69 protein-coding genes, 2 tRNA genes and 3 pseudogenes (1 of these 74 cut by a window edge) are annotated in these 51,961 nt (G+C 61.1%); 34 read left to right on the top strand and 40 right to left on the bottom strand.

Annotated elements, in window-relative coordinates; genetic code table 11:
* The 3 genes from CQ12_RS45660 to CQ12_RS11345 form a co-directional block, all read left to right on the top strand.
* Positions 1-188, top strand: a 188-nt coding sequence (locus tag CQ12_RS45660; RefSeq protein ID WP_210180590.1) for a hypothetical protein, incomplete at its 5' end; no start/stop codon positions are given.
* 81 nt (positions 189-269) lie between these two features.
* Entirely contained in the window at positions 270-923 is a 654-nt protein-coding gene (locus CQ12_RS11340) for a TetR/AcrR family transcriptional regulator (protein ID WP_057835394.1), read from the top strand.
* 7 nt (positions 924-930) lie between these two features.
* The gene (locus tag CQ12_RS11345) at positions 931-1,428 is read left to right on the top strand and encodes an Lrp/AsnC family transcriptional regulator (RefSeq protein WP_057835509.1); all 498 of its coding nucleotides are present in this window, start codon (positions 931-933) and stop codon (positions 1,426-1,428) included.
* Between the two features lie 46 nt (positions 1,429-1,474).
* Here CQ12_RS11345 and CQ12_RS11350 read toward each other — a convergent pair whose 3' ends face one another.
* Complete coding sequence (locus tag CQ12_RS11350; protein ID WP_057835395.1) at positions 1,475-1,780, bottom strand: ETC complex I subunit; 306 nt, start codon at positions 1,778-1,780, stop codon at positions 1,475-1,477.
* Between the two features lie 232 nt (positions 1,781-2,012).
* Between CQ12_RS11350 and CQ12_RS11355 the strand changes: the two genes are divergently transcribed.
* Complete coding sequence (locus tag CQ12_RS11355) at positions 2,013-3,173, top strand: OpgC domain-containing protein (RefSeq protein ID WP_057835396.1); 1,161 nt, start codon at positions 2,013-2,015, stop codon at positions 3,171-3,173.
* 16 nt (positions 3,174-3,189) lie between these two features.
* Here CQ12_RS11355 and CQ12_RS11360 read toward each other — a convergent pair whose 3' ends face one another.
* Positions 3,190-5,001 (bottom strand): carbamoyltransferase family protein, encoded by a 1,812-nt coding sequence (locus tag CQ12_RS11360; RefSeq protein WP_057835397.1) that lies wholly within the window; start codon positions 4,999-5,001, stop codon positions 3,190-3,192.
* Positions 5,002-5,337: 336 nt separating this feature from the next.
* On the opposite strand from CQ12_RS11360, the gene CQ12_RS11365 reads away from it, so the two are divergent.
* Entirely contained in the window at positions 5,338-5,631 is a 294-nt protein-coding gene (locus CQ12_RS11365) for a hypothetical protein (RefSeq protein ID WP_057835398.1), read from the top strand.
* A gap of 111 nt (positions 5,632-5,742) precedes the next feature.
* Here the strand turns inward: CQ12_RS11365 and CQ12_RS11370 are convergent, their stop codons facing one another.
* The 3 genes from CQ12_RS11370 to CQ12_RS11380 are packed head-to-tail and all read right to left on the bottom strand — an operon-like array spanning position 5,743 to position 8,690.
* Positions 5,743-6,843, bottom strand: a complete 1,101-nt coding sequence (locus tag CQ12_RS11370; RefSeq protein WP_057835399.1) for an amidohydrolase family protein — start codon at positions 6,841-6,843, stop codon at positions 5,743-5,745.
* Positions 6,844-6,882: 39 nt separating this feature from the next.
* A complete protein-coding gene (locus CQ12_RS11375; RefSeq protein WP_057835400.1) occupies positions 6,883-7,659 on the bottom strand; it encodes a cyclase family protein in 777 nt (258 codons plus the stop codon).
* Positions 7,660-7,706: 47 nt separating this feature from the next.
* Entirely contained in the window at positions 7,707-8,690 is a 984-nt protein-coding gene (locus tag CQ12_RS11380; RefSeq protein WP_057835401.1) for a fumarylacetoacetate hydrolase family protein, read from the bottom strand.
* Between the two features lie 142 nt (positions 8,691-8,832).
* On the opposite strand from CQ12_RS11380, the gene CQ12_RS11385 reads away from it, so the two are divergent.
* Genes CQ12_RS11385 through CQ12_RS11405 form a run of 5 tightly spaced genes read left to right on the top strand, consistent with a single transcriptional unit; the run spans position 8,833 to position 12,744 of the window.
* A complete protein-coding gene (locus CQ12_RS11385; RefSeq protein ID WP_347337422.1) occupies positions 8,833-9,702 on the top strand; it encodes an ABC transporter substrate-binding protein in 870 nt (289 codons plus the stop codon).
* A 10-nt stretch (positions 9,703-9,712) separates the two neighbouring features.
* Positions 9,713-10,411 carry a GntR family transcriptional regulator gene (locus CQ12_RS11390; protein WP_057835402.1) on the top strand — a complete coding sequence of 233 codons (699 nt, stop codon included), beginning with the start codon at positions 9,713-9,715 and terminating at the stop codon, positions 10,409-10,411.
* 4 nt (positions 10,412-10,415) lie between these two features.
* Entirely contained in the window at positions 10,416-11,219 is an 804-nt protein-coding gene (locus CQ12_RS11395; RefSeq protein ID WP_057835403.1) for an ABC transporter ATP-binding protein, read from the top strand.
* Positions 11,216-11,980 (top strand): ABC transporter permease, encoded by a 765-nt coding sequence (locus CQ12_RS11400; RefSeq protein ID WP_057835404.1) that lies wholly within the window; start codon positions 11,216-11,218, stop codon positions 11,978-11,980. The genes CQ12_RS11395 and CQ12_RS11400 overlap by 4 nt, the downstream gene beginning before the upstream one ends.
* On the top strand, positions 11,977-12,744 hold the full coding sequence (locus CQ12_RS11405) for an ABC transporter permease (protein ID WP_057835405.1): 768 nt from the start codon (positions 11,977-11,979) through the stop codon (positions 12,742-12,744). The genes CQ12_RS11400 and CQ12_RS11405 overlap by 4 nt, the downstream gene beginning before the upstream one ends.
* Before the next feature lie 341 nt (positions 12,745-13,085).
* On the opposite strand, the gene CQ12_RS11415 is transcribed toward CQ12_RS11405, so the two are convergent.
* The 6 genes from CQ12_RS11415 to CQ12_RS11440 all read right to left on the bottom strand — a co-directional run bounded on the left by CQ12_RS11415 (position 13,086) and on the right by CQ12_RS11440 (position 16,477).
* The gene (locus CQ12_RS11415) at positions 13,086-13,310 is read right to left on the bottom strand and encodes a hypothetical protein (protein ID WP_057835407.1); all 225 of its coding nucleotides are present in this window, start codon (positions 13,308-13,310) and stop codon (positions 13,086-13,088) included.
* 79 nt (positions 13,311-13,389) lie between these two features.
* Positions 13,390-13,959, bottom strand: a complete 570-nt coding sequence (locus CQ12_RS11420; protein ID WP_057835511.1) for a CAP domain-containing protein — start codon at positions 13,957-13,959, stop codon at positions 13,390-13,392.
* A gap of 110 nt (positions 13,960-14,069) precedes the next feature.
* Positions 14,070-14,146 (bottom strand) — tRNA-Pro (locus CQ12_RS11425).
* 63 nt (positions 14,147-14,209) lie between these two features.
* Entirely contained in the window at positions 14,210-14,707 is a 498-nt protein-coding gene (locus CQ12_RS11430) for a DUF192 domain-containing protein (protein ID WP_430642201.1), read from the bottom strand.
* 130 nt (positions 14,708-14,837) lie between these two features.
* Complete coding sequence (locus CQ12_RS11435; protein WP_057835408.1) at positions 14,838-15,503, bottom strand: cold-shock protein; 666 nt, start codon at positions 15,501-15,503, stop codon at positions 14,838-14,840.
* Between the two features lie 212 nt (positions 15,504-15,715).
* Positions 15,716-16,477 (bottom strand): SIR2 family NAD-dependent protein deacylase, encoded by a 762-nt coding sequence (locus CQ12_RS11440; protein ID WP_057835409.1) that lies wholly within the window; start codon positions 16,475-16,477, stop codon positions 15,716-15,718.
* 305 nt (positions 16,478-16,782) lie between these two features.
* Here CQ12_RS11440 and CQ12_RS44985 point away from each other — a divergent pair, with 305 nt between their 5' ends.
* Positions 16,783-16,950, top strand: coding sequence for a hypothetical protein (locus CQ12_RS44985; RefSeq protein WP_198164125.1), 168 nt, complete (start codon positions 16,783-16,785; stop codon positions 16,948-16,950).
* A gap of 430 nt (positions 16,951-17,380) precedes the next feature.
* Here the strand turns inward: CQ12_RS44985 and CQ12_RS11445 are convergent, their stop codons facing one another.
* Positions 17,381-17,566, bottom strand: a complete 186-nt coding sequence (locus tag CQ12_RS11445; protein WP_057835410.1) for a hypothetical protein — start codon at positions 17,564-17,566, stop codon at positions 17,381-17,383.
* Between the two features lie 164 nt (positions 17,567-17,730).
* Positions 17,731-18,066, bottom strand: a complete 336-nt coding sequence (locus tag CQ12_RS43620; RefSeq protein WP_157088141.1) for a hypothetical protein — start codon at positions 18,064-18,066, stop codon at positions 17,731-17,733.
* A 143-nt stretch (positions 18,067-18,209) separates the two neighbouring features.
* Between CQ12_RS43620 and CQ12_RS11450 the strand changes: the two genes are divergently transcribed.
* Positions 18,210-18,404: a hypothetical protein gene (locus CQ12_RS11450; protein WP_057835411.1), complete on the top strand. Its 195-nt coding sequence runs from the start codon at positions 18,210-18,212 to the stop codon at positions 18,402-18,404.
* Positions 18,405-18,477: 73 nt separating this feature from the next.
* On the opposite strand, the pseudogene CQ12_RS47650 reads toward CQ12_RS11450, so the two are convergent.
* Positions 18,478-18,570, bottom strand: a pseudogene (locus tag CQ12_RS47650) (MltA domain-containing protein); the annotation flags it as partial.
* A 284-nt stretch (positions 18,571-18,854) separates the two neighbouring features.
* On the opposite strand from CQ12_RS47650, the gene CQ12_RS11460 reads away from it, so the two are divergent.
* A complete protein-coding gene (locus CQ12_RS11460; RefSeq protein ID WP_057835413.1) occupies positions 18,855-19,088 on the top strand; it encodes a hypothetical protein in 234 nt (77 codons plus the stop codon).
* Positions 19,089-19,105: 17 nt separating this feature from the next.
* Here the strand turns inward: CQ12_RS11460 and CQ12_RS11465 are convergent, their stop codons facing one another.
* A complete protein-coding gene (locus CQ12_RS11465) occupies positions 19,106-19,402 on the bottom strand; it encodes a putative quinol monooxygenase (RefSeq protein ID WP_057835414.1) in 297 nt (98 codons plus the stop codon).
* An 80-nt stretch (positions 19,403-19,482) separates the two neighbouring features.
* Entirely contained in the window at positions 19,483-19,641 is a 159-nt protein-coding gene (locus tag CQ12_RS43625) for a hypothetical protein (protein ID WP_157088142.1), read from the bottom strand.
* Positions 19,642-19,908: 267 nt separating this feature from the next.
* Here CQ12_RS43625 and CQ12_RS42115 point away from each other — a divergent pair, with 267 nt between their 5' ends.
* Complete coding sequence (locus tag CQ12_RS42115) at positions 19,909-20,067, top strand: Flp family type IVb pilin (RefSeq protein ID WP_083519237.1); 159 nt, start codon at positions 19,909-19,911, stop codon at positions 20,065-20,067.
* Here CQ12_RS42115 and CQ12_RS43630 read toward each other — a convergent pair.
* Positions 20,064-20,234 (bottom strand): hypothetical protein, encoded by a 171-nt coding sequence (locus CQ12_RS43630; RefSeq protein WP_157088144.1) that lies wholly within the window; start codon positions 20,232-20,234, stop codon positions 20,064-20,066. The two genes, CQ12_RS42115 and CQ12_RS43630, sit on opposite strands and share 4 nt — an antisense overlap.
* Before the next feature lie 170 nt (positions 20,235-20,404).
* On the opposite strand from CQ12_RS43630, the gene CQ12_RS11470 reads away from it, so the two are divergent.
* The 3 genes from CQ12_RS11470 (at position 20,405) to CQ12_RS11475 (ending at position 22,047) form a co-directional block, all read left to right on the top strand.
* Positions 20,405-20,857, top strand: coding sequence for a VOC family protein (locus CQ12_RS11470; RefSeq protein WP_057835415.1), 453 nt, complete (start codon positions 20,405-20,407; stop codon positions 20,855-20,857).
* 48 nt (positions 20,858-20,905) lie between these two features.
* A complete protein-coding gene (locus CQ12_RS43635; RefSeq protein ID WP_157088145.1) occupies positions 20,906-21,076 on the top strand; it encodes a hypothetical protein in 171 nt (56 codons plus the stop codon).
* A gap of 323 nt (positions 21,077-21,399) precedes the next feature.
* Entirely contained in the window at positions 21,400-22,047 is a 648-nt protein-coding gene (locus CQ12_RS11475; RefSeq protein ID WP_057835416.1) for a glutathione S-transferase family protein, read from the top strand.
* Between the two features lie 7 nt (positions 22,048-22,054).
* Here CQ12_RS11475 and CQ12_RS11480 read toward each other — a convergent pair whose 3' ends face one another.
* Together CQ12_RS11480 and CQ12_RS11485 are read right to left on the bottom strand one after the other, a co-directional pair.
* Positions 22,055-22,306 carry a porin gene (locus CQ12_RS11480; RefSeq protein ID WP_057835417.1) on the bottom strand — a complete coding sequence of 84 codons (252 nt, stop codon included), beginning with the start codon at positions 22,304-22,306 and terminating at the stop codon, positions 22,055-22,057.
* Between the two features lie 36 nt (positions 22,307-22,342).
* Positions 22,343-22,603: a PilZ domain-containing protein gene (locus tag CQ12_RS11485; RefSeq protein WP_057835418.1), complete on the bottom strand. Its 261-nt coding sequence runs from the start codon at positions 22,601-22,603 to the stop codon at positions 22,343-22,345.
* Positions 22,604-22,853: 250 nt separating this feature from the next.
* On the opposite strand from CQ12_RS11485, the gene CQ12_RS11490 reads away from it, so the two are divergent.
* The 3 genes from CQ12_RS11490 to CQ12_RS11495 all read left to right on the top strand — a co-directional run bounded on the left by CQ12_RS11490 (position 22,854) and on the right by CQ12_RS11495 (position 23,486).
* Positions 22,854-22,928 (top strand) — tRNA-Glu (locus CQ12_RS11490).
* A 46-nt stretch (positions 22,929-22,974) separates the two neighbouring features.
* Positions 22,975-23,127: a hypothetical protein gene (locus CQ12_RS43640; RefSeq protein WP_157088146.1), complete on the top strand. Its 153-nt coding sequence runs from the start codon at positions 22,975-22,977 to the stop codon at positions 23,125-23,127.
* 128 nt (positions 23,128-23,255) lie between these two features.
* Positions 23,256-23,486: a hypothetical protein gene (locus CQ12_RS11495; RefSeq protein ID WP_057835419.1), complete on the top strand. Its 231-nt coding sequence runs from the start codon at positions 23,256-23,258 to the stop codon at positions 23,484-23,486.
* A 75-nt stretch (positions 23,487-23,561) separates the two neighbouring features.
* Here the strand turns inward: CQ12_RS11495 and CQ12_RS11500 are convergent, their stop codons facing one another.
* The gene (locus CQ12_RS11500) at positions 23,562-23,768 is read right to left on the bottom strand and encodes a hypothetical protein (RefSeq protein WP_057835420.1); all 207 of its coding nucleotides are present in this window, start codon (positions 23,766-23,768) and stop codon (positions 23,562-23,564) included.
* Between the two features lie 260 nt (positions 23,769-24,028).
* Here CQ12_RS11500 and CQ12_RS11505 point away from each other — a divergent pair, with 260 nt between their 5' ends.
* Positions 24,029-24,886 carry an HNH endonuclease signature motif containing protein gene (locus CQ12_RS11505; RefSeq protein WP_157088147.1) on the top strand — a complete coding sequence of 286 codons (858 nt, stop codon included), beginning with the start codon at positions 24,029-24,031 and terminating at the stop codon, positions 24,884-24,886.
* Positions 24,887-25,441: 555 nt separating this feature from the next.
* Positions 25,442-26,026 carry a hypothetical protein gene (locus CQ12_RS11515; RefSeq protein ID WP_057835422.1) on the top strand — a complete coding sequence of 195 codons (585 nt, stop codon included), beginning with the start codon at positions 25,442-25,444 and terminating at the stop codon, positions 26,024-26,026.
* 300 nt (positions 26,027-26,326) lie between these two features.
* On the opposite strand, the gene CQ12_RS11520 is transcribed toward CQ12_RS11515, so the two are convergent.
* Together CQ12_RS11520 and CQ12_RS11525 are read right to left on the bottom strand one after the other, a co-directional pair.
* Positions 26,327-27,019, bottom strand: a complete 693-nt coding sequence (locus CQ12_RS11520; RefSeq protein ID WP_057835423.1) for a hypothetical protein — start codon at positions 27,017-27,019, stop codon at positions 26,327-26,329.
* The gene (locus CQ12_RS11525; protein ID WP_057835424.1) at positions 27,016-27,489 is read right to left on the bottom strand and encodes a hypothetical protein; all 474 of its coding nucleotides are present in this window, start codon (positions 27,487-27,489) and stop codon (positions 27,016-27,018) included. The genes CQ12_RS11520 and CQ12_RS11525 overlap by 4 nt, the downstream gene beginning before the upstream one ends.
* A gap of 222 nt (positions 27,490-27,711) precedes the next feature.
* On the opposite strand from CQ12_RS11525, the gene CQ12_RS11530 reads away from it, so the two are divergent.
* The 5 genes from CQ12_RS11530 to CQ12_RS11555 all read left to right on the top strand — a co-directional run bounded on the left by CQ12_RS11530 (position 27,712) and on the right by CQ12_RS11555 (position 31,023).
* Positions 27,712-28,287 carry a hypothetical protein gene (locus CQ12_RS11530; protein ID WP_198164126.1) on the top strand — a complete coding sequence of 192 codons (576 nt, stop codon included), beginning with the start codon at positions 27,712-27,714 and terminating at the stop codon, positions 28,285-28,287.
* Positions 28,288-28,906: 619 nt separating this feature from the next.
* The gene (locus CQ12_RS41450) at positions 28,907-29,647 is read left to right on the top strand and encodes a TIGR02391 family protein (RefSeq protein WP_063799724.1); all 741 of its coding nucleotides are present in this window, start codon (positions 28,907-28,909) and stop codon (positions 29,645-29,647) included.
* Positions 29,644-29,976, top strand: coding sequence for a hypothetical protein (locus tag CQ12_RS11545; protein WP_157088149.1), 333 nt, complete (start codon positions 29,644-29,646; stop codon positions 29,974-29,976). Before CQ12_RS41450 ends, CQ12_RS11545 begins: the two co-directional genes overlap by 4 nt.
* A gap of 92 nt (positions 29,977-30,068) precedes the next feature.
* Entirely contained in the window at positions 30,069-30,569 is a 501-nt protein-coding gene (locus CQ12_RS11550; RefSeq protein ID WP_057835429.1) for a hypothetical protein, read from the top strand.
* Between the two features lie 244 nt (positions 30,570-30,813).
* Positions 30,814-31,023 carry a hypothetical protein gene (locus CQ12_RS11555; RefSeq protein WP_057835430.1) on the top strand — a complete coding sequence of 70 codons (210 nt, stop codon included), beginning with the start codon at positions 30,814-30,816 and terminating at the stop codon, positions 31,021-31,023.
* A 155-nt stretch (positions 31,024-31,178) separates the two neighbouring features.
* On the opposite strand, the gene CQ12_RS11560 is transcribed toward CQ12_RS11555, so the two are convergent.
* The 13 genes from CQ12_RS11560 to CQ12_RS11620 form a co-directional block, all read right to left on the bottom strand.
* A complete protein-coding gene (locus CQ12_RS11560) occupies positions 31,179-31,634 on the bottom strand; it encodes a hypothetical protein (RefSeq protein ID WP_057835431.1) in 456 nt (151 codons plus the stop codon).
* A 52-nt stretch (positions 31,635-31,686) separates the two neighbouring features.
* The gene (locus tag CQ12_RS11565; protein WP_057835432.1) at positions 31,687-32,250 is read right to left on the bottom strand and encodes a hypothetical protein; all 564 of its coding nucleotides are present in this window, start codon (positions 32,248-32,250) and stop codon (positions 31,687-31,689) included.
* Between the two features lie 3 nt (positions 32,251-32,253).
* A complete protein-coding gene (locus tag CQ12_RS11570; RefSeq protein WP_057835433.1) occupies positions 32,254-32,466 on the bottom strand; it encodes a hypothetical protein in 213 nt (70 codons plus the stop codon).
* A gap of 1 nt (position 32,467) precedes the next feature.
* Positions 32,468-33,316, bottom strand: coding sequence for a hypothetical protein (locus tag CQ12_RS11575; protein WP_057835434.1), 849 nt, complete (start codon positions 33,314-33,316; stop codon positions 32,468-32,470).
* 26 nt (positions 33,317-33,342) lie between these two features.
* Positions 33,343-33,840, bottom strand: coding sequence for a Bbp16 family capsid cement protein (locus CQ12_RS11580; RefSeq protein ID WP_057835435.1), 498 nt, complete (start codon positions 33,838-33,840; stop codon positions 33,343-33,345).
* Positions 33,841-34,452: 612 nt separating this feature from the next.
* On the bottom strand, positions 34,453-34,926 hold the full coding sequence (locus CQ12_RS11585) for a hypothetical protein (protein WP_057835436.1): 474 nt from the start codon (positions 34,924-34,926) through the stop codon (positions 34,453-34,455).
* A 290-nt stretch (positions 34,927-35,216) separates the two neighbouring features.
* Positions 35,217-36,560 (bottom strand): AAA family ATPase, encoded by a 1,344-nt coding sequence (locus tag CQ12_RS11590; protein ID WP_057835437.1) that lies wholly within the window; start codon positions 36,558-36,560, stop codon positions 35,217-35,219.
* On the bottom strand, positions 36,554-36,874 hold the full coding sequence (locus CQ12_RS11595) for a hypothetical protein (RefSeq protein ID WP_157088150.1): 321 nt from the start codon (positions 36,872-36,874) through the stop codon (positions 36,554-36,556). Before CQ12_RS11595 ends, CQ12_RS11590 begins: the two co-directional genes overlap by 7 nt.
* 71 nt (positions 36,875-36,945) lie before the next feature.
* Positions 36,946-37,230, bottom strand: coding sequence for a PC4/YdbC family ssDNA-binding protein (locus tag CQ12_RS11600; RefSeq protein WP_057835439.1), 285 nt, complete (start codon positions 37,228-37,230; stop codon positions 36,946-36,948).
* On the bottom strand, positions 37,227-37,631 hold the full coding sequence (locus CQ12_RS11605; protein ID WP_083519240.1) for a TSCPD domain-containing protein: 405 nt from the start codon (positions 37,629-37,631) through the stop codon (positions 37,227-37,229). The genes CQ12_RS11600 and CQ12_RS11605 overlap by 4 nt, the downstream gene beginning before the upstream one ends.
* Positions 37,631-37,843, bottom strand: a complete 213-nt coding sequence (locus CQ12_RS11610) for a hypothetical protein (RefSeq protein WP_063799726.1) — start codon at positions 37,841-37,843, stop codon at positions 37,631-37,633. Before CQ12_RS11610 ends, CQ12_RS11605 begins: the two co-directional genes overlap by 1 nt.
* A gap of 72 nt (positions 37,844-37,915) precedes the next feature.
* Entirely contained in the window at positions 37,916-38,572 is a 657-nt protein-coding gene (locus CQ12_RS11615; RefSeq protein ID WP_057835441.1) for a hypothetical protein, read from the bottom strand.
* 7 nt (positions 38,573-38,579) lie between these two features.
* The gene (locus CQ12_RS11620) at positions 38,580-39,887 is read right to left on the bottom strand and encodes a tyrosine-type recombinase/integrase (RefSeq protein WP_245309861.1); all 1,308 of its coding nucleotides are present in this window, start codon (positions 39,885-39,887) and stop codon (positions 38,580-38,582) included.
* 1,184 nt (positions 39,888-41,071) lie between these two features.
* Here CQ12_RS11620 and CQ12_RS47655 point away from each other — a divergent pair.
* From CQ12_RS47655 to CQ12_RS11650, 6 genes and pseudogenes are all read left to right on the top strand, one after another.
* A pseudogene (locus CQ12_RS47655) lies at positions 41,072-41,182 on the top strand (PEPxxWA-CTERM sorting domain-containing protein); the annotation flags it as partial.
* Positions 41,183-41,986: 804 nt separating this feature from the next.
* A complete protein-coding gene (locus tag CQ12_RS11630; protein ID WP_057835443.1) occupies positions 41,987-43,219 on the top strand; it encodes a Zn-dependent hydrolase in 1,233 nt (410 codons plus the stop codon).
* 18 nt (positions 43,220-43,237) lie between these two features.
* A complete protein-coding gene (locus CQ12_RS11635) occupies positions 43,238-44,452 on the top strand; it encodes an MFS transporter (RefSeq protein ID WP_057835444.1) in 1,215 nt (404 codons plus the stop codon).
* A 104-nt stretch (positions 44,453-44,556) separates the two neighbouring features.
* Entirely contained in the window at positions 44,557-45,600 is a 1,044-nt protein-coding gene (locus CQ12_RS11640; protein ID WP_057835445.1) for a PrsW family glutamic-type intramembrane protease, read from the top strand.
* A gap of 116 nt (positions 45,601-45,716) precedes the next feature.
* On the top strand, positions 45,717-46,301 hold the full coding sequence (locus tag CQ12_RS11645; RefSeq protein WP_057835446.1) for an HdeD family acid-resistance protein: 585 nt from the start codon (positions 45,717-45,719) through the stop codon (positions 46,299-46,301).
* Between the two features lie 215 nt (positions 46,302-46,516).
* Complete coding sequence (locus CQ12_RS11650) at positions 46,517-47,605, top strand: 3-deoxy-7-phosphoheptulonate synthase (RefSeq protein ID WP_057835447.1); 1,089 nt, start codon at positions 46,517-46,519, stop codon at positions 47,603-47,605.
* A gap of 134 nt (positions 47,606-47,739) precedes the next feature.
* Here CQ12_RS11650 and CQ12_RS11655 read toward each other — a convergent pair whose 3' ends face one another.
* Both CQ12_RS11655 and CQ12_RS11660 read right to left on the bottom strand, forming a co-directional pair.
* Entirely contained in the window at positions 47,740-48,102 is a 363-nt protein-coding gene (locus tag CQ12_RS11655) for a DUF6665 family protein (protein ID WP_057835448.1), read from the bottom strand.
* Between the two features lie 78 nt (positions 48,103-48,180).
* A complete protein-coding gene (locus tag CQ12_RS11660) occupies positions 48,181-49,374 on the bottom strand; it encodes a lanthionine synthetase C family protein (RefSeq protein WP_057835449.1) in 1,194 nt (397 codons plus the stop codon).
* Between the two features lie 424 nt (positions 49,375-49,798).
* Here CQ12_RS11660 and CQ12_RS11665 point away from each other — a divergent pair.
* Positions 49,799-51,016 (top strand): annotated as a pseudogene (locus CQ12_RS11665) (MFS transporter).
* A 75-nt stretch (positions 51,017-51,091) separates the two neighbouring features.
* On the opposite strand, the gene CQ12_RS11670 reads toward CQ12_RS11665, so the two are convergent.
* The 3 genes in view from CQ12_RS11670 to CQ12_RS11680 are tightly spaced (at most 27 nt apart) and all read right to left on the bottom strand, a layout consistent with a single transcriptional unit that may run on beyond the window.
* On the bottom strand, positions 51,092-51,349 hold the full coding sequence (locus CQ12_RS11670; RefSeq protein WP_057835450.1) for a hypothetical protein: 258 nt from the start codon (positions 51,347-51,349) through the stop codon (positions 51,092-51,094).
* Between the two features lie 27 nt (positions 51,350-51,376).
* On the bottom strand, positions 51,377-51,589 hold the full coding sequence (locus CQ12_RS11675; protein ID WP_057835451.1) for a hypothetical protein: 213 nt from the start codon (positions 51,587-51,589) through the stop codon (positions 51,377-51,379).
* A 6-nt stretch (positions 51,590-51,595) separates the two neighbouring features.
* Positions 51,596-51,961 carry the final stretch of a lysine-2,3-aminomutase-like protein gene (locus CQ12_RS11680; protein WP_057835452.1) on the bottom strand. 726 nt of this gene lie beyond the right edge of the window, so only the last 366 of its 1,092 coding nucleotides appear in the window; its start codon lies beyond the right edge, outside the window — the gene reads right to left on this strand; its stop codon occupies positions 51,596-51,598.

Here is a 51,961-nt window from a genome sequence, read left to right on the forward strand (position 1 = left end):
TGCGAAAACGAGAACACCGTCTCGCGGATCGCATCCGCGGTCTCGCCGAGGTCGAAATTGAGCAGCAGCGACCGGTTCGAGGCCATCATTCCCTCCGCAATGTTCTTGCAGTTAAACGATCATACGTTTTTTTACTATCCCTGCAAGCGGAACCGCAAAAAGGCCAAGGCACGCACTCAGGCTATTGAATTTACTATCATTTCATGTCAGAATTATACGATCATCCGCTCGTTTCACGACGGCGGCCGCCTTCCCTTTCCAGAGGCCCAATGGCGCGGACGATCGGCTCACACGGCCCCAAGACGATGGAGGCGATCCGCAAAGCCGGGCTGCGCCTGATCTTCGAGCACGGCTACGCCGCGATGAGCCTGCGCCAGCTCGCGGCCGAGGTCGGGATCCAGTCAGGCTCGCTCTACAACCATATCAGCACCAAACAGGAATTGCTGTTCGATCTGGTGCGGGATCACATCAACGAACTGCTGCGTCAGCTCGATCGCGCGCTGCAGGGCAAGCAGCAGCCGTCCGACAAGCTCCGCGCCTTCACAGCCTTCCACGTCACCTACCACATGACCAAGAAGCGCGAGGTGTTCATCGCCAATTCCGAGCTGCGCAGCCTGGAGCCGAAGAACTACGAGGAGATCGTGGCGCTGCGCGGCGCCTACGAGCAGCGGCTCGCCGCCATCCTTGCCGAGGGCGTGGCGGAAGGCGAATTCGAGGTGGTCGACATCCAGGTGGCGACCTTTGCGATCCTGGCGTTGCTGACCGGCCTCACCACCTGGTACCGGCCGGGCGGACGGCTCACCAAGGAGGCCATCGTCGCTGCCCACGAGAAGCTGGTGCTGTCGAGCGTCGCCCCGGCCGGAGCGCCGGATCGGGCAAGCCCGCGCACGCCCTCCCCGCTTGGTGGGCTGGAGCGTCGCTGAGATGCCCATGACGGAACATCACGCCCTCGACGAAATCGACCTCAGGATACTGGCCGAGCTGCAGAAGGATGGCCGCATCCGTAACAACGAGCTGGCTGAGCGGGTCGGCCTCTCCGAACCGCCGTGCCGGCGACGGGTTCGATCCTTGCGCGAGCGCGGCTATGTCAGCGCCATCAGAGCTACGCTGGACGAAAAACTGCTGGGATACGAGGTCATTTCCTACGTATTGATCCAGTTGCAGAGTCAGGCTCAGGCGACGTTGCAGGCGTTCGAAAAATCGATCGCGGCCATACCGCTGGTGCAGCAGAGCTGGCGGATTTCGGGCGATGCCGACTATCTGCTCAAATGCGTGGCGCGGAACGTCGAGGGCATGCACCAGCAGCTTCTGCAATTTTCTGGCATGCCCGAGGTCCGCCACATCAGGACCTTTCCGGTGCTCGGCGTCGCCAAGGATGCGCCGCTGCCGTTGCCCCGCGTTCCCTCGGCATCCGGCCCGGCGCAATAGCCATAAGCATCAGCGTCGCAATCGAAGCGCGTCGGTCAGGCTGCTCCTAGTGGGTCCAGGGCTCGACGCGCTTGAAGGCAAAATTATCGGCGTAAGCGGCCGCCCGGCGCACCGAATCCTTGGGCTCGATCACCTGGTAGGCAATGCCCTTGCGCTCGCAATAGGCGATCGCGTCTTCCTTGGTGTCGAAGTGCAGGGTGAGCTGCTGCTTCATGTCTACCGACGAGGTCCAGCCCATCAGGGGTTCGATCGCACGGGGCTGCTCGGGCTCGTAGTCGAGCTGCCATTCCCGGGTCTTGCCCCTGCCCGATTGCATCGCGTTTTTGGCGGGCTTGAAAATGCGTGCGGTCATGGATGGTTGAGTCCTCAGGCGATATGCGACACGGTAGCGGTTGGTGGAAACAGCTCGGATAGTATAGAGACACCTATCAGAAAACTTGACCGGTGATTCCAGACACCCGGATGTACCATTTCCGTATCGGTATAGTCATTATGCCGTACTGTGACAATCTAGGGACATCGGGCGGCCGGGCCCCGGTCTTGCGGCGCGATCTTCCCGAAAGCAGCAGCTCAAAGCGGCACCCATGAAAATCAACGCCACCCTGCCAGAAAAAGGACGCGACCTCCGGCTCGACCTGTTTCGCGGGGTCGCAAACTGGGCGATCTATCTGGACCACATTCCAGACAATGTCGTGAACTGGATCACCACCCGCAATTACGGGTTCAGCGACGCTGCCGACCTCTTCGTCTTCATTTCCGGCTATACGGCCTCGTTCGTCTATGCCCGGATGATGCTGGAACGCGGCTTCATCGTCGGCGCCACGCGGCTGACCAAGCGCGTCTGGCAGCTCTATGTCGCGCACATCATCCTGTTCGTGATCTACATCGCCTCGATCAGTTATCTCGCCTTGCGCTTTGGCGATTCCCAACTGGTCAACGACTTCAACGTCGCCGGCCTGATCGACAATGCCACCGAAACGCTGCGGCAGGGCCTGTTCCTGAAATTCAAGCCGGTCAATCTCGACGTGCTGCCGCTCTATATCGTGCTGATGGGCCTGTTCCCGCCGATATTGTGGTTCATGCTGCGCCAGCCCAATTTGACCATGCTGGCGGCGATCGTGCTGTGGCTGGTGTCGCGGCAGACCGGCTGGAACCTGCCCGCCTATCCGGTCGGCACCTGGTACTTCAACCCGTTTGCCTGGCAGGTGCTGTTCGTGTTCGGCGCTTGGTGCGCGCTCGGCGGCGCCCGCAATAATATGGCCATCATCAACTCGCCGATCACGCTGTATCTGTGCATCGCCTACATGATCTGGGCGTTGATCATGACCATGGCCGGCCGGTTCCCGGCGTTCGGCGAGATGTTCCCGCACTGGCTGTATTCGATGTTCAACCCGAACGACAAGACCAACCTCGCGCCCTACCGCTTCCTGCACTTCGTGGCGATAGTGATCCTGACAATCCGCTTCGTGCCGAAGGATTGGCCGGGCCTGGAGTGGAAGATTTTCGATCCGCTGGTGGTTTGCGGCCAGCAGTCGCTCGCGGTGTTCTGCGTCGGCGTGTTCCTGTCCTTTGTCGGGCATTTCCAGCTGTCGCTGAGCTCGGGATCGCTGCTTGTACAGATCCTCGTCAGCGTGACCGGCATCGCGATCATGACCGTCGTCGCCTACTATATTTCCTGGTCGAAGCGGCAGGACAAGCCGCTCAAGCCGCCGGCGCCGAAAGCCACCCCGGCGGCTTCCAGTTGAAGCACGGCAGCCGGCGTCAAGCCGGCTGCGCCGTCGACGCCACCAGCGTACGCACGTCGGCGTAGACGTTGAGTACCGGCGCCACCACCTTGTGCATCCTGTTCTTCGAAACGATGGTGTCGTGGATCACCAGATGATCGACGCCGGTGGTCAGGAAGCAGTTCACGGCATCCTGCGGCGTTTCCACGATCGGCTCGCCCTTGATGTTGAACGAGGTGTTGATCAGCACGGGAACGCCGGTCAACGCCTCGAACTCCTTCAGCAGGCGATAGAGCATCGGATTGGTTTGTTCGCGCACGGTCTGGACGCGCGCCGTGCCGTCGACATGCACGATAGCCGGAATCTTGTCGCGCCATTCCGGGCGCACCGGCTTGGCGATCAGCATGAACGGCGAGTCCTCCTCGCCTTCGAAGATTTCCTTCATGCGTTCGGCCAGCACGATCGGCGCGAACGGCCGGAACGCCTGCCGGTGCTTGACGCGGCTGTTGAGAATATCCTTCATCGCAGGTTTGCGCGGATCGGCCAGCAGGCTGCGATTGCCGAGCGCGCGCGGTCCGAATTCCGAGCGATCCTGAAACCAGCCGATCACCTTCTGGTCGGCCAGCAGTTTTGCGGTGTCGCGGCAGACATTGTCGCTCCTGACCACATCGGCCTGGATCCGCACCAGAAATTTCTGCAGTTCCTTGGCGACGTTCTGGTCGCTGTAGCGCCGGCCGACATAGGAATGATCCATCACGAAATCGCGGCGCTGCTTCAGGATCTCGAGCCAGCCGTAATAGGCGCAGCCGATCGCGATGCCGTCGTCGCCGGCCGCGGGCTGGATCCAGACATTCTCGAATCCGGCCTCGCGGGCCACCCGGCCATTCGCCACGCAATTCAGGGCGACGCCACCGGCCATGCAGAGATTTTTCGCGCCGGTGGTTTCACGCAGCCAGCGCGCGCGGGCCAGCAGCACGTTTTCGGTGTCGTCCTGCGTGCGCCAGGCCAGATCCTCCCAGTGCCGCATCGCGGGGCTCTTCTCCCAACTGCTGCCGGGTTCGAACACGTAAGGCTGTTTGAAGTCGGCGGTCCACTGCGGCACCTGCAGCTTGTCGCCGTTCATCTCGAGCAGATGCTTGACCTGGTCGCGGCGGCCATAGGGCGCCAGGCCCATCAGCTCGCCGCATTTATTCCAGTCGCCGAAGATGTAGGTCGAGGCGCGGCTGTAGAGCGCGCCGAGCCCGGACATGTTGTAGAACTCGTCGCTGAGGAAGCCGCGTTCCGGCTCCATCCATACCTTCTTCACGCATTCCAGCGTCTTGCCACTGAACTTGTAGTAGCTCTCGGACTCTCGTGCCAATGGCGTTGCCGTGTCGGCAGGCGGATAGGATTCCATGACGTCGGACTGGTAGCTGCCGACACCGTCGACGATCATCACCACGCCATCATCGAACGGCGACACCGCGAACGCACTATAGGCGTGCGCCAGATGGTGGGAGATCGTGACCACCTTGTCCGAATGCTTCAAGTAGAGCGGATGCTTGGCCGCGTCGCCGCGTTCGAAGTCCGGCAGGAAGCCCGGCGCGTCGAAATAGACCAGCCGTTCCTCCATTTCCGGGACCGGCATGATGTAACAGTTGCGCACGACGAGATCGATGTCGTCGAGCGTGATGCCCTCGGCCTCGAGGCAATAGTCGATCACTTCTTTGTAGAAGCCAGAGGCGTGCTTGGCGCGGGTGATCCGCTCCTTGGCGATCGCATACGCAATGGCGCCGTCGCGCAACAGGCAGGCGCTGACATCATGGTCATACGTGTTCAGGCCAAGGACGTAAGTGTGTTTTTTGGGCATGGGTACTCGTCAGGAGAGGATCATCTTGCGCTGAGAAACGGAGATCGTGTCGACATCAAGTTGTTGGCGTGACCTTGCCGGAATTTTTTCCAATTCTAGGTTCTGCAATGCACCATCCAAGTGTTCATCCAGTATTCAGATAGATGAACGGCGCAAGAAGCCGCGACAGATCGCCCATAACTTGACCTTACCTGCCCTTCTTAATAAAGTCCCAAAAGCCCGAAAGAACCTTAGTGAAAATATTGTCTTAGCGCATCTGAACCGAGGGCTTTCTCACGCGTCTAAGTGAGATAGTGCCGAAGTCCAGATGTTCGGAAGTGACCGGGAGATCCATGTATGGCTAAACGCTATAATATTCTGACCCGCTGCCTGGCAGCGCTGGCCCTGTTGTTCGTCTATGTCGCCAGCACCTCTGCCATCCTGGTGGGCGGGACAACGACATCGGCGCAGGCGCGTGGTGGCCGAGGCTACCGCGGCGGTGGCCGTGGCTTCTATCGCGGCGGTGGCCGTGGCTTCTATCGCGGCGGCCGAGGTTATTATGGCCGAGGTTACGGCTTCTATGGCGCACCGGTCGTTGTTGGCCGTCGCTGCTGGTGGAATGCCTACGGACAGCGCGTCTGCAGGTGGTGACATAGCTCGATCGCCGTCAGATCAGACGCGATCACGTGAGAATCAGGCGTGCCAGCCGGCACGCCTTTTTCTTTTGAGTAATCGGTCTTGTCAGCGCTGGCCGCACCCGGCCTAACCTGCAAGCCGCGGAATCAACTTAAGCGCATTGCCGCGCTCGATCGCCACGATCTGCTCTTCCGTAAATACGCCCGCCTCGCGCAATCCCTTCACGTGATCGCTGCCGGTGCGGTACGGGAAATCCGTCCCGAACACGATCTGCGACGGCGGTATGGTGGCCGCGAGCGCCGACATCGAACTGCGGTTGGAGGTTTGTGCGGTGTCGTAGAAGAAGCGCTTGAGCTCTGCGAGCGTGCCATCGGGCACGGTCTCCTTCGCCTTCGGCGCCAATAGCGGATGGCGCACGAAGCGTTCGATCAGGAACGGCATCGTCCCGCCCGCATGCGAGAAGATCCAGCTTATATCGGGAAACCGCCGCGCATTGCCGGAAAAGACGATGTCGGCGATGGTGCGCGTCGTGTCGGTGCCGAACTCGATCATGACGGGCGGCTGCGTCGGCACCAGGTTCACGCAGCAATTGGCCGCCGTCGGATGGGTGTAGACCAGCGTCTTGCGCCGGTTGAGCTCCTCCATGACCGGCAGGAATAGCGGGTCGCCAAGCCACTTGTCGCCATAGCTCGTCATCAAGGCGATGCCGTCGGCCTTGAGCGTATCGAGCGCATAAGTCAGTTCGCGCAGGCTGCCTTCGGCGTCGGTCAGCGGCAGCATCGCGAAATTGCCGAAGCGTCCGGGATAATCCGCAACCAGCTTTGCGGCGTATTCATTCGACTCGCGGCAGAGTTTTCGTGCAGCGTCGCCTTTGGTGAAATTGACCGCGGGCGTGGTGACTGAGAGCATCGACGTGGCGATGCCGGCCTTGTCCATGTCAGCCAGCGACTTCTCGATGGTCCAGTTCTTCATCAGCGGATCGCCGAACCCTGCATCGTTCGACGCGGTCACATAGGTCGGCGGTGACAGATGATGATGGACGTCAATCCGGAACGGTTTTGTTTCGGCGGTTTGCGCTGTTGCGCGGTCGCCACCACCGATGGCGGCAGTCAGCGCCAGCGCACCGGCGCCGAGCAGGAAGCCGCGTCGGCTGGACGTCGGGAGTGATTGAGTTGATGGACTACAGCAGAAGCATCCCCGCAGGCGCGGCGCGCGCAAATCCGTCATTCGTTCTCTCCCGGTTTTTGTTTGTTGTTGCGTAAAGCCTCAGCCGTCGAGAATGGCAACCGCCCGGGTCCAACCCGCGGAAGCGCGCTCGATCTTCACCGGGAAGCACGACACCATGAAGCCGGTCGAGGGCAGTTGCTCGAGATTGTGCAGCTTTTCGATGTGGCAATAGCCGATGTGGCGGCCGGCCTTGTGGCCTTCCCAGATCAGACTGGCATCCTTGGTCTCGGCATATTTCTTCGCGGTGTAGACAAACGGCGCGTCCCAACTCCAGCCGTCGATGCCGGTCAGCCGCACGCCGCGCTCCAGAAGATACATCGTCGCCTCGTAACCCATGCCGCAGCCGGAGGTGACGTAATCCTGCTGGCCGTATTTGACGCCGGCGCTGGTGTTCACCACCACGATCTCCAGCGGCGACAGCGTATGGCCGATGCGCTTCAGTTCGGCTTCGACGTCCTTGGCGGTCACGACATAGCCGTCAGCCAAATGGCGGAAGTCGAGTTTCACGCCCGGCTGAAAACACCATTCCAGCGGCACCTCGTCGATGGTCCATGCGCGCTCGCCGCGGTTCATGGTGGGATGGAAATGCCAGGGCGCATCCAGATGCGTGCCGTTATGGGTGGAAAGCGATACCTGCTCCACCGCCCAGCCCTGCCCGTCAGGCAGGTCTTCCGCCTTCAGCCCATCGAAGAACTGCAGCATGCGCGGCAGGCCCTGCTGGTGATCGATATACTGGATGGTCGGGTGATTGCCGGGCGGATCGGCCGGCACGTCGTTTTGCAGGGGAACGGAGATGTCGATCAGTTTGCGCGCCATGGCGTTTCCTTCAGTCTGATGTTCTCTTGCTTCGTCGCCGGAAGCGACTATTGCCGCTCGACCCGGTTCTTCAAAGTGCCGATCTTTTCGACCTCGAGCTCAATCGTATCGCCGTGCTCGAGATACCAGCCGAGTTCGAGGCCGCAGCCATTGCCGACGGTGCCGGAGCCGATGAACTCGCCGGGCATCAGGGTCTCGTCCTTGCTGACATGGGCGATGATCTCCTCGAACGAGAACAGCATGCCCTCGCTGACCCCTTGCGAGCGCATCTTGCCGTTAACGCGCGCTTCCATCTTCAGTTTGTAGGGATCGCCGATCTCATCAGGCGTGACGATCCACGGCCCCATCACGTTGCCGCCGTCGAAACTCTTGCCTTTCGCCGGCCCCAGGCGCCCCTCCATTTCGATGCGCTGGGCGTCGCGCGCGGAAAAGTCGTTGAAGATCGTGTAGCCGAAGATGTGATTCTTGGCCTTGGCGGCAGAGATGTTGGCACCCTTGTTCCTGGTGACGATGCCGAATTCCAGTTCATAGTCCATCACCTGGCTGTAGCGTGGCCATTTCACCGTGGTGTTGGTGCCGCGCACGCTGAAGCGGTTGGTGATGTAGTAGATCGGCTGCTTGCGATAGACCTCCGGCAACTCACCGAGCGGCTCGGCCTCGATCCGCGCCAGCTCCGCCATGTCGTTCCTGGCGCGCGCGGCGAGCTTGAGCTGTCCGCGCGGGGCCTGGAGGATATGCAGCGGGAACGACATGCCGTCGCGCATCTGCCGCGGCTCCGGGACCGGCGCGAGGACTCCCGCCGTTGCTGCCGCAATCGACAGGCTCTCGTCCTGCCCGTGCTTCTCGAACGTCTTGGCCGCCTGTTCGAGCGCAGCGTCTCCGGCGTCGATCAATGTGAGCATCGAGGCAAACGCCGGATTGGCGCTTCCACTCCTGTTAGCTGCAGCCGCGAGATCGAAAATGCGCGTATCGCCCCCATGCACGATTCCGATCTTGTCCTGTCCGCCGGATTTGAATGTCGCGAGTTTCACTGAATGCACCCCTTGTTTTCTTCAAAAATATATGATCAAAGAAAATATCGATAATCAAGTCAGAAAAATGTGTTGTAGGGAGAACGCCGTGAAAAAGGTCCTTACCGCCCTCCTGCTCAGCGTGGCGCTGACCGGCACCGCCATGGCGCAAGCCAAGATTCAGGTCGGCTGCACGGCGACCTCGGACTGCGCCTCTGCCATGGTGGCGATCGACGAAGGCATTTTCAAAAAGCACGGGCTCGAGGTTGAGATGACGCCGATCGGCATCAACTCGAACATCCCGGCGGCGATCCTGTCGAACTCGATCCAGATCGGCGGACCGACCTCGACGGTGTTCCTGCAGGCCGTCGATGGTGGCCTCGATCTCGTCGCCATTGCGGGCGCGACCGTGATGAATCCGGTGTCGAACGGCAACATCACTGCCTTCGTCCGCAACGGCATCACGATCAAGGAGCCGAAGGATTTCGTCGGCAAGAAAGTCGGCGCACCCGGTCTCAATGCCTTCCTGCACGTGCTGTTCGTGAAATGGCTGGTCGAGAAGGGCGTCGATCCCAAGGGCGTCAATTTCGTCGAGGTCACCTTTCCGACCATGGCCGACATCATCAAGTCGGGCGGTGTCGATGCCGTGCTGACGGCCGAACCGTTCGTGACCCGCATGACCAATGCCGGGCTGGGCTCGGTCGGCGCACGCTATGCCGTCGAACTGGCACGCACCGATCCGATCATCTTCTATGCGGCGTCGCGCGAATGGGCGGACAAGAACGCCGCGGCGATCAAGAAATTCCGCGAAGCGCTCGCTGAATCCGCCGTCATCGTCAACGGCGACCGCGAAAAGGCTTCGAACTCGATTGCAAAATTCACCAAGCAGCCGATCGAGCTGGTCAAGGCGACGCCGCCGAACCAGTCCGAACCGGCGCTCAAGCCCGAGCAACTGGCCTGGTGGATCGAGGTGATGTCGACACAGAAGATGCTGCAGTCGAAACTCGACCCCTCAAAGCTGGTCCTGAAGTAGGATTTTTCCGATGCCGGTCTCCGACCGCCAGGCAAATCGACCGGTGACAGACGCCACCACGCTGAGCGAACGCGCGGCCACGCTGGTCGAGCAGGATATCCTCTCCGGCCATCTGCCGCCGGGGGCCCGCCTCGGCATCGTCGATCTCGTGCAGCGTTATGAGATCGGCGCCACGCCGCTGCGGGAGGGCCTGTCACGGCTGATGTCGCGCGGGCTGATCGTCGGCATCGGGCAGCGCGGCTTTCGCGTCGCCGATATCAGCCGCGAGGATCTGCTCGACATCACCACGATGCGCACCGCGATCGAGGTCGAAGCCATCAGGCTCGCCATCACCAATGGCGACGATGCCTGGGAGGCCGGCATCGTCAGCGCGCTGCACCAGATGCGCCGCCATATCGAGCGGACCGGTGACGAGTTCCGCGAAGGTGCCGAGGATTTCGACCGGCTGCACAAGGGCTTCCATACTGCGCTGCTGGCGGCCTGCGGTTCGAAACGCCTGCTGGCGGCCCATTCCGATCTCTACGATCAGGCTTATCGCTACCGGCGCGTGATGATGAGCTCCTTCGACAGTGGCAAGAAGTTTGTCCGCGCCCATCAATTGCTCGCCGACCGGATCATCGCACGCGACGTTCAGGGTTCACAGGCGATGCTGACGGCGCATCTGCGCTCGACCATGGACTTCGTCTATCCCTCAGGCAGCGAGAGCTGACATCATGGCAAGCGCCGCAAAACGCCTCGACACCGTCCCCGGCACGCCTGCGCCGCAGATCGCATTCGATGGGGCCACGCTTGTCCTTGGCGGCAAGACCATCATCGAGAATCTGAGCCTCGGCGTACAGCCCGGCGAATTCCTCTGCATCGTCGGCGCCTCCGGCTGCGGCAAGACCACGGCGCTGCGTCTGGCCGCCGGTCTCTACCAGCCGACGAGCGGACGAGTGAATTTCGACGGCCAGCCGATGCGCGCGCCGCGCCGCGAGATCGCAATCGTGTTCCAGGACTACGGCAAGGCGCTGCTGCCATGGCGCACCGCGGCCGGCAATGTCTCGCTGGCACTGGAAGCGGCCGGCATGCCGTCGGCCGAACGCCCTGCCCGCATCGAAGAATTATTGCGCACCGTCGGCCTGCCCGGCCATGCCGGCAAATATCCGTCCGAGATGTCCGGCGGAATGCAGCAGCGCCTGCAGATCGCCCGCTGCCTGGCGCAGGAGCCGAAGACGCTGCTGATGGACGAGCCGTTCGGCGCACTGGATGCCATGACGCGGCAGGGATTGCAGGACGAGGTGCTGTCGCTGATGGCGGCGAGCGGCGCCACCGTGATCTTCGTGACCCACGATCTCGACGAAGCCATCTATCTCGGCGACCGCGTCATTGGCTTGCTGCCGCATCCGGGACGGATCGGCATCGAACTGGCGGTGAACCTGCCGCGGCCGAGGGACCAGCTATCGACCCGCGAGCATCCGGAATTTTTGCGGCTGCGTCGGCAGTTGTTCGATTTCATCAAGGCGACCGAGCAATGACGGCGGGCTCCGCCAAGGCGCTGGCGCTGCCGCTTGCCGTGCTGGCAACATTCGAGCTCTGGGCGCGCGCCACGCATCTGCAGAGCGACAGCCTTGCGCCGCCGAGCGACATCGTGGTGGCGCTGTTCGGTGCCTTCGCCGATCTCTCCATCCTGGCAGCGACGCGCGACACGCTGTTTTCGGCGTTCGCCGGGCTTGCGATCGGCACGATCATCGGTCTCGCCTTCGGCATTGCGTTCGGAATCTCCGATACGCTCAACCGCCTGATGGAAGTAACCGTCGAAGCGATCCGCCCCATTCCCTCGATTGCGCTGCTACCGATTGCGCTGATCGCGCTCGGCTTCGGCTACCGCATGGAAATCGTCATCGTGGCTTTTGCCTGCGTCTGGCCGATCCTGATCCTCTCCCGCGCCGCCGTGCGCAGTATCGAGCCGCGGCTGATGGAAGTGGCGCGCGCGTTGCGGCTGCCGCCGGCGCAGCGGGTATGGAAGATCATCATCCCGGCGGCGCTACCGCGAATCTTCGTTGCCTTCCGCCTGTCGGCCGGCATCGCTCTGATCGTCGCCGTCACGGTCGAAATCGCGATCAACCCGCTCGGGCTTGGCGCCGGTATCATGCTGGCGCAGCAGGCGCTGCGCCCGGACCTGATGCTGGCCTATCTGGTGTGGATCGGTGCCATCGGCTACGCGCTGAATGTTCTTCTGGTCGTGGCCCAGAACCGCCTGTTCGGCCGCGCCGCTTTGAGCGGAGCCGACCGATGAACCGCGCAGCGATCCTCTGGCGGGTGGCAAGCTTTGCGGTCGCTGCCAGCTTCGTCGGGTTATGGCAACTGATCGCCAACCTGAAACTGGTCTCGCCGGTATTCCTGCCCGGGCCTGATCGAGCCTGGGCAGCGCTGGTGCGCGGCTTCTCCTCGGGCGATCTCTGGAGCAAGCTCGCCGGTACGCTCGAACATATGGCCTATGGCTGGCTTCTCGCCTCCATCGCCGGCATCGCCATCGGCGCGATCATCGGATCGTCGCGGACGATGCGGACCTATGTCGCGCCCTCGCTGGAATTTTTGCGGCCGCTACCGGTCTCGGCGATCATTCCGGTTGCGATCGCCATGCTCGGGCTGACGCAGGCGATGGCGCTGTTCGTGATCTCCTTCGGCGCGATCTGGCCGATCATGCTCGCAACCATCCACGGCTTCGCCGCGGTCGAACCGCGGCTCTACGAGGTCGCGCGCTCGCTGCAGATGTCGCGGCTAGCCGTAATATTCAAGATCGCGCTGCCCTCCGCCAGCCCCGACATCCTTGCCGGCATGCGCCTCAGCCTGACGGTGGCGCTGATCCTCTCGGTGGTCTGCGAAATCCTGGCCGGCCTCGACGGCCTCGGTCACTGGGTGCTGCTGTCGGCCCGCGCGTTCCGCTCGGCCGACTTGTTCGCCGGTGTCATCCTGTTAGGGGTAACGGGCTATGTGACGTCGGTTGCGATGTCGCTGGCGGAGCACAAATTGCTGGCGTGGCAGGCGGCGCAGCGCTGATCGCCGATGGCCGCGCCATTGTGGCTACGTTGTCCGCGACAGGGCGAGCCAAAACCTCCGGCTCCTTCGACGCGGTCATCAGGCGCCGGCAAGCCCGTGCGATCGCGCGCCAGAGCGCGCGAACGCTGAAGGTGACGAGCACCTCATGGTGCCGCATCCCCTTGCCGCCCTTGACCAGCCCGAGATCGCGGATGATGCAATACGTCCCGCTGCTCATGCGGGCGAACTTCGCACCTCGAAAATGATTGCGCACACGCGACAACATGCACGCAGCTTGCACTGCGGATCGATTCCGTCAATCTTGACCGGCAGCGAATCAACCCGCCGAAATGCGAAAGCCGTCAGAGCGTTGCGTTGTTGCTGCGATCGCCGATGCGATAGAGTTGCGCGGTCCTGACAGGCAAACGATTGAGTATTTCGCGCCGCTCGTTCATGCGCGCGCTCGGCGAATCCGGCTGTGCGAAATATTCGAGGATCTGGATCCTGATTTCCTCCGCGAGCGGACCCTCGACCTGGCGCATCCGATTCCAGAGCCGGATGATTTCCCGTTGCTTCTCGACGTCCATTGGTCACCTCCGCAGATGATCAATGAGAACATAGCAGGAACAAAATTGCAAGCCGCAAAATTTGACGGCGGTGAAGGTCCTAGAAACAGAGGCTGAGAATTTTCAGCCGGCAGTTCTCGGCGGCGCGTGACTTCGACTTCGCAACATTTGCCTGCTTTGATTCCTTCGGCGAGTCTTTTGGCGAACTCTTCGGCGAACCCTTGGGTGAACCCTTGGGCGCCTTGGGACGTTCATAGTCGCCGGCGATCACCATGGCCCAGTACATGCGGCCGGTCTTCGCGCTCTTCACGCTGGCAACACCGACGCGCGTCGCGCCGGGCAACAGCAGGTTTTTCCGGTGCCCTGACGAATTGATCCACTGATCGAGGGTTTTGGGAAAGCTGTCGTAGCCGTAGGCAATGTTCTCCGCGGCCCGGCCTGCGCCTGCAGGGTTTACACGCGTCGTGAACCGGCCAAGGACATCGTGATCGAGCTGATCCTTGGCGGCCATCGCCTGGGCCTGATCGTGCGCGATGCGTGTGAGCGTCGCATCCAGGGTGACGCGCTTCTCGCCGTGCTTGAGCCGGAAATCAGAAATCATCTGCGCGGGATTGGCCGCAGCCGTCCGGCACCCCGCTACGGCGACAAAACAAATCGCAAACCCCAGCAGAAGGGCCTGCCGCGCCAGGATAATCGTCTTCCTACCCGCCACAAATGTTCCCCTGCCCCTCCCGATGGGAAGCCTCAATCGAAAAGGACGCAGCAAGTCATTGATTTTGTTGGTCGGGGCAGCTGGATTCGAACCAACGACCTGCAGTACCCAAAACTGCCGCGCTACCAGGCTGCGCTATACCCCGATCCCCTGGGAATGCGTCGATACACGCTAAAACCGCTGCCAGCAAGGCGACGGAAGGCTGGGCTCAGCGCTTGTTGAACAGCGGATGCGCCACCCGGTCGCCGGGCTGAATTCCATATTTTTGGGCCGTGCCGGCAATCACTTCCAGCACGCCCCTGGCGAGCCCGCCCGATGAAATGATCTTGGTGGACATCGGCTCGGTATTTTCGGCGATCCGCAGGATGCGGCCGTCGGCGCGAATGAAGATCATGTCGAGCGGGATGTAGGTATTCTTCATCCACATCGATATCTGCTGCTCCGGCGAGAAATCGAACAGCATGCCTTTGCCATCAGGCAATTCCTTCCGGTACATCAGCCCCTGAGTCTTTTCCTCCTCCGTTGTCGCCATCTCGACCGAGAATACCTGCACGCCCGATTTGGTGACGATCTCGAGCGGCTGAATGCTGGCGGCCCTTGCGGCGGGATTGGCGCAGAGCGTGATGAGCACCGCGGCGGCCGGCGCCAGCGACGCCATCAGGCGGCCCGCGATGCGAAGCCGCACAATCATCGAAGCGAAATTCATCAAAGCACTCACGCGGAAATCTTGAGGGGGAATTGCCGGCGAACCCTACCCCAGGGATTGCGGCAAACGCCAGAGGCCGCCGCGCAGGTGCACGGCGGCCGGCTCACGTTTCCGTCAGTAGGCCGGTGGACTAATGCGAGGACAGCGCCGACGGTCCGGTCTCGGGATGGATCTCGGCCGCCATCATGCCCTTGGACCCGGGCCCGAAGCGCACCAGCACGTACTGGCCCGGCCGCAGCTCGGTCATGCCGAAACGGCGCAGCGTTTCCATGTGGACAAAGATGTCCGGCGTGCCCTCGCCGCAGGTCAGGAAGCCGAACCCGCGCAGCCGATTGAACCATTTGACCTGCGCCCGCTCCAGCCCGCTGGTCGGCGTGACGCTGACATGGGTCCGGGGCGGTAGCATTTGCGCCGGATGGATGGCGGTCGATTCGTCCATCGAGACGATTCGGAACGCCTGATAGCCCTTGGCGCGCTGCACACATTCGACCACCAACCGCGCACCTTCGTACGCCGTCTGGTAGCCGTCGCGCCTGAGCACGGTGACGTGCAGCAACACGTCGGGCCAGCCATTGTCGGGCACGATGAAGCCGTACCCCTTCGAAGCGTCGAACCATTTGATGACGCCCGATATTTCGACAAGGTTGGCTGCGGCATCGCCGAGCCCCGATAGTGCATCCACCGCCGGGTCGCGTTGCGCTCCGGTTGTGTATTCACCTGGTCCAATCCTGTTTTGCCCTGTTCCGCCTGGTGGCGGGCCCCCGAGCTTCTTGGACCCAAATTCGTCCGACCCCATGACCCCGGACCTCACACTTCTCAAAAAAGCGGCCCGCTGTCGCCGAAGCGGACCGGAACACGCGCCCTACCATGACCATCATGCTAACGCAGCGCGAATCTCTCGAATCAAAGATAACACTACCGATTGCGGCGCATAGCTAAAAAACAATTCGGGCGAGAACTATAAACAGACTTGCAACGGCCACGAATCAATCACGAATCAGTTGGCGATCAATTGCCTACAAACGGTCCGAGCGTCTCTCCGATGTCGTGACGGATCACCAGATCGGCCACATCATCCTGTTCCGTGGGCTCGTTGTTGATGATCACGAGCCGGGCGCCGCAGTTCCTGGCCATGAGAGGAAAACCTGCGGCAGGCCAAACAACTAGCGAGGATCCGATCGCCAGAAACAGATCGCACTGCTGGGCCAGTTCGGTGGCGCGTCGCATCTCGTCTTCCGGCATCGCCTGTCCGAAAGAAATCGTCGCGGTCTTGATCGGCTCATCGCAGCGGATGCAGTCGGGCGCGCTGCCATTTTCTTCGAAACGCGCCTTTACCCAAGGAAGATCATAGGCATGCCCGCAGCCGATGCAGCGGGCATAGGTGGTATTGCCATGCAGCTCGATCACGTCGTCGGCCCTGAAGCCGGACGCCTGATGCAAATTATCAATATTCTGGGTGATGATCGCGGGCGTCTTGCCGGCCTTGTAGAGCGAGGCCAGCGCGCGATGTCCGCGGCCGGGCCGGGCCGCTGCAAAAGTCTCTTCCATCGCAAAGCGCCGCCGCCACGCCTCGGCCCGCGCGTCGGCGCTGGCGACGAATTCGTCGAACGGGATCGGCCGGTTGCGAGTCCACAGGCCGCCGGGCGAGCGGAAATCCGGAATGCCGCATTCGGTGGAAATGCCGGCACCGGTAAAGGGGACAATACAATTAGCTTCGGCAATCATGTTACCGAGCTGCTCGACGCCGCTGCGCAAATCCTTGGCGATCACCGCTGATGTTTCCGAGTTGTTGGGCTGTGCGAACTATAGCACGGCCGTTCGGATTGCCAGATCGATGCGCCCTGCCCGACGAAGCGACACGTGCATGGCTATCAAGCCGCCTTATGCGTCGCGCTGTCGTGCTGCTTTGTCAGGCTGGCTTTGCAACCGGAACCCGCATGAGCGACAAGAATGCGCTGCGCCTTATCCACCGCCTTCGCTTCCATCGGCCGCGCGATCTCAATGCGTCCAATTCGCGCCCCATTCGCGCGGGCCAATGACGCGGGGCGCGAATCAAACAAGAAGACGGATGGGCGATGACGGAGAAGGAAGAAAGACTCGCGCGCGATCGCGCCGAAATCGCCGCACGCGTAGCGAGCTTCAGGGAAACCCAGCAGAAGTTCGAACGCGCACGCGAGGAGTATTACGAGACGACGCTGGCGAAAGCGCTGAAGGGATCCGGTCGGCCCTCGTTCTGGCGTTGAAGCAGAACCGGCCGCAGTTGCGTTATTGCCGATGGAATATGACGCGCGGAACCCGCAGGAGAGTTCCGCAACCGAGATGGAACGAAGCCGACGCCTCGATGTTTTCCCCTCAAGTGCAGCAACCTTGCGAGAGGTGAAAGCACGAATGACCCCGTCGACATCTGCAGATGTAGGCGGGGTTTTTCATCTTCGAGCAGACCGGCTGTGCTCGGCATCACAAGCCATGCGATCGCGCAGGGCTGACCATCGAATTGCGCGGGAACTATTTTGCCTCCTGTGGAGTTTACCCGTGCGGAGAAGTGCGTCATGCCCGTGTGGATGGAAATTCTGATCAACGTGATCGGTTACGGTGGCTTCATCGCCATCGCGACCTATCACAGGTCGCCAGACGAAAATTTTCCGGACCGTTGAATGCCGGAAATCGGGGGCATCAGTTCGCCTTATGCGGTTCACCCGCGGTGCGGACCAGCCTGTCGGCCTTGAGCAGCGCCTGACCGCTTTCAGCTTGCGGCCGCAATGAAAAGCTGATGACGACGAAGACGAGGCACAACAGCAGGCCGACCGCCATGACGCGCCGGTGAGTCGGCTTGTCCGCGTTGTGAAACGAAGGGAACATGGCCTGTTTTCCTCAAGGCCATGCCTATCGCAACGCTGGGTACCCACAACGCGATTTGCGTTTTAAGCTAACCAAATAGGGTTATCTGCGTTTTCTCCGTGAATTTGAGACGACAATTGCAGCGCCGTCGACTTCCGCACGCGCTCGGCTTCGCGCAAGTGTTTTCAGTCGTCGGCAGTGCGACGAAGGTGAAGCAAAGCAATCAGGCACCTATCGAGAAAAGACTCCTTTTGTTCTTCTGGAACGAACAGGGGGTGCATTTTCCGGCACGATTGCCTTCTTAAGATACCGTTACCCACGATGCCGACCGTCGAACCTTTTTGGCGCCATCCGCACTCATCTAAAAAGGTGCTGCGATGACCCAAGCCGACCACTACAGAGAGCAGTCCACCAGGGCCCGGCGGCTCGCCGAAGCCGTGAAGGATCCAGAAGCCTCGAAGAAGCTGATTGAGATGGCCGAGGAATTTCGCCTTTACGCCGAGCGGCTGGAGCAAACGCATTAGAGCTCTCGTTCGGGCACGCAAACGATGGAGGCGTTAAGCCTCTATTTACCGCCTTGCGTCATAGCCCCCTCCCGTTAACCGAACCTCTTTACAAGACGTAAACACGGGCCTGACAAATTTGGACCAGGAGGGTTTATCCCATGGTCATTTATCCCGTACCGGCAGAAGTGACACAGGCCAGAATACAACTCGTCGTCGATCAGACCGCCAAGGCGCCGGCGCATACGATCAATCAGGATCTGCAAGCCGTCGACCACGCCAAGGCAGCCGCCATAGAAGCGGCCCTTGCCAACCTGCAGGCTGAAGAGCCGCCGCTGGTGGACGTCAAGGTCTGAGCTGACGGGAAATACTATCTTGCGCGGGAGGGCCAGACTGTGTCCGGTCCTGCTGTCTTCACGCTCACCATAACAGGTTGGACGGCCGGCGATAGACCGGCACCTTGTAGACCTCGTTCTCCGTCCGCGAGCCGTCGACGATGGGTTCGTAATAACCGGTGACAAAGCACGAGCTGCTGCGCGTGCACGACGCGGAGCGTCAGCAGGCCACCGATGCCGGCGAGCACGGCCAACCCCGCGAACCAGCCCCACTGCGGCTTTTCCTTGTAAGCGAGGAAGGCGGAGCAAATCGTACACACGATGGTCGGCATATTCGCGACCAGCAGAACCCACGCCAGCATCTTGAGCCTCCCAGAGTGAAGCGGAGGCGCAAAGGTTAGCGCCAGCGTCCGGAGGCGACTGTGCCACCCGTCACATCGGCGATGCGGTCACCCGCGCTATCGTCGTCCCATGATGCTGTTTCGCACCATCGTGATCTGGGCCGTGCAAGTGCTGCCGTTCTGCGTCGGCATTGGTGTCGCGGGACTGTCCGCGCACCTGTTCGGCCCGATCATTGCCGAGACCTTCAGTATCCACGAACTGATCCCGACCGCGCTGATCTTCTTCGCGGTGGCGGCGACGCTGGGCTGGATCGGAAGCAGGTTCTGGCCGGAAGACCGGATGTACTACAATCCCCTGCTCTAGGCCCCGCGGCAGCGGCCTTATCGCGGTATCGCCTCGGTGCGATAGATGTTCGTCCCCGACGTCTCGACGATCCGGCCCTTGAGCGATTTCACGAACGCCTTCGAGCCTTCGACGGCGAAATGCGTGCGCAACGCCGCTTCGTCTTCCCACCGTTCGAAAAAGAACAGCCGCATCGGGTTCTGGCAGTCGACATGCACGTCATGTGAAATGCAGCCGGGCTCCTTGCGGGAGCGCTCGACATGCTCGATGCAGGAATGAAGCACGTCGTCGAACGTGTCCTCGCGCGCCAGAATGCTGCCGGTTACGATAATCATGCCGATCCCCCGTTTGCGTCAGCCAACCGCCCGTCCTCTAAAGGCGCCGGTCGTTACGCGTCGAGGCGGGCAATTCTTCGTTAATGCATCAGGCGCGGCACGACAACCGATGCCACCAGCAATACGCCGAGGCTGCTCACCACGGACAATTTCATCCGGGCCGTCCTGAAATCGGTGATCGGGAGCACGAGAAAGAAAGCCATCGCGAGTATAAGCAGGCCGTGGAGCAAATACATCATTGGTCCCTCCATTGGCGTGACAATGGAGGGCGGCGCCAGTTGCGTATGTGGAGGGGATCACGCAAGTAATGGGGCGCTCTGGTGTCCGAAAGCGAGGCCGAACCACCCAGCCGGGACAACACAAACGCTATTAGCGTCGCTTATTGAAGTCACCCGTCGGCTCCGGCTTCGCACCAAATAAATACTGCAATTTTACGCTTTTGGTTTTCTTGATGGCAACTTGGGCGTGCCACACCGTTTCTGATCAAAGTTCGAGAGAGAATGGGAATGCTTGGAAAGTTTCTGCGCGACGAGAACGGCGCCACCGCAATCGAATACAGCCTTATCGCCGGGTTTATCGCCCTGGCCATCATCGCCGCCGTCGGAATGACCGGGCAGAGGCTCGTGGAGTTGTTCCAGAGTCTTATCCCCGCGCTGACGCGCTAGGGTATCACCGAAACATCTGCAAAGGCGACGCTTGCGAGGCCGACCGCCGCCCAAAACGCAATCCCGGCAAGCATCATTTCGAATTCACCCGGGTCCTGTCGGCCAAATAACCGGAGTACCGACTGTCCGGTGCCCAAGATAACAATTTCGAGAAGCACTTCGATCATCGGCTTTCACGTCGCGGCGGCGGGCCTTGCAGTTTCGCGCCTGTCGAGGTTTCGCGTAAACGGGACAGAGTGAAACCGGCAACCCCTGCCCTACGCTGCAATTTGCTGCTACTTATTGCCCTCGGGAGCTGAAGAAACTCCAAATTTCGCAAGACCAGAGGACAACAAACATGCGCTATCTCCACACCATGCTGCGCGTCCGCAATCTCGATATCTCGATGAAGTTTTACCAGGATGCGCTGGGGCTGAAGGAAGTACGCCGGGTCGACAACGACAAGGGGCGCTTCACGCTGGTGTTCCTGTGCGCGCCCGAGGACGAGGGCCTGTTCAAGGCAGCGCCCCAGAACCGCGGCGCGCCGCTGGTCGAGCTCACCTATAATTGGGACGAGGAGAAATACGGCGAGGACCGCCATTTCGGCCACCTCGCCTATGAGGTCGACGACATCTACGCCACCTGCGACCGCCTGATGAAGGCCGGCATCACCATCAACCGCCCGCCCCGTGACGGCAACATGGCGTTCGTGCGCTCGCCGGACCTGCATTCGATCGAGCTGTTGCAGAAGGGCGAGCCGAAGCCACCCGCCGAGCCGTGGACATCGATGCCGAACACTGGCCACTGGTAAACCCTGTACGATTTCTTCGTCCACGTCCGTCATCCCTGCAACCGGCTCGTGACCAGAGCGGGCGCGCCGTTTCCTGACGAGACCAGTAAGAACGAATGGCGGCTGACACGCAGCCGCCATTCCGACGACGTCAACGCCGAGGTACGCGAGGCGGTCGAGCACGACGGCTACTCGCTGTTTCGGACTGGGTTGTCGCTCGCGGAAATCCCCAAATCATAAAACGTTCCTTCGCTTGCGTTGTTTTATCCGCAGGAACGGGCCACGGCATCGCGCGTTTTCTCCTCGAATACATTTTGTAGGAGGAAATGATGGGACGAGGAGTTTTGCTTTGGTTGCTGGGCGTACCTATTCCGGTGATCATTCTGCTGTGGCTGTTCCTGGGCCACTGACCGGGCTGACGTTCGCCGCGCTAATGCAAGAAACGGGCTCTGTCGCACTGCGGCAGGCCTGTTTTTGTTGGCGCCGGCCCTGCGCGAGCACGCGCTTTTTTGCCAATCCTCAGCTATGAACTGAGCACAAGCAGATCAGCGGGAGCTACGCGCGTGGCCGACAACAAGAAACAACAACTCACCATCTGGGGCCGGGCCAACTCGGTCAACGTTCAAAAAGTGCTGTGGTGTCTCGCCGAGCTCGATCTCGCCTATGAGCGGATCGATGCCGGCATGCAATTCGGCAAGAACAACGAGGCGCCCTATCTTGCGATGAATCCGAACGGCCGCGTGCCGACGCTGGTGGATGGCGACTACGTGCTGTGGGAATCCAATTCGGTAATGCGCTATCTCTGCATGGCCTATGATGAGGCCTCGCCGATCTATCCCTCGCAGCCGAAGGCGCGCGCCGGCGTCGACCGCTGGCTGGACTGGACGCTATCGACCCTGCAGCCGGTCGACCGTCCCGTGTTCTGGGCGCTGGTGCGCACGCCGGTGGAAAAGCGCGACATGGTCGCGATCCAGAAGGACGCCGATGCGGAAGGCCTGGTGTGGCGGATCGTCGAGGCGCAACTGGCGACCCGACGCTTCATCGAAGGCGATCAGTTCACCATCGCCGATATCGCGCTCGGCGCGTATGCGCGGCGCTGGTTCGGCGTCGAGGGCGTCACCAAACAGAGACTGCCGAACCTCGAACGCTGGTTCGCGCAATTCGCCGCCCGCCCCGGCTTCACGAAGTTCATCGCGCCGCCGATGACGTAAGGGCTGGTCAGCGCGAGCCGCTGGACACACCAGCGCCGACGCTTATCGCGCCGCCGATCTTCATGCAGGTATTGGTGCCTTCGATCCTGACGAAGCCCGCGCCGTACTCCGCGCAGGCATTGGCCGAACTCGGGCGCTTCAGCGGAAGCGCCTTGCCCGATGTTGCGGCCCTGTCGGACTTCTTGAGACGGAGTTGCTCGGCGAGTGCGGGAACCGAAGGCAGCAGCACCGCCATCATGACCAGGAGGGATTTTCGCATCCCGCCTTTTATCGCTGCTTGCGGATCGATTCCAGATTAGCGAACGAACTTGACGCCGACAGATTTGCCGCGACGCCAGACCACTTCGCAGCGGCGTCCGGTCCTGGCGTCGCGCGAAAAAGCCAGCCGCAGCTTGGCCGGCAGCGAGTTGGGATCGTCGATCGTGACCTTCGCTCCCGTCGTGGACAGGTCCTGCACCACGCACTGTCGCGCGGCAAAACCGCCTTCGAGCGTGATCCACCCGGGCTGACTCAATGATTTGCGCGCCTCGCGCTTCTTGCTCGATAGCAAAGCCATGTCGAAGTTCCCCCTGATGCAACCTTACGCCATGCGGCTTTAAAATCCGTTGCCTGAGGCGCCCGTCCCGGCTGTCGCCCGTCGTGCCGATAGAGATCGGAAACAGGCGCAAAAACGCCATTTCGAAGCGGCTTGCCCACCCGGCCAAACGCCACTATACGTTCGCCCGTCGCCGCCCCCATCCAACATGGACGGCCGGCGGCCAACACGGCCCATCAAGCGCATAATGCCTTGATTTTCCTGTTGTTTGGCTCCCTTCGTCTATCGGTTAGGACGCCACCCTTTCACGGTGGAGAGAGCGGTTCGATTCCGCTAGGGAGCGCCAATTAAATCAACAGCTTAGACGCCGCTGCCTCCGCTGCGTCCAACAGATGTCCAATAAACGTCTGTGGATCGCGCTTGGATTCGTAGCGCTGATGAGCTGGGCCATCCTCTCGCTCTTGCACCCTCCCCGCTGCGACGGCAGCCAGCGCGATCTGGCGATCGGCAAGGCGTTGCTGGTGGCCGGCTGCGATAGGCGGTGACGTACGCCCACCGCAGAGCGGCACGCCGCGGCGGCAGAACTTCTGCCGCAATCGTGACGACCCTGCGACGAATTCGCGCGCCGTGGTTCTGGCGAACTGCTGGCAGAATCCCGCGAAAGGAGATTCGCATGTTTAAAAGCAAGGAATTCACCACCGCTAAAGTCGTCGTCGGATGCGCGTTGAGCGCTTATGTGGCCGGCGAGCACCTTCAGTATTCGAAGGCGCCCGCGAAGCACTCTGTCTCGCTGACAATCGCATCAAGCACTTCGGCCGTGGCCACCTATAACATGGTAACCTTCGCGCAGCTTGAGCCGCCTCCGCCGGTGGTGCCGCCTGAGGACAGGCAGGAACAAACCTGATCCGCCGATGGACAACATTCCCCGCCCCAATCATCGCCGCAGAAAAAGGCGCGGGACCGAAGCCCCACTGTTTACTCAGCCAACGCCGTAAGGTTTGTTGAGGAAGTAGTCGCGATTGCCCAGCGCCTTCTCAGCGTACTGGTCGATCGCGACTGTGATCGCCTGGACGTGCTGATAGCAATGGCCCTCGCGCGTCGCCCGCTGCCTCAGCTCGGCAAGCGCCTCGATCCACGGTGAGTTGTCGGCCGCCTGCTCGTCGTACCATTTGAGCGGCTCTGGCATCCATATCGCTCCTTCATCGCTCTCTGGATTGTTCGGCAAATACCTTCGGCCCGGCGCCCAAGCTGGTCGTACAGGCGAAGCCGCCTGAACAGGATCTCGATTTCCCGGTCGTTTTTCACGGTAGGAACGATAGTACAAAACATGAACGAGGTGACAAGCCGCTAGGGATGGGGTTTGCTGGGACGGAACACCCAAGATCATTGCCCGAGTAGATTTTATTGCCCTGGTCCGCCTCGTGAACCACGAAAATGGTGGGGTGAATGGCACATGAAAAGCGCAACATTCCGCTATCAATCAAGCGGGCTGTGCTTGATGAGGCCGGCGGAAAATGCGCGAATCCAGGGTGCACAAATACAAGAGTGGAATATCACCACATTAAGGAATGGGCGATTTACCGAAGCCATCACGGCAAGGACATGATAGCTCTGTGCCCTGCCTGTCACGACGCTGCTCACCACGGCAGCCTAAAGATTACAGAGCAGATTTTATACGGTTGGAAGAGCGCCGACCGGACTCAGGAATATCAGCAAGCCGTACTCTCAGTAGAGCCGGCACAGAAACTCGGATTAGTCGCCGGGAGTATCATAGTCGAGACGGCTCACGAGCATGCCATCGTTTTCGAACTATCGAACGCAAACACACTGGCTTTTCGGATCGAGGATGACGATATTTTGCTCGTCAGGTCTCGTCTCAGAAATCTTGAAGGGCGGGAAGTTCTGCGAATTTCGGATAATCGAATCCGCTCTCATAGAGATCAAGCGGTATCGTTTGACTCTCGGCCTGGGCGTGTTCGCATCGAGGTCCCTTGCACGCCAGCCTACATCTATCCGGAAATGGTCAGACAGATGCAATTCGTCGAGCCGTCGTATGGGACTAGCGGCAGAATTCCTGCTTTAGATATAGAGGTGCTGGAACCAGGGTTGGTAAAGGTACGCGGCATCTGGGCTTCGCAGAAAGCCTGCGTTGTAATAACCGATGAGCGTTTTGCGGTGTTGTATCCAAATTTGCTTTGGCCGCTAAGTATTATGGACGAGCAGATCATCCGAATAATATGGGACGGCCCGATCACGGCTGCACTTTTTAACATCTGGCCCGCCAGCGAGAACTGGCGGGCCTGACTTCACCGCCTCAGCCGGCGGGCATGTGCCGCCAGCCGATGCCGGTTGCGCTTCCTGTGCGATCGGCGCCGGCGATTGGAGTTGTCCACCGCCCGGGATTCCACGGTGTTGCCCTCCCTACGATTCCCGTGGTTGTATCCGCGCGCATTTTAAACCTATGGGGGGATTGGGAATGAAGCAGATCATTTTCGCTGCGACCTTGGTGCTGGTCGCTACCGCCGCCCAGGCACAAAATTTTGGCACCGGCTCGAATTCGCGGAGCCACAGCGTCCAGGGTTACACGACGAACAGTGGGACCTACGTGGCGCCCCACGCCGCGACCAATCCCAACAGCACACAGCGTGACAACTATAGCGCCACCGGCAACGTGAACCCATATACTGGCGCAGTTGGCACACGGACCCCGAGGTACTGACCATGCCAGACGATCTCAAAAAACACGTTGGTGTAGCTCCAGCTCCGAGCCGCCCCAGTCCGAATGGTCACCCTCCAGTGCGACCGGCGCCATCGCCTCCGCCTACCTCGCCGCCCCCGAAGAAGGGCTGATGAACGGCAATGACCGACACGGAGGCAACGTCCGAGACAAACGATGATCCGAGATTCAACGCGCTCCGGAATTCCATCTATCATACCGCGCGTCGGGAATACTACGACACACTTAATCGGCTCTTGAATTTCGTTGTCATAATCCTCGGAGCGGGCGTTGCAGGAAAGGCCTCAAAGCTTTTTCACATTGAAGAGTTGTGGCTCGAATTCGGTGTTCTAATCTTTGCGACGGCCCAGTTGACTTTCGATTTCGGCTCGAAAGCTCGCACCCACGAATTTCTTCAGCGCAAATATTGCGACATGCTGGCTGAGATCGAGTTGGAGGCGACGGCCAATCCTGCGAAATGGAATTCAAAACTATTTACAATTGCTGGGGAAGAACCGATGCCGATGCGCGCGTTGGACGCCCTTGCTTACAATGCGGCGCTCGATGCCACCGTTAGCGATCCAACCGTCAAAAAGGAAAATCGACTTCGAGTGCCGTTCTGTCATCGGCTGCTTCGGCATTTTGTGGCTCGCGATGGATATGAATATCGATTGGAGAGTGAACCGATTACCGGATGGCAAAGGGTTTTGAACTGCTTCAAATCTTGAGGAGGGAAATCAATGCCGAGATTTGGGAAGGCGAGAAAGGCCAAAAAATCCACTAGACGATTGACCAAAAAAAGAAAAGCTATCGCGAAGAAAGGCCCCGGTGTACGGACGGCTCCAAAGAAGAAACCCCCGAAAAAGAAGCCGCCGAAGAAAATGGCCGCCTAGTTGTTCTCGTCTCGTCGTTCATGCGGTGAGCGCGGGGCCTATCAACCCCGCGCCCGTCTCGTCACCGCATTTGATCGGCGGGCATGTGCGCCAACCGCTACCGGTTGCGCTTCCTGTGAGATCGGCACCGGCGCTTCATTTGCGCCGCTCTTCGAGAAGCAGGTCGACCACGGCCTCGATCTTTCGCTGCTGAGCCTCGGGCAGCGTGTACACCAGCGCCGCCAGGTCCGCGGAGCTCCTGCTTGAGTTCGGCGGTTCGTTGATAAACACGCGCCCCTTACCCTCAAGCAGCCACTCCGGGTTCACGCCGTGCTTCGTTGTGAACTTGGCGATCTCGTGATGCTTGAGTGTCAACGCCGGCTTGATCTCCTCAACGGAAATATCCCGCAGCAGCGCAACGATGTTGATCCGTCGCCGCATAGCCTCGTTGAACTCTCGGCGCTGCTCCACCCGATCGCCTTGGGCTGGCGGTTGCTCTGGGCCGTGTCGCTCCGCGGCCTCGATTGCCGCACTCAACTTGGCTTCTGCCTTGGTCATCATGTCAGCGCGAGCGGCCGCCTTGTCTCGATCGATAACGATCTGCTCGCGAATCTTCTTGAGTTTTGTCTGCGCTTTACCGGTGTCGAGCCGGACGTCGCGCACCAAATCTGCATCGTCCGATTCCGCGATCAGATTGTAGCTGCGGAACACGAACTTGCGGTGGCCGTCTTGCCGCCGGCCGATGCGGCCAATGCGTCGCGGTTCTATCGGCGCGTCGCTCTCAGAATCGAGAACGCTCTTCGGAGGACGGGCGCCTTTGAACGCGGACAGTTCGATGACGTTGCTCATGACTGCACCCCCCAAATGGTGCTGATCGATGTGGTGAAGCTCTCGATCAGGTCGAGCGCGGTGCCCTCGCGCTCATCGAGCATCCAGGCTTCCTTGCCCTGCGCGATTGCGCGGAGGTATTCCAACTTTGCGATAAGCCCTTGCTGCGTGGTGGCAGCCGTGCCGAGCAAGATCCCGAATGCCTCGTTCTCGTCATGGCAGGGCTTTTCGGTGATGCCCCCGTCGGCCTGGTCGCCATGGATCCTTTCAAGCCGGTTGAGTTCGTCGATCGCAGCCGAGTGGATCGCCTGGGCCTTTCTGTGCCCGTAGATGGCAGCAAAGATCGGGTCGGCCGCGGCCGCCGTGGAAACTGTGGTCGGAATTGCAGCAGCAACGGCGCCGCCGGCAGCAACTGAAAGGAAACGGCGCCGTTTCGTATCGATAGGCGCGTTTGTGGGTGGCGTGCTATGCACGCGGTCAGCCTCGGTCATTTGAAAGCCCTTTCGTGATTGGGGTTAGAGCCGGAAGCAAGATGGCAGTCTTGCGCCGGCTCGCTATTTCTGTTATCAGATTTTATGCCAAAGTCAACGATTCCTGATAACAGAAAGAGACGTGCCGGACGCCCCCCTGTCGGCGCTACGTTGGTCGGTGTTCGCCTTCCGCCAAGCGACCTAGACGCGCTCGACCAGTGGATCATTCAGCAGCAGGTCCCAATGACGCGTCCCGAAGCTATTCGACGACTGATCGAGCTTGGAATTCCAGTGCCGCCCCATCACGCGCCGGATGTGTCGACGAAAGAAGCATTTGCACTATTGTTGGAGTCGGCGTGTGACGCATTCGAAGCCTTGCTCTCCCTTCTACAGCGAAAAGTGACGATTGGTGGAAGCTCTGATCACCTGACGTCTGGACGCGCCGCCGCTGCAATCCGCATGGCGCTCGCCCAGTCATTTGTCTTCAATACTTGTCGCGCGCATCGTCTATGTAAGCATCAGGCTGGCGCCTTAGGCTTGGATAGAGATGAAAGAAAGGTGTTTATCGCGGCGACCGAGACCCTAGTCGATGTTCGCGACATCAATGAGCATGCCTACGAACGCAAAGTCAGCTCGGCAGGACGGAAACAGAAGTCACGCATGATGCACGACCAAGGTAACAGCTTTGGCGACGAAACCAGCCTTACGATCGATCAAGGAGGAGTATTGATGGGCCCGCTCGATCTGCGAGATGTTTATCGAGCGGTCGACCGAATGCGTTCGCTTGCCGGGTTCAGGATGCTGGGCGATGGAGACTGAGTCAATCCGCCGGCTGGTCGAGCTGGGGCTGAACGCAAGGACAACGGCGCGGTGAATTGGGGGCGTGGTCTGTTTCGCTTGTGGGTAATATTTAGCGCCCTTTGGGTCGCAATTTGCGCGACCATCGTCATAATCGACGGGCGATTGCTTGAAGCAAATAAGACCTACGAAATCGAGGGACGCTTTAAGGAGAGATACGAAGTCGTTGCTCCGGCCCGAGCTACGGAGTCGGAGGTTGTCGCCTTTGTTGAACAGAACAAGCGAAGCGATTGCACGGAGAATAAGACCGGGCCATGGTGTAGTTATCCGATGAAGCTTCAAATGCCCCGCAATTCCTTTGATTGGTTCTTCGTTTACTTAGGGACTGGCGTTCCGGCCGCCTCCCTCCTTCTCGGGGCTGGTCTCTACTGGGCATTCTCGGGGTTTCGGCGAGCAGCCTAAAGCGCGCGGCGGCCTGGCTTTGATTGCGCCGGCGGATGCAGAGCCTGAGTCGCGACACGTCAATGGCTCGAGGAAGACAATCCCCGCTCATAGTCACTGCCGTCCTCTTGCGCTCGCCCTGCGGTTGCCGTTGGATAGGGCCGGCTTTGTCGAACTTTGCAAGGTGAAGGGAGAAAAAATGAGTTCTCTTCCGCAGCTGATTCCAGATGTAGATTACTTGCTGCATCTCGAAGCGGAGGAACTTGCTGCAGCGCTGCTGATTGCTCTCCGTAGCCAACGGCAAGGCGGGGGCGTTGTTCATCTCACCAATTTTTGTAGTGGCCTGACATCACATCCAGGGCACCCGGCGTCCTATTCCGATACACGAAGAGATCAAGTCATTCAGGCCGTAACAGAAGCTTGGAATTGGCTTGAAGTGCAGGGCCTCTTAATACCGGCGCCCGGTACCAACGGCGCCCATGGTTGGAAAGCTTTCAGCCGCCGTGCCGAGAAAATGCAGAGTCAGGAGGAGATACGTGAGTTTTCGCGTTCCAGGAAAATTCAAAAAGACACGCTGCATCCAAGGATCGCCGATACCGTTTGGTCGGCTTTCATGCGCGGCGAGTATGATGTTGCAGTTTTTCAAGCAATGAAGGCGGTCGAGGTGTCCGTGCGACAGGCTGGCAATTTTGGTGCTGGCGATCTCGGCGTGGATCTCATGCGCAAAGCGTTCCATGAAGACAACGGGCCCTTAACGGATAAGGAAACTGAGAAAAGCGAACGCCAGGCCCGATCAGCTTTGTTCGCCGGAGCTATCGGATCTTACAAAAATCCGCATTCTCACCGCGAGGTCGATCTACGGATCCCTGAGGAAGCGATGGAGATTGTCATGCTGGCAAATCACCTGCTTCGTATCGTTGACGCAAGGAAGCCCAAATGATGACGGGCCTTAGGGCTGCACTCGCTGTTTCGATCCTATCCTCCGTGTGTGCAGCCGCGCAAACGAACCCGCTAATCATTGCTGCAAAACCAATGACGGATGCTTGGCGCAAATGCGTGATGGACAAAGCCGGCAAGTACATTCGCTCGGGCGAGGCGGCCAATATTATCGCCCAAGCCGCCCTCTACGGCTGTCGCGATGAGAAAGCGCTGGCGTATGAGGCCGTCTACCGGGCTAACTCGACAAGGGCCGCCGATATGATTCAATCACTTGAGCATGATCTGCAGAATCTGGTTGTAAGCCTCGTGGTAGAGGCAAAATCAAAATAGTCCGGTCAGCGAAGAAATGATCCGACCGCGCCGCATTGAATTTCTGATCGCCGTCATCCTGCTTTGCGGCTGGGCGCTATGGGGGTGCTTTTATGGCTGATCCAGATTGGTTTGCGCGCGCGGCCTCGGGCATCGCGCTTCTTATTTCCGGCGCCACGTTCATTTGGACACGCGTAGACAAACACCGCGAGCGCAAGGCGGCCGAACGAGCAGGATTGCCGTCGATAACCTTGCGCTGGAATCCGGCGGCCGATCATCAGGGCTGGTACAGCCTGAAACTCACCTTCCGCAATATTACTCAAAGCGTGCGGATCGACCGGGTAAGCTTGATGAGACCGCGGCGCTCGCTTATTGCGACGTGGGGCGGCGGTACTCCGCCGGTCAGAGGGCTTTCCGGCAAAATGATAGAGCCAAAATGGGAGTTTCACGCGGCGCCGAATCCGGTCCATGGCGAAGCCGCCGCCACCACTCATCTTCAGTTGAAGACAACTGAGGACCATGCAGGGGCGAAAGTCAAAATCAAGTTGGAGGGGCGCTATCTGCACGGCGCTATGACACCATTTGAAATGACCGTCGCTTCACAGCGAGATTGACAGGCCGCTGCCCGCCGCTGCCGGCGGGTGGTTTCAGGAATAGGCCGCGGTCGGCGGCGTGAACGTCGTCGTCCAGCGGGCGATGCCGAGCGACACGCGAAACAGCGTCACATCTCGGTTGCGTCACCTACATTTCACTGGCGGTCATCAACCTATCTGCAATTATCTGGAGCTGGTGGCCAGCCTAAAAGGCTGTTCCAGCAAACGCTCGTTAGTCTGCCCCCGATCGCAATGGAGGACTGCCATGGAAGTCCGAATTGGTTGGAACGACGTCGGGGATCCGACAAGGGCGGGCGACTATAAATTCCGTGACGGTACCGTCACGCTAACCGACGAGCAGATCGACTTGTGGATAGCCGCGCCGGCGGGATATTTCGTCGCCACGCAGTCGTCCGATTCTACACCCGACCACGTTCGATATTTGGTTGGTGAGTTTTACGCTCCAACAAGCTAGTGGTTTGCATCCCCGTCGCACCCTTCAGACCTTGGGCTTGTCAGATCATTTTGGCTTGGAAATTCGCGGTCCGGACGCCGGCTGCCGTCACAACTCAGATAATTAAGCCACTGACAAAAGTCGGGAGAGACTGCCCGAAGGCGGTCTTTTTCGGCCTACACGCGAAACGCTAAGGTGCCATGTAGAGCCACGGAGCCACCGGTTGGCATGTCGCCAAAGGCGACCAGCGTTGCCGTCTGGCCGGACCCAGCAATCCCGAAGTCGATGATGTTGGAATTCGCTGCGAGGCGAGCCATCACATAGGTGTAATTCGCCTTGGTGATCCCCTGCCAGAAGCAAGGGCCATAGACATTCTGGTTTGACACATTCGCCGACGTGAACGGCAAGCCGGTGATCCGCGCCGCCCCGCTCGCCGTCGTATGCGTGAAGGCCGACGTTGTGACCAGGAACCCGGCGGTCACGAGGTTACCGACTCGCGCGTAGAAGCCGGTCTGCACGGAATAGGTGACCGAAAGATTGCCTGGCGTGGCGAAGGTGAGCACCGGCGTCCAGACACCTTCGACGTATTCCGGACCCGACTTGCTGGCCTTACCCGTGAGACGCGGAAGCATCAGGTAATCCTCTTATGTCTGCCGAGCCGATCGGTTGGTTGTCCTGAAGCGACTAGGAACACTCTGCTGGAGGCGATTGATCATTGCCAACGCACGGCGCAAGCGCGCTAAGGTGAGACGCTGGAGATTGAAGTTTCGCCCGTGCCGCAGCGGCTTTCGATCGTTTGACGGCTGCGATTTTTGATGCTTTCCGGGCGACCTTTTTCCGCTCGCGTTTGCCAAGCTTCAGCATTCGGGCCTTGGCGCCACGCCTACCAAGCTCTCGCATCAGCTCGCGACGTGACACTCGATCATTATCGGCCGCGGCGAACCAGACTTTCATTCGCATGTCTTCAGCGCCGAGGCAGCCTCCGGCCTTCGGCTTCACCTCTAGATCAAATCCTTCAGGCCAAAGCGCCGAGACGATCAGGTGCAAGGTTTTCCACTGAGCCTGACGGCCGCTGGCCCTGTCGACGTGCAAGCATTTCGCGTAGTGGCCCTCCTGCACGCCGCTGATTTCGTCGACCTTCCACATTGGCCAACCCAATTCCTGACGACGCCTCTCACATTCCAAAAGTAAGGCTCGATAAACCGGCACAGCGCGGTCGATGATGATCGGTTCGTGGAAATTCGGCATCGGCTAGCCTGTCCCGAGCAATGACGTTCGGCCAGCGGTGAATGAGCCGGCCAGGGAACGGACGCCGAGCCGGCGGGAACGCAGCAGGCTCTCGGTCTGCAATTGGTCCTGCGTCTCGCGGATACGCGCCGCGTCCGCACGCGCCTGCTCATCCTGCTGCTGCTTCGCAACCGCGGGGTCTTGCTGGGGGACGTCAGGCTTGAAGAAACTCGCCATATTATCTTCGCGTCCCGCTGCTCGAGGCTCGGCTTGCCGGGGCACTTCTACTCACCCGATCCTTCAGCCGCATGCCCATCTCGTCGTCGAGCACCGCGGGAATTTCGCCCGGTTCAAGCTTCCGTGTTTCGGGCAGCTTGGTGCTGGAATCAAAACCGAAATGACCGCGGGTCCAGCTTGGACCCGACATGAAGCGTTCCTGGCTGCGCTCGATGGGTGTTGGCGCGCGCGGGCCCCGCTCGAGCATCCGGGCCGACTTCTTGCCAAGCTGGCGACTATCCCAATCCGCAACCCGTTCGATACGATCATACCGATAATGGTGACTGCCCGGCAGCCAGCCGAGTTGCTTGTCGAAGTAGGCAAGCAGCGACTCGCCCATCTCCCGCTCATGCGTCACGCCGCCGGCGCCGAAATTGTGCTTCCTCGCATGATCGAAGATCGGCAGGCTGGCGATTTCCGCGCGCTGGGCAAACAGATCGCGGGCATGGTCGAGCGCGTCGTCGATCTCGTCGTCGACTGCCAGCAGCCGGTCGGTGGCCTCGGACAGCTCCACCGCGCGCTGCCTCGCGAGATCCTCCGCTTCGCTGGCCTGCAGATCGCCGCGCAGTTGCTCCATCGCGGCAATGACCAAATCCAGGTTCTGCAGGGCGGCGCGCGCGGAATTCTCTTCCGCCTCCATGCTTTGCAAACTCGCCTTCGCCGCCGCATCGCCAAATTCCGCGGCGGTGGCAAAAGCCTTGCGCCGCTCGATGCCGGAAGCGAGAACGGCTTCCAGGCCGGCGCGCTTGGCAGTGAGTTTGCCAATCAGCTTGCGGGCCTCGTCGGCGGTCTTTGGGGTGGTGGTGGTCATGGGTTCGCTTTCTCTGTTCGCAGGAATCAGTTGAGGCCGTGGTGGGTGCCGCGCGCATACTCGTCGGAGTTGGCGGCTTGAGGCGTGTCGGAAAGCCAGGCCGAGACCTTGCCCGAGGTGAAGTTTTCGGTGCCGACCGTGTACTTGACACACACGTAGCGCTTGTAGGTGCCGGGCGGCAGCGCGACACCCTTGGCAACCCAATAGCCGGTCGCAAGCGTCGCTTCGGCGATCAATCCCGACGTCCAGTGAACCGTCGACGAACCGTTCGACGTATCGGCCGAACTCTCCACCGTCGCGGTCAGGGTGGCAGCCTCGCCGGCACTATCGAGCACGGTGTGAACGTAGATGTAGAGATACATCGGCTTGCCGGCGATGTTGACGGTGGTGTTCGCCACCGGCCCGCCAGGACGGCCCGAGCCAACGGCACCGCCCGAAGGGAGCAGGTCGTAAACCTTCGTCGAGATCGCCGTGGCAGTCAGGGCCTGCGCGTCGGAGAGTAGTTCTTGGCTGTCGGTGAACATTGGGTCCTTGCCTTTCAGGTCAACGGGTCGCGTCGCACGGGCGACGGTTCGGGACAGAAACTTCCAGCGCCAGTTTTGGAAAACAAAAAATCGAGTTCGCATCCGGGGATTTCGACCGGAAAAAAATGGAACCGATGGTCCGGGGAAGTCGCGCGAGGAAGACCCGGGGCGCCGATCGCGATCGCCAATTTTTAACCGGGGTCGTCCGCTGCGCGCCGTTTGGATTCGAGGGTACCGGGGGGCCCTTCGGATTCCAGTGACCGCAGGCGCCAGAGTGCCGCCAGGATGAGCAGCGCGAGTCAGCCAGCGCGTGCCGTCGATCGGCCGACGTCGGCAGCGTCCAAAGCTGGCACACACCAACGGGGCCTTCCTGCGGCCGTGAACTCGCGGGCGGTGGCCTGTGCGCGTGCTGATGCTTCCCAGAGTGTTGAAGAAGTGGCGAGAGCGCGCGCGCGAAAACCCTTCCGCCTGCATCGGTGTGTATTGTGCTCAACGCTGCATATTGGCCGCGTGTTGGACACTGATTTGCCAGAGATCGCAAATGTGCCTGCAAACGCAGCCTTTCTGCGTCCAAGTGCGTCCATACTCGCCACCTTGCGTCAGTGGCGACTGTCATCGCTCGCCCTCACGGTTCGGCGTGACGTCCAGCATGGGGTGGCTGTCGCGCGTGTCGCCTGGCCCGCTGAGATCTATGACATACCCAACACCGCCGCCGATGCCGATGTTAACGACGGGGCCGCTGGTGGGATTGGCGTGAACGCCTGAGTAGCCGAGCAGCGTCACCGCGACATCCTTGCGGCAGTGCTCCGACTTGGCGTGTTCGAGCAGCCAGTTCAGCGTTGCTGCCGCGGTTATGCTCGCGTTCGCCAGGGAAACGCGGGTCTGCCGGTCTCGATATTCCTGAACCTTGACCTCTTTCAGAGCCCGGCAAAGTCGCTCTGGTGATAGTCCGGCCCTTTCCGCGGCGGCTTTTTGTGTTTTGCATTCACCTGAGGCGAGCAAGTCAACCGCATGACGGACGCGACGGCTGATGCGCCCGACTTTGCCCGGTTTCGGATTGTTATCGATGGTTGCGATCTTGTTCATGCCTCCAGCGTGCTCGCTATGGATCCGATGTGGCAACGCACGGCGCGTCAAGCGATTGACGTTATTCCGGTGTGAGCGATGCGCTTCCAAGCGTCGCCGAAGGCAGAGCGCTGGTGGCGCATAGCGGGTTGGTGAGGATGCGCGCGAGGCGGTTTGCGCCATTGGTACGCCACTGCGCGCGAGGGTAATGGCAGACTGTTTTCTGCCATCCCTAGCACTAGGGAAATTCCAATGGCGGAAGATGTGGAACCCTGCCATTGATCTGCCATTGAATTTGGCGCAATGGCGCATCATGACGGACGCTTTCCGTGGATGACGCGGAGACCCTTCCGGGTCTTGTAATCGGTCGGGTCTTCGTAGTCCTCGGCGACCAAGAGGCCATTTTTGGACCACGTGCGGACGATCTCGCGGCACTGGAATTCGGTACGGTTCGGGCAATGGCGCTGCACCACCTTCCAAGCGGCGCGCTCACCAGCCTTGGGCGCATCGGAATAGCGCTGTCCGTTCGGCATGCCGGACTCGATGTCGTCGAGCGCCGCATTTATCTGAGCGCTGCTGATGCCGTCCCAGGTCTTGGGCGGGTGCCATCGCTCGACCGTCTGCACCTCGTCCCCGCTCGGGTATTCAGGGGTGCCGTTGCCGATCGGCACGCCGACAAGTCGGAACCACGTGGCCTCGCCGGACGGCGGCGAGATGTTGACCTTGCTGCTGTCCAGGCGGATGTACAGTTTGCGCTGCTCGGCGGGGATGCCAAACGTCTCGCCCTCGACGTCCGTCATCTTGGTCAGCGTATACATCAGGCGGCCGGCGTCCCGCGCCGAGCTCGCGCCGCGGCCTGCGTCGGCATCGCCGGCAGCTAGCTGGCCCTTTTTGACGTGATGCGGGCAGTCGACGGCGATGTTGAACTCGATCGCCAGTTTGACCAGCAGCCCGCAGACGAAGTCCATCGCGCCGTTGTCGTTCTCTTCGAGAGCGTGCAGCTTGACGAAAGGATCCAGCCCGAGGAGGTCTATTTGGCGCCGTGAGATGGTATCCCGCAGCAGAGTCTCGAGTTGTCCGGCCTGCGGCGTTCCGTCCCGCATCTCGGCGAGTTTGAGCCCCTTCGGGGCGGCGCAGTACAGCCAGCCCTTCAGGTCGGCCGGCTGGATGTTGTGGTGCATTCGTGCCGCGGCGAGCCTCCGAAGCATCTCGTCGTCGTCGTCTTCCAACGAAAGCATGAGCACCCGGCAGCGTTTGAATACGTGCTCACCGGTGAGTGGTTTTCCGGTTGCGAGGGCCAGATACTGCGCCTGACGCAACGCGCTTTTTCCGGTTCCGCCGGCAGCTAGCAGGCCGGACAGGAAGCGGCGGCAGAATTGATTGCCGAGCAACCACCCACGGGGCTCCGGCACGTCAATACGCTCGCCAGCGTCCCATTCTTTCAAGCTCGGCACCGGCGCCCACGGCGATCGCGGATCCCATTCGCCGGCGATGTAGGGCTTTCCGTATTCCGGCTCCAGGTCCGGAAGTCCGTCGGCGCTTTCTGGGATCTCCGTCGGCATCGGCACATCTTCGGCCGGCGCCGCTATTGCTTCGCCTGGCATGAAGGTGCGCTTGAGGTCGTCGATGTCGTCGGTGTTGAACGGGCTCAGCATGAGGGGCTTTCCAGCAAGGCGAGTAGCAAGGCCGCATCTTTGGGACGATCGGCGAGCCATGCCTTGAGCCGCCCGATATCTCCGGCGGCGACCACGATGCGGAACGCGTCCACGGTCGATTGCGCGGGGCGGTAGGGCTCGGGCGCGGCAGGCGGCGGATCTCGAGGGCGCGGCATCGCATCCATCCGCGCCAGTATGGCCGCGACCTCTTCCTGGCGCCGCAGTTCGGCGCGCCGCTCCAACTCGTCGAGCGTCATTTCATCGGGCGACAGGTCGAGGCAGAAAAATTGCGGGCCCTCCCCGTCGTCGACCATCTCATGCCGATCGATCGTCAGCCCGCACCACTCGCACGGCCTTGGATCAATCTCGATTGGGAGGATTGAGTTCATTCGGCCGGCTCCACTTTAAGCAAGCCTAGTTCAACCGCCCGGGTTTCTGCTTTGGCCAGTGCCCGGGCCAGTTCCGGGAGTTTGCGAACGGCGAGCGCAATACCCTGCACGGTCGGGCGGTCGACGCCATCCGAACCGGTTTGCCATACCCGCACGTTGACGAGCGGGTGACCCTCATATTCGGAGAGCTCGACGCGGATATGCTTGGTGCGATCTCGCGCTGACTTGAAAAACTTCGCGATCGGAACAGGCTCAGCGAGCGGTGGCGGCCTTGCGCTCATGGTCGCACCGCCAGATCAAGCGCGACCGCAATCGGCCCGCTGATGGAATGCCGGATGGCGTCGACCTCAACACCATGCTGAAGCAGCAGGCTCACCAGGATCGCAGACGTTTCCGCGTGCTGCTGGAGCGGCGTATTGATCTTGCCAGTATCCAGGAAGATCTCGGCTAGCCGGCCGTCCGGATAGTGCGACGCTGTGGCCCGATAGCGGTGCCCTTCGCAATCGAAGTTGAAGGCAACACTGGCGCGCCTGTTCAGCTGGTAGCGCCGGACGGGCGCGGAACACGCGAGCGTGCGTTGTTTGCCCGTGCTGTGGTCTGCGATAGCTTCGGCTGCAATCCCCCGATCGCCCTCCGAAGCCCCGCCGTCCCGACCTGGACGGCGGCCTTCACCGCTGTCCATCAGGCCGCCGCCTCTTTGGTCTGGGGCAGCGAGGCGAGCCAGTTCGCCTCATCCTCGTCCGTCACGATCGTGCGGGATCCGACCTTGCGGGCATTCAGGCGCTTTTCCTTGATCTCGACGAAGATCTGCGCGCGAGAGATTCCGTTACGCTCCGCGATCTCTTCGACGCGAAACGAGCGGCGGCCGTAAAAATTCTGAACTGCGGTTTCCATCTTCATCCTCGCTTGTTGAAGCTTGGACGAAGGTGGATTGATTTGGGGGTGCGCGTCGGCCAGTAATGGCCGCTAATGGTCGGTCGCTAATTCCGACCGCAGTTTCTGCAGCATCTCGCCGACCTTTTCCTTGAACCGCGTCTCACCTGGGATCGGCTCGTTGAGCCCCTCCAAGTGGTCTTTAATTAGGCCGATTAGGTCGTTTTGAGACCGCCAACCTTCCACGCGGTTCTCGCGCCTGGTGAAGTCTCCGCGCTTCGAGAATTCTCTTCGAATAAACTGCTCGATCTCGTCCCAGTCGTACTGTTCAGGTGCTCCTGTGCGCTGCCGACCCCCGCGAGGAGCTGCCAACGGATCCAAACCCGTACTTTTCCCGTGGTTGATTGGCGGCCATCGTCGGATCAGGTCGGCGCGCCAAATCGCGATCCTCGCCGGGTGATTCCGGGGGTGGAAGTACTCCCATGACTCGAGCGCAAAACCGCGACAAAGGATCTCCGACTTTTCGAAGTCGAGCACGGGCGCATGCAGCCAATCCATCATCTTGGTATCCAGCTTTCGCTGCGGCAATATCACCCGAATTCTGATCACGGGAGGCGTGCGGCCGGGCGTGGGAAACGCTCCCAGCACTAGCTGGGCAGCGCTGACCGCCCGCGTTATCGTTTCAGCGGGATTCTCGGCGCCTGCCGCCCGCACAATCGCGGCTGCCTCTTGCAACGTCGACCAATCCATAGCCCCCTCACATACCGCTCAGGACCGCACCGAACCGCGGCGCGCCAGCGCGGATGGCATCGGCGACATAGGACGGCGCCAAATGACCGTAGTGTTTTTCGACCATGCGCGTATCGCTATGCCCGAGGTTCTTCGCCACAACGATCAGCGGCACGCCGTTCATGACCGCGTGGCTCGCCCAGGTGTGGCGCAAACCGTGGAAGCCCATCGGCGGATCGATCTTCGCCCGCTCGCAGGCCTCGCGCATCGGATCTTTCTGGTGGTCCTTCTTCCACGGCTCCCCGTTCTCCTTCAGAAACAGGAATTCGGTGCCGGCCCGGCCGGCGGTGATCGAACGGAAGAACGCAATGCCGTCCTCGGTGAGGTGAATGTGTCGCGCCTTGCTCGATTTGGACTTTCGGATCGCGACAGTGCCAGAGTTGTGGCTGAAGTCGACGACCTTTAGCCGCGTCAGCTCCCCATACCGCGCGCCGGTTTCCACCGCACCGCGGGCCAGCCGGCGGAGGTCCAGGTCCGATGCATTGAGCAACCGCGTCACCTCAGCGAGTTCGAGGTACCGCACGCGCGCCGCATCGACGCCCTTGAACGGCTCCACGGCGCGCCAAGCGGCATCGCTGGGGACCTTCTCCTCACGCCACGCCCTGTTGAGGGCGGCTTTCAAAACCGTCAGGATGCGATTTGCAGTGGATCGCCGGCGTCGCTGATGCTCCTCGGGGTCGTCGACCTCTTTGAAGCGCTGCTCCTCGCCTTTCTTCACGCGAATGCGCGCACCAGCTTTGGCCAGGCCGTGGTGCCACGTCTCGATCTGATCCTTGGTCAGATCCTTGACCTCGATCTCGCCGAGATCGGGCAGGACGAAAGCGTCGGCGGCGTACCTGCTGAACTTCGCAGACTTCCGCTTGGCCTCCAGGAACTCAATGTAGGCATTGACGGCGGCCTTCACGGTGAGCGGGCCGGACTTGCCGGCTGCCTTGTGGGCACGGTCGACCATCACCTCGCGCGCCCTCGCCTGTGCTTGCGAAAAGCTCAGGATCTTCACGCCGTCGGCGTCGGACAAGTCATCTGCCGGGCCGATCGTCTCGACCTCGTATTTCTGATCGCCCACATAGCTCCGCACCACCCAGTTGCCGGCGCCCGACTTGAGCCGCCGGTACCCGAGGTGAACCCCCTCCTCCATGACCCGATAATAGGGCTTGCCGCGCGCCTCCAGACGCCTGCGGGCCTCTCGCTTCTCCAGGTTCGCGTCACGCACTGTGCGGGCCATCGTCGCCACCTTGGCAAGGTTGAAAACGCCTCGTGTCCAACGCTTGTCCAATATTCATGGTTGGACGTCAATGGACTGACATGGTCCTATGTGACAGTATCTGTTGATTAAATTCGACTATTCACACGGAGGTGGACGACTATGGACCTGTTCTTATCTCTTTCACGGTGGAGAGAGCGGTTCGATTCCGCTAGGGAGCGCCAAGACCCCGAATCCGCGGCCCCTTCACTAGATTTGCTGCGTCCCGCACGCTCGAAGCTAAATTCGCCGCGCCCGCTCGGTTGCCGTGTATGGACGCTCGCTTGCCGAGCGGTACGCGATATTGCAAAGGGCGGCCAGGATCGCTGACCCTGCCAATCTCGACCGTACTCAGATCGGGAAGATTGTGCATTTATTTTGAACACCCCTAATTGCATTATCAATTGAAGCATCCCTCAATTAAATAGAACGCAAGGTGTTGCTGCAACCGCAGATACAGCCCGTAACCAAGCCTTGACAGGCGGCTGTGAAGAAGCGCGCCGCAACCTATAATGGCTGGAAATTAATCTATTGATAGGTATTTCAGTAAGTTTCCATCCCTTTACGAGTTTTTAATAATGATATGAATCGGGAAAATCTGGCAATCTGAGCCAGCTAGCAAAAGTTATTTTGAATTCAAGTTATCATTGGGAGTACGCGCAATGATTGAACCACGTGGACTGTTAGCGGCCGGCGTCTTATCGATCGCCGCGGTTTCATTTAGCCCGGCGCACGCGAGTTTCGTCCTCCAGGACCCGGCCATCACCGCACCTCTTTTGAACTTTGACGATGGATGCCACAACTGATTCACGACCACCGGGCACGTTGCCGGATTTCCGTCGATCCTCGTCACCGCGAAATCGACTGGTAACACTGATTTTTCAAACGGTGTGGCTACTGTCTCCACAGTGAACGGGGGCAACCCGCCGCTGTTTACGACGATTGAGTTCACATTCAGCAACGTGTCGGTATTTAACGAGTTTTCCTTCCAGGCCCAGTTCGACTCCGTCAGGGGCGATCCCACCACTGACGTTACGGTGACATGGTACGACCAAAACAACGTCAGCGGCAGTTACACGTTCTCCGGCCTTGACAGAAGCGGCCTCACGCCTTCACTCGGAATTCACTCCGTCGATGGCGGGACGCTTTCAAAGATCGTCATTTATGACCCCGAAGGCTTCAAACAATTGAAGCAGTTCGCTTTCGACGGCAACGTAGCGCCGGTGCCTGAACCTTCGACATGGGCCATGATGATTCTGGGCTTCGCTGGAGTCGGGTTCTTGGCCTACCGCCGGCGCGCGCAAGGCCAGGCACCGCGTCTGGTCTGATGGGCGCGCGTCCATAGAAAGGTCAAAAAGGCCGCCGCTTGTGGCGGCCTTTTTTTGCGAAATGACAGTCCACGAATGTTCAATCGCAGAGGCTAATGAACAAAGATCGAGATCCCCGCGCCAAGGGACTTGGTCGAACTGAAAGAGGCTCTCGCGAATTTCGAGCACAAGCTTGATGCCTTCGAAGCCCGCATTGGCGTAAGTCAAAGACGTCTCACGGCATTTGTTTGACCTCGACCGCCTCCCACATTTGCGTTGCCAGTGAGGTCGTCGCGGCCATGAAGTACCGGATGGAAGGTCATTGCATGGTCGGCATTCGGGGAAGCCACCCCTCGTAGCGCTATCGCGCGACTTCCGCAAATCCCAACGGCCCAGCACCTTGGTTCGCTCAACCGGCGTTCACCTTTCTTTGGCGCGCCGCGAACCACAATTTCGGCTTGCTTCGTTCTCTCACCACGCGCTCCACCCGCCACACGAGAACTGCTTCTTTTCTGAAACCAAGTGAGTAAAGTCGTTTCAACGGCCGCATGTCCTCACACGTGTTGCGAAAAGAATGCGCGACTACACGCTCAAGGAGAAAGCCAAGATCACCGCTGGCGCCGTGGCGGCACTCGTCATCGTGGCATGGCTTGCTGTCTTCGCGTTGGCGCTGCTATCGACGGGATAGACAAGGCAGGTGGCGATATCGCAGGAACTTTGTTCTACTACCAGAACGATCTCAGGAACTTTGTTCTACCCCGGAGAACCACATCAGGAACTTTGTTCTTCTCCGGAGAACTACGGGCCGACAGGTACGAAAGCTCAATGACAGACAATCTCTCACGCGTCGACGGCGCGCGTGTCCTCGCTGATTTACACGCACTGCGTGCGATCGGCACGTACAAGTCCGGTGTTCACAAGCCGACGTTCTCGGAGCCGCACCTGCGTTCGCTGGCGTGGCTGGTCGAGCGGTTGCCCGAGGCCGGCCTTGCGGGCGAGATTGACGGCATCGGCAATATCATCGGCACCAGCACGAAACACGGGCCGAAGCTGCTGGCCGGCTCGCATCTGGAAAGCCAGAACCATGCGGGCTGGCTCGATGGACCGCTCGGCGTGGTCTATGCGCTCGAAGCCGCCCGCGTCATCAATCCCGATCCTGACATGAAAGGCGCCGTTGAAGTGGCGGCATGGTGCGACGAGGAAGGCCATTTCGGACATTTCCTTGGTAGCCGGTCCTATGTCGGCGGCGTCACCGAAGCCGATATCGATGCGGCGCGCGACCGCAACGAGGGCAAGAGCATGCGCGATGCCCTGCGCGACGCGGGTCTTGCCGGCCGCGCCCGCACACGGTGCGAACAAAGTCGGCACATCGGATATCTGGAAGCCCATATCGAACAAGGCGAGACGCTCGAAAGCAGCGATCTCAAGATCGGGATCGTCACGTCGATCGTCGGCATCTGGCAATACCGCATCAGCTTCACCGGCGAACAGAACCACGCCGGCACCACGCGGATGGCGGTTCGCCGCGATGCCGGCCTTGCACTCGCCAGGTTCTGCGTCGCGATCGACGACCGCTTCCCTGCGGCCTGCGGTCCGCGCACGGTATGGACCACCGGACGCATCACGCTCGATCCCGGGGCGCCCAGCATCATCCCGGGAGCGGCGGAAATGCTGTTCCAGATTCGCGACGACGATCCCGCGGTGATCGCGCGGCTGGAAGATCTCCTCCGCAGCATAGCTGCAGAGGTCAGCGCGCAGGGCCGCTGCAGCGTCGCGGTGGAGCGCATTCGCACCGGGACGCCTGCATTGATGGATGCCTCGTTCCAGCAGGCCATCGAACAAGCCGGCACAGCCCTTGCCGGCGGCAAGTCCCTGCGCATGCCGAGCGGCGCCGGCCACGACGCCCAAATTCTCTCGACCGTCATGCCGGCGGGCATGCTGTTCGTACCCTCGATCGGCGGCATCTCGCACCACTGGACCGAGAACACTGCCGACACGGACATCGTCACGGGGGCCGAGGTGTTTGTGGAAGCCTGCCGGCGGCTGTTGGCGCGATAAGGCGGCACGAGAAACGACATGGCCGCTGAAACCAAGCCGACCCGGTCGATCAGGGACATTCCACCAGGCGTATGGGCCCTGGGCTTCGTCTCGATGCTGATGGACGTCTCGTCGGAGATGATCCATGCGCTGCTGCCGATCTACCTGGTCACCGTGCTCGGCGCATCGATGGTGACGGTCGGCGTCATCGAAGGCATCGCCGAGGCCACCGCCTCTATCGTTAAAATATTCTCAGGTGCGCTCTCGGACTGGCTCGGCAAACGCAAATGGCTGGCTGCCATCGGCTATGGCCTCGCGGCCTTCACCAAGCCGGTGTTTCCGCTGGCGCCAACCGTCGGCTGGCTGGTGGCTGCGCGTTTCGTCGACCGCATCGGCAAGGGCATTCGCGGCGCGCCCCGTGACGCGCTGGTGGCGGATCTCTCGCCGCCCGACCTGCGCGGCGCGAGTTTCGGGCTGCGTCAATCGCTCGACACGATCGGCGCCTTCCTCGGCCCGCTTCTCGCCATCGCCCTGATGTGGTGGACGGCTGACAACTTCACGACGGTATTCTGGGTTGCCGTGATCCCCGCCTTCCTGGCCTTCGCGTTGATCGTTTTCGCCGTGCGCGAGCCGGAACGGCCGAAAGCGCTGCGCACCGTGCGCAATCCGATCAGCCTGGCCGAGATCAAGAATCTGGGAACGGCCTATTGGTGGGTGGTGGCGGTCGCGAGCGTGTTCACGCTGGCGCGCTTCAGCGAAGCCTTCCTCGTCCTCCGCGCCCAGAATGTCGGGCTGCCGATCATGCTGGTGCCCGCCGTGCTGGTCGCCATGAATGTCGTCTATTCCCTCGCCGCCTACCCCGCCGGGGTCATGTCGGACCGCATGAGCCGGACGGCCGTGCTGGCGGGCGGCATTGTGGTGCTGATCATTGCCGATGTCGTGCTGGCCCTGATGCCCTCGATCGGCGGCGTCGCGCTCGGCGTCGTGCTCTGGGGCCTGCATATGGGGCTGACGCAAGGCTTGCTGGCTGCGCTCGTGGCCGACACAGCGCCGGCCGAGTTGCGCGGCACGGCTTTCGGGTTCTTCAACCTGCTCGGCGGCCTGGCGATGCTCGCCGCCAGCGTCATTGCCGGCGCGCTCTGGGATATCGCGGGGCCGCAGGGAACGTTCCTGGCCGGCGCGAGCTTCGCGCTGGTCGCGCTTGCGGGATTGCTGATGGTACGGGGCAAGATCGGCCAACGGATCCCGGCTTGAGGGCACCGCTGTCGCTGGCTTGGTGACAAGGAGTCGCGTCCAGATTTCTTGCAAACGGCTGCGTTTACGGCCATTTACGCTCACGTGAGGTAAAGTTCCGCAAAATGCTGCTGCTTCAGGCCCTTCCAACATCGATCGGCGTTGCCGCGATTGCGCCGGCGTTGCTGGTGCTATGGCTCGTCATTGCCGCCGACGAGCGCCCCGGCCCGCCCGCGCGGGTATGGCTCGCATTCGTGCTCGGGGCCGCCAGCATCTCGCTGTTGGGAGTGGCGCGTGCGCCGTTTGCCGCGATCCTTGCGGTGCCGGGAAATCCCTGGATGACGCAGGGCCTGCGTTCCATCTTCGGCGTCGCCGCGCCGGAGGAAATCGTCAAGGTCCTTGTGATCATTGCCGTGTCGCTGCCGGTGCGCCGGCGTACATTCGCAGACCCGATGGACACCGTGGTCTACGGCGCGGCCGCCGGCCTCGGCTTCGCGGCTTACGAAAACCTCGCTTATCTGGTGCAGCACGCCGACATGTGGCGCTCGCTGGCGGCCTTGCGCAGCGTGCTGACGGTTCCGTTCCACGGCGCGCTCGGCATCATCGCGGGCGCCTATATCGCGATCGCGCGCGCCGGCACCGCGCTCGGCGCGCATCGCCATCATCGCGACTGGGCGCGGCTCTCGAGCTGGTGCCTGGCACTGTTCGCGCCGGTCGCGCTGCATGCCGCCTTCGACTTCCCGCTGCTGACCCTGCAGAAGCATCCAGATCTCGGCCCGACGACGCGAATGCTGCTGGGGGCGGCGAGCCTTTTGATCGGCTTCAGCTCGATCGGATTTGCCATCCGTCTGGTGCGGCGCGTTGGCCGCCATCACGCGCCGCGCACCGAAGTCGCGCGTGAGCGGCTGAGCCAGTTGCGGCGGATGTGGGCGCTCCTGCTCGTGGGCAGCGGTGCGGGCTTCGCCGGCGCAGCTTTCGTGCTGACCTCGCTCCATCACTGGTTCATCAATCCGGATCGCAACGCCTCGCTGCTTCTCATCCCGCTCGGCATGACCTCCATTCTGATCGGCCTGGCGTTGTTGCTGGCGACATCCGCCGTCTACGTGTTCGGCCGCAACCGCATCAGGACGTCCTCGGAAGGATTTTCGTCGGCGCCGGAGCCGGGCTGAACGTCATCTTCCCGTCGCTGACCTCGCGCACAGATAACGTCGAACAAATTTTACCCGCAGTCGGCGCACGGGCTATATTGGGCACTCGATCGGCGCTGCAGGCATCGGGAGTTCCAATGACCCTTCCCCAGGACGGCCCTCCAGACCTCGGCAAACTGCAGTCTGAAATGAACGCCGCGGTGAAGGCGCGCTGGAAGGTCATTCTGTTTGAAGGCATCGTGCTCGCTTTGCTCGGCCTCGCCGCGATGATCGTGCCGCCGCTGGCAAGCCTTGCCGTCACCATCTTCCTTGGCTGGATGTTTCTGATCGGCGGCGTTGCCGGGCTGTTCGTCACCTACTGGTCGCGCCAGATGCCGGGCTTCTGGTGGTCGCTGTTCTCAGCGGCGCTCGCCGTTCTCGCCGGCGGGATTTTGCTGGCGCGGCCGGCGCAGGGCATTCTCACGCTCACCATCGTGGTCGGCGCGTATTTCCTGGCCGAAGGCGTCGTTACCATCATGTACGCGCTGGAGCACCGCCGCGAATTGTCGGAGCGCTGGTCCTGGCTGCTGATCTCGGGCGTGATGGACCTGCTGATCGCGTTCGTCATCGTCGCCGGCCTGCCGGGGTCGGCGGAATGGGCAATCGGCCTCCTGGTCGGGATCAATCTCGTGCTCGGCGGCGGCTCGATGGTCGGCATGGCGCTCGCCGCGCGCAAATCCTGACGTCGATTATGGGGTGACAAGCCCGAACGGCTGGGCTATAGAGCCCGCCATGATCACCTTCGCCGCCAGCAACTTTTGGTATTTTAGCTACGACAGCTCGCTGGCGGTGGGAGGATCGCGCTCAATCTGATGAATTGAAGCCAAAAATCCGAACAGCCGCCAAACCTGGCGGCTTTTTTTATTGCCGGCAGGTTTCCTAACCAGGAGCCAGAGCCGTGTTGAGCACCACCGACGATCTTCGAATTCGCGAACTGAAAGAGCTGAGTACGCCGCAGGAGGTGATGGGCGAGATACCCCGCACCTTGACCGCGACGCGCGTCGTGATGGCGGCACGCAATGCCATCCACGCCATCCTGAACGGCGCCGACGACCGCCTGCTGGTCGTGGTCGGCCCCTGCTCGGTCCACGATCCCGCCGCGGCCGTCGATTACGCCGAGCGGCTCGCCGCCCTGCGCGAGGAGCTCGCCGACCGCCTCGAGATCGTGATGCGGGTCTATTTCGAAAAGCCGCGCACGACAGTCGGATGGAAGGGTCTGATCAACGACCCCAATCTCGACGGCTCCTTCGATATCAACAGAGGCCTGCGGCTCGCCCGCAACGTGCTATCAGCCGTGAACAATCTCGGCCTGCCAGCCGGCACCGAATTCCTCGACATGACGACGCCGCAATACATCGCCGACCTGATGGCGTGGGCGGCGATCGGCGCGCGCACCACCGAGAGCCAGATCCATCGCGAACTGGCGTCCGGTCTTTCCTGCCCGGTCGGCTTCAAGAACGGCACCGACGGCAATGTCCGCATCGCGGCGGATGCGGTGAAGTCGGCCTCGCATCCGCATCATTTCATGGCGGTGACCAAGGGCGGACGCTCCGCGATCGCGGCGACGACCGGCAACGAGGATTGCCACATCATCCTGCGCGGCGGCCACAAGCCGAACTACGACCGCGACAGCGTCGAAGCTGCGTGTGTCGAACTTGTCCGCGCCGGCGTCGCGCCGCGGCTCATGATCGACACCAGCCACGCCAACAGTTCCAAGAAGCCGGAGAACCAGCCACTCGTCGTCGCCGACATCGCGCAGCAGATATCGGACGGCGAGCAACGCATCACCGGCGTCATGATCGAGAGCAATCTCGTCGCCGGCCGTCAGGACGTCGTGCCGGGCAAGCAGCCCACCTATGGGCAGAGCATCACCGACGGCTGCGTCGACTGGGACACGACGGTATCAGCGCTGAACGTGCTGGCCGATGCGGTAGCGACGCGCCGGAACGCGCAGTCGCGCAAGTTCCGGGAAGAGCGTTCGGCCTAGCCCTCCCGGATCGAATGACGGCGAAGCAGGGCACGCGGACGACGCGCGCCCTGCTTCTGCTTATTGAAGCGCCGCCCACGATCCGGAACGTGGACGCAAAATCCGGACAAACGCGAGATAGCTGGCGGCGAGGTTCAGAACATTGGGGCCGACGCGGCCTCAAGCTCCACGGTCTTGGTCGGCTGGATGCTCGGCGAGGCCAATGGCCCCATGCGGACATACACCTCGTTCGGCACCCCGTAATCCCGCAGCACCTGGGAGATCTTGTTGAGACCGCAGGCCTCGCGTTGCACGACGAAGAGCCAGAGCGCATAGCCTGCCTGTTCGACGAGAGCATCGCGGATTTTTCGATCGGAATTTTCCGTCCGCGGACATGCGGCAAGTGCCGCCAGTGCGGCCTCGAGCCGCCGCCCAAGCCGTCCGAACGCCGACGCCCTCTCCTGGGCGATCTCATAGTCGAGCGTTGCGTGTGCAGAACGAAGTAAGTCCAACGTCATATTGGCGCGCTCCGAAACGTTGGCCTGCCAATTATCGCTTTCATCATATTGATCGGCTGGGCACTGTTCAAGACACGGTCAGAACACATCGATCGTCGGGAAGCGCGGCTCTCCAGTGATGCAGTCCCAAAGGTAGATCGCAAGCCCGACGTCGCCGGTCCAAAGCGTATACCGTCCGCGGCCGACGACGGCATGAGCGCCGCGATACTGGACGACGGCCGTCATCGCGAATTGGCGTGCGCGGTCGAGCCAAACCGGGTCGTTGGTGCGGCGGTAGAGCTTGAGAAATGCGTAGCCATTTCCGCCGGTGCCGTGGCAAAGGCCCGCGCCCTTGGTAAGCGGTCCGGCGGCCCAGGCGAAGCGACCGCCATCGACGAGGAGCGTGTCGAATTCAGAGGTGGCAAAGGGCGCATCCGCAAACGTCGTCACCATGCCGGGCGCGCCGTGGCAATGCTGACAATAGGCAGGCGGCCTTGCGCGCTTGCTTCTCGCCGCCCAATTTGTCCCGGTCTCAGATCGCCAGGCATTCGCTGCGAGTGTCTGCGGCACAAATTCGGCTACTTGCGCCTGCTGCGTCGGCGTCAACCAGTCCCATCCGTGCAGCAATGGGATCACGTTGCCGGCAAAACCGTGAACGGGCCCCAGCCATTGGTCGTTCTCACCATAGAGATCCTGGGTCCAAAGTTGACCTTGCGGCGTGTCCTCAAGCGCGCGCAACAACCGCGCCGCCTGTACTTCGAACAGGCCGCGCCATCGCGTTTCCTGTGTCATCCCGGCCATATGGATTGCCGCCAGCATGGAGCCGGGCATGCCCCACATCAGCTCCCGGATCGGCAGTCGCATGTTTGCTTCTGCACGCCTATGCACAAGATCCGCCATGCTCGATGTGGGAGCGAGACGCATGGCGAGCAGCGCTGCGCCCATGTCGCCCTTGAGCAGCGAACCATGCTTGCCGTAATCGGCAGGCGAATTGTTTTCGAAGGCAGCACGCGTCCGCTCCAGTAGCCGGGGCAGAGCCGGGCGAAAATCCCGGGCAGCACTGACGGCACCGACCCGATGCAAATAGTCCAGCGCCCAGATGACACCGGCCGCGCCCGTGTAGAAACTGGGGTTGCCGTCTCCCACGCCGTCGTCGCTTGGATGACCCGGCCAGAACGTGTCAAGATCGAACTGCGCTGTGGCATCGGCTGCAATTTCTTCGATCGCAGCCCGGACGGCCAATTCATTCCAGGCGTCCGGTGCAAGCGGACGATGACGACCGAGGGCAATCATGCCTGAGCGCCTCCTGAGCGCGATCCATCTTGGTCTTCAGACGAGGGAAAGATCGCACGAACGTCGAAGGCGGCCCAAGGCCGCTCCCACCATCTTCCAACCGTCACGCCGCCCGCGTCGAGCGCATAGCATCCCTAAGGCTGGCGGCTTTCATGCTCCCATCGCACCGCAGGCCGGCATGATATGTCGGCGGTTTCAGACAGGCGACAGCAGATCAGCGTACTTGGCGCAGTTGTGATGTATGGTCCGACTGACGGCTCCCTTTGTCGACCAGGCCCGGGTATTTGGTGTCTGAACAGCCTCGGCGTCTTGAGCGACCGGCAACAGGCGTGTATCGGCGCGAGCGGAATCCAAGTGTCGCGCCGGCCGCATCGCCGTTGCCGAAGCAGGTGATCGATTGAGCTCAGAACCTTCGACGAAACCCGTGGCTGCATCCAGCTCGTTCGCCGCCATGAAGTCGCGGCCCTACCGCGCGCAATTCATGGCCTACGTGCTGGCCATGATGGCCGACAATATCGAGCATGTGATCAGCTATTGGGTGGTGTTCCAGAAATTCCATTCACCCGCGCTGGCGGGCTTTGCGGTGCTGTCGCACTGGCTTCCCTTCCTGTTCTTCTCCGTCGCCGTCGGCGGGCTGGCCGACCGGTTCGACCCGCGCCGCATCATCCAGTGCGGCATGCTGCTCTTCATCGTGGCCTCGGCGGGTTGGGGCGTCTTCTTCATAACCGATACGCTCGAGATGTGGCACGCGATGCTGCTTCTGGTCATCCACGGCTGAGCCGGCGTGCTGTGGCAGACGCCGAACCAGTTGCTGCTCTACGATATCGTCGGCCCGGCTGATCTGCCGAGCGCGGTGCGGATGAACGCGACGGCGCGCTATCTGGGCATCCTGGTCGGCCCGGCCGTGGGCGGCGTCATCATGCTGACGCTGGGCCCATCCCATGGCATCATTTTCAACACGCTGTTCTACTTGCCGATGCTGCTGTGGCTGTTCTGGGCGCCAGTCCGCGACAAGAGCCTGGCGGTGCGCCGCCTCGCCGTGCGTGGCCTTGCCGATATCGTGCAGACCATCCGTGACATCGGCACCCACCGGGTCCTGACCTTGATGACGCTGCTCGCCGGGGTGACCTCCTTCATGATCGGCAACGCCTACCACGCCCAGATGCCGGGCTTCGCCGGCGAACTCGGGCACGGTGACCCCGGTGTCGCCTACAGCGTGCTGCTGGCCGCCGACGCCGCCGGCGCGCTGCTTGCGGGCCTCGTTCTGGAAGCGTGGGGCCGGCTCAAGGTGACGCCGCGGACCGCCATCATCCTTGCCATTCTATGGAGCTTGTCTCTGCTCGCATTCGCTTGCGTCGGGATTTACGCGCTTGCGATCGTATTGCTGTTTGCCGCAGGGTTCTTCGAGCTGTCGTTCAACACGATGGCGCAGGCGCTGGTCCAGATAAATGCGCCGACCGATATTCGCGGCCGCGTCGTCGGCCTGTTCAACATGGCCGGGCTCGGCATGCGCGCGTTCAGCGGCATCACCGTGGGTTTGTTCGGCGCTGCGATCGGCATTCACTGGTCGCTCGGCCTGTCGGCCGCCGTGCTGCTGGCTTTTCTGCTCGTCCTGTATCGCCGCGCGGCAAAGTACGGCTGACGCCGCCAGCGGAGGTCCGCCGCAAACCAGGCTTCACAGCAGCCATCGCTTTCCGGTTCTTGAGGAGTCTGGTCCCTAGCAGCCGCGGCAGATGCTCTTGATCTTGCGGTCGAGCGCTGCGTTTTCCTTGCTCAGGGGATCGTTCGGGTCGATCAGGTTCTTTTCACTCGGCACGTCGCTGCGGCGGGGCTGACGGTGTCCGATCGGCGCCTCCGGGATCCCTCCGGCACTCGGGCTGGTGCTCTTTGGCATTGTCGACGTCCCGCCCTGCGCAAACGCAACAGGCATGCCGAGCAGGACCATCAGCGCTACCGACAAGATTGTTTTTTGCATCCTGATTCTCCCGCCTTTTAGATTCATTTATCGTGTCCGTTCCGGCGCGTCGATCGTGGCGCAGTTACGGCGTCCCTGGCCGACGCAATCCTGCGCCTTTCGTACATCGGCCATGGTGCCGAGCAGCCAGATTCCGGCGGCCACCAGCACCACAAAGAAACCGAGCAGCACCGCATTTTCGATGCCGCGATGGCCCTCTTCTTCCGGCGGCTCCCGCTTCTCCTCGCCGTCCCCAGCCATCGCAAGTCACGGCTTCGGCGGATAGAGGTGAGCGTCGCCGCAATAGTCGACGATCCGATACTGCGGTTCTGAGGATAGTTCAGATTCACTGGAACTTGCATGCGACAAATAATTCGGGCCAATCGGCGCCTTTCCATGACCGCCGGGAACATCGAGCACATATTCCGGCTGGCACAGGCCCGAGACGCGGCCGCGCAAATGGCGCATCAGTTCCTGCCCCTCCGCGATCGTGGTGCGCAGATGCGCGGTCCCCGGCGCCAGATCGCCATGATGCAGGTAATAGGGCTTGATTCGATTTTCGACAAAAGCGCGCATCAGCGCTTCCAGCGTCGCCGTATCGTCATTGACGCCGCGAAGCAGCACCGTCTGGCT

The organism is Bradyrhizobium jicamae, from assembly GCF_001440395.1.
In the GTDB taxonomy this organism is placed as follows: Bacteria; Pseudomonadota; Alphaproteobacteria; order Rhizobiales; family Xanthobacteraceae; genus Bradyrhizobium; species Bradyrhizobium jicamae.

Coding starts and splice junctions, on each gene's coding strand:
- CQ12_RS11390 (WP_057835402.1), top strand. CDS start 9,713: ATGCCGGTCTCCGACCGCCAGGCAAATCGACCGGTGACAGACGCCACC.
- CQ12_RS11600 (WP_057835439.1), bottom strand. CDS start 37,230: ATGAGCGCAAGGCCGCCACCGCTCGCTGAGCCTGTTCCGATCGCGAAG.
- CQ12_RS11445 (WP_057835410.1), bottom strand. CDS start 17,566: ATGTTCCCTTCGTTTCACAACGCGGACAAGCCGACTCACCGGCGCGTC.
- CQ12_RS43640 (WP_157088146.1), top strand. CDS start 22,975: ATGTCCAATAAACGTCTGTGGATCGCGCTTGGATTCGTAGCGCTGATG.
- CQ12_RS11630 (WP_057835443.1), top strand. CDS start 41,987: ATGACAGACAATCTCTCACGCGTCGACGGCGCGCGTGTCCTCGCTGAT.
- CQ12_RS43620 (WP_157088141.1), bottom strand. CDS start 18,066: ATGCGTTTGCTCCAGCCGCTCGGCGTAAAGGCGAAATTCCTCGGCCAT.
- CQ12_RS11375 (WP_057835400.1), bottom strand. CDS start 7,659: ATGGCGCGCAAACTGATCGACATCTCCGTTCCCCTGCAAAACGACGTG.
- CQ12_RS42115 (WP_083519237.1), top strand. CDS start 19,909: ATGCTTGGAAAGTTTCTGCGCGACGAGAACGGCGCCACCGCAATCGAA.
- CQ12_RS11470 (WP_057835415.1), top strand. CDS start 20,405: ATGCGCTATCTCCACACCATGCTGCGCGTCCGCAATCTCGATATCTCG.
- CQ12_RS41450 (WP_063799724.1), top strand. CDS start 28,907: ATGAGTTCTCTTCCGCAGCTGATTCCAGATGTAGATTACTTGCTGCAT.
- CQ12_RS11395 (WP_057835403.1), top strand. CDS start 10,416: ATGGCAAGCGCCGCAAAACGCCTCGACACCGTCCCCGGCACGCCTGCG.
- CQ12_RS11520 (WP_057835423.1), bottom strand. CDS start 27,019: ATGAGCAACGTCATCGAACTGTCCGCGTTCAAAGGCGCCCGTCCTCCG.
- CQ12_RS11500 (WP_057835420.1), bottom strand. CDS start 23,768: ATGCCAGAGCCGCTCAAATGGTACGACGAGCAGGCGGCCGACAACTCA.
- CQ12_RS11560 (WP_057835431.1), bottom strand. CDS start 31,634: ATGCTTCCGCGTCTCACGGGTAAGGCCAGCAAGTCGGGTCCGGAATAC.
- CQ12_RS11595 (WP_157088150.1), bottom strand. CDS start 36,874: ATGGTCGACGACGGGGAGGGCCCGCAATTTTTCTGCCTCGACCTGTCG.
- CQ12_RS11555 (WP_057835430.1), top strand. CDS start 30,814: ATGGAAGTCCGAATTGGTTGGAACGACGTCGGGGATCCGACAAGGGCG.
- CQ12_RS11435 (WP_057835408.1), bottom strand. CDS start 15,503: ATGGGGTCGGACGAATTTGGGTCCAAGAAGCTCGGGGGCCCGCCACCA.
- CQ12_RS11670 (WP_057835450.1), bottom strand. CDS start 51,349: ATGCAAAAAACAATCTTGTCGGTAGCGCTGATGGTCCTGCTCGGCATG.
- CQ12_RS11580 (WP_057835435.1), bottom strand. CDS start 33,840: ATGTTCACCGACAGCCAAGAACTACTCTCCGACGCGCAGGCCCTGACT.
- CQ12_RS11585 (WP_057835436.1), bottom strand. CDS start 34,926: ATGAACAAGATCGCAACCATCGATAACAATCCGAAACCGGGCAAAGTC.
- CQ12_RS11645 (WP_057835446.1), top strand. CDS start 45,717: ATGACCCTTCCCCAGGACGGCCCTCCAGACCTCGGCAAACTGCAGTCT.
- CQ12_RS11575 (WP_057835434.1), bottom strand. CDS start 33,316: ATGACCACCACCACCCCAAAGACCGCCGACGAGGCCCGCAAGCTGATT.
- CQ12_RS11640 (WP_057835445.1), top strand. CDS start 44,557: ATGCTGCTGCTTCAGGCCCTTCCAACATCGATCGGCGTTGCCGCGATT.
- CQ12_RS11570 (WP_057835433.1), bottom strand. CDS start 32,466: ATGGCGAGTTTCTTCAAGCCTGACGTCCCCCAGCAAGACCCCGCGGTT.
- CQ12_RS11605 (WP_083519240.1), bottom strand. CDS start 37,631: ATGGACAGCGGTGAAGGCCGCCGTCCAGGTCGGGACGGCGGGGCTTCG.
- CQ12_RS11485 (WP_057835418.1), bottom strand. CDS start 22,603: ATGGCTTTGCTATCGAGCAAGAAGCGCGAGGCGCGCAAATCATTGAGT.
- CQ12_RS11415 (WP_057835407.1), bottom strand. CDS start 13,310: ATGGACGTCGAGAAGCAACGGGAAATCATCCGGCTCTGGAATCGGATG.
- CQ12_RS11610 (WP_063799726.1), bottom strand. CDS start 37,843: ATGGAAACCGCAGTTCAGAATTTTTACGGCCGCCGCTCGTTTCGCGTC.
- CQ12_RS11360 (WP_057835397.1), bottom strand. CDS start 5,001: ATGCCCAAAAAACACACTTACGTCCTTGGCCTGAACACGTATGACCAT.
- CQ12_RS11365 (WP_057835398.1), top strand. CDS start 5,338: ATGGCTAAACGCTATAATATTCTGACCCGCTGCCTGGCAGCGCTGGCC.
- CQ12_RS11525 (WP_057835424.1), bottom strand. CDS start 27,489: ATGACCGAGGCTGACCGCGTGCATAGCACGCCACCCACAAACGCGCCT.
- CQ12_RS11530 (WP_198164126.1), top strand. CDS start 27,712: ATGACGCGTCCCGAAGCTATTCGACGACTGATCGAGCTTGGAATTCCA.
- CQ12_RS11465 (WP_057835414.1), bottom strand. CDS start 19,402: ATGATTATCGTAACCGGCAGCATTCTGGCGCGCGAGGACACGTTCGAC.
- CQ12_RS11350 (WP_057835395.1), bottom strand. CDS start 1,780: ATGACCGCACGCATTTTCAAGCCCGCCAAAAACGCGATGCAATCGGGC.
- CQ12_RS11590 (WP_057835437.1), bottom strand. CDS start 36,560: ATGCTGAGCCCGTTCAACACCGACGACATCGACGACCTCAAGCGCACC.
- CQ12_RS11405 (WP_057835405.1), top strand. CDS start 11,977: ATGAACCGCGCAGCGATCCTCTGGCGGGTGGCAAGCTTTGCGGTCGCT.
- CQ12_RS11655 (WP_057835448.1), bottom strand. CDS start 48,102: ATGACGTTGGACTTACTTCGTTCTGCACACGCAACGCTCGACTATGAG.
- CQ12_RS11345 (WP_057835509.1), top strand. CDS start 931: ATGACGGAACATCACGCCCTCGACGAAATCGACCTCAGGATACTGGCC.
- CQ12_RS11505 (WP_157088147.1), top strand. CDS start 24,029: ATGGCACATGAAAAGCGCAACATTCCGCTATCAATCAAGCGGGCTGTG.
- CQ12_RS11385 (WP_347337422.1), top strand. CDS start 8,833: ATGGCGCAAGCCAAGATTCAGGTCGGCTGCACGGCGACCTCGGACTGC.
- CQ12_RS11675 (WP_057835451.1), bottom strand. CDS start 51,589: ATGGCTGGGGACGGCGAGGAGAAGCGGGAGCCGCCGGAAGAAGAGGGC.
- CQ12_RS43625 (WP_157088142.1), bottom strand. CDS start 19,641: ATGATGTATTTGCTCCACGGCCTGCTTATACTCGCGATGGCTTTCTTT.
- CQ12_RS11515 (WP_057835422.1), top strand. CDS start 25,442: ATGACCGACACGGAGGCAACGTCCGAGACAAACGATGATCCGAGATTC.
- CQ12_RS11370 (WP_057835399.1), bottom strand. CDS start 6,843: ATGACGGATTTGCGCGCGCCGCGCCTGCGGGGATGCTTCTGCTGTAGT.
- CQ12_RS11495 (WP_057835419.1), top strand. CDS start 23,256: ATGTTTAAAAGCAAGGAATTCACCACCGCTAAAGTCGTCGTCGGATGC.
- CQ12_RS11340 (WP_057835394.1), top strand. CDS start 270: ATGGCGCGGACGATCGGCTCACACGGCCCCAAGACGATGGAGGCGATC.
- CQ12_RS43630 (WP_157088144.1), bottom strand. CDS start 20,234: ATGATCGAAGTGCTTCTCGAAATTGTTATCTTGGGCACCGGACAGTCG.
- CQ12_RS11615 (WP_057835441.1), bottom strand. CDS start 38,572: ATGGATTGGTCGACGTTGCAAGAGGCAGCCGCGATTGTGCGGGCGGCA.
- CQ12_RS11660 (WP_057835449.1), bottom strand. CDS start 49,374: ATGATTGCCCTCGGTCGTCATCGTCCGCTTGCACCGGACGCCTGGAAT.
- CQ12_RS11400 (WP_057835404.1), top strand. CDS start 11,216: ATGACGGCGGGCTCCGCCAAGGCGCTGGCGCTGCCGCTTGCCGTGCTG.
- CQ12_RS11550 (WP_057835429.1), top strand. CDS start 30,069: ATGGCTGATCCAGATTGGTTTGCGCGCGCGGCCTCGGGCATCGCGCTT.
- CQ12_RS11565 (WP_057835432.1), bottom strand. CDS start 32,250: ATGCCGAATTTCCACGAACCGATCATCATCGACCGCGCTGTGCCGGTT.
- CQ12_RS11480 (WP_057835417.1), bottom strand. CDS start 22,306: ATGCGAAAATCCCTCCTGGTCATGATGGCGGTGCTGCTGCCTTCGGTT.
- CQ12_RS11450 (WP_057835411.1), top strand. CDS start 18,210: ATGGTCATTTATCCCGTACCGGCAGAAGTGACACAGGCCAGAATACAA.
- CQ12_RS44985 (WP_198164125.1), top strand. CDS start 16,783: ATGACGGAGAAGGAAGAAAGACTCGCGCGCGATCGCGCCGAAATCGCC.
- CQ12_RS11355 (WP_057835396.1), top strand. CDS start 2,013: ATGAAAATCAACGCCACCCTGCCAGAAAAAGGACGCGACCTCCGGCTC.
- CQ12_RS11430 (WP_430642201.1), bottom strand. CDS start 14,707: ATGAATTTCGCTTCGATGATTGTGCGGCTTCGCATCGCGGGCCGCCTG.
- CQ12_RS11545 (WP_157088149.1), top strand. CDS start 29,644: ATGATGACGGGCCTTAGGGCTGCACTCGCTGTTTCGATCCTATCCTCC.
- CQ12_RS11460 (WP_057835413.1), top strand. CDS start 18,855: ATGATGCTGTTTCGCACCATCGTGATCTGGGCCGTGCAAGTGCTGCCG.
- CQ12_RS11635 (WP_057835444.1), top strand. CDS start 43,238: ATGGCCGCTGAAACCAAGCCGACCCGGTCGATCAGGGACATTCCACCA.